This window comes from Actinomadura sp. (assembly GCF_044508335.1).
GTDB lineage: Bacteria > Actinomycetota > Actinomycetes > Streptosporangiales > Streptosporangiaceae > Spirillospora.
Map to the genome: position 1 here is coordinate 42,247 of NZ_JBIQHY010000008.1, position 50,274 is coordinate 92,520.

The window sequence follows — 50,274 nt, forward strand, 5'->3', positions numbered from 1 at the left end:
GCCGTCGAGGCCGAGCGGAAGCTGGCGGAGGCCGAGCGCCGCGCCGCCGAGGTCCAGAACGAGGCCGTCACGCAGATCGCCGCGCTCCAGACAGAGAAGGAGAACGCGCAGCGCGACGCCGCCGCCGCGTGGAACCAGGCCCAGCAGGGGCGCGTCCAGGCCGACCAGGCCCGCGCCCAGGCCGACCAGACGCGCGCGCAGATGGAGCAGGTGCAGGCCCAGGTCGAGCAGGCCGAGCGCCGCGTCGCCGAGGCCGAGGCCACCGTCCGCCAGGCGATCCAGCAGCGCGACGCCATGAGCGAGGCCCGCGACGACGCCCTGCGCGCCGTCGAGGACGCCGCCAACGCCCGCCGCTCCGCCGAGTCCGAGCGCGACCGGGTCGCCGAGCAGGCCGCGGAGCTGTCCCGCGCGCTGGAGGCGGCGCACGGCGAGCTGTCGCAGCTGCGCGCCAAGGTCACCGACGCCGAGATGACCGCGCAGAACCTGCAGCACGCCGTGGTCGCCGCGGGCAAGGAGACCGACGAGTCGCGGCGCCGCGCCGAGGTCGCCGAGCGCCGCGCGCAGGAGAACGAGCGCCGCGCCCAGGAGGCCGAGCGCCGCGCGCAGGACGCCGAGCGCCGCCTCCAGGAGGCCGTGTCCCGCGCCGACGCCGCCGAGTCCGAGCGCCAGCAGGCCCTCGACACCGCCGCCCAGTCGCTGGAGGCCGCCAAGAAGGCCGAGCGGGAGCGCGACGCCGCCGCCAAGGCCCGCGAGTCCGCCGAGCGGACGCGGGAGGCCGCCGTCCAGGCGCAGGCCCGCGCGGAGTCCGAGCTCACCCTCGCCCGGGGCCGCGCCGACCAGGCCGGCCGCGAGCGCGACAAGGCGGTGACCGCGATGCGGCAGATGGCCGCCGAGCGCGACGCCGTCGCCGAGAAGCTGGCCGAGCGCGACCAGTGGGTCGACCAGCTCGCCCAGGCCGTCACCGAGCAGCGCGCCCAGATCGCCGAGCTGTCCCAGGAGCGCGACGCCGCCCGCCAGGCGGCCGACCAGGCGCGCTCCCTGATCGACGAGCTGACCCGCCAGCTCCGCACCATCATGCCGAGCGCCGCGACGCCGCGCCTCTGACGGAGGCGGCCGCCGCGGGCGGCGCCCGCTCCGGGGCGGCGCCCCGCCTTCCGGGTAGCGTCCTGCCTGGGGAATTCACTTGTTATCCTGGTGGCCCGTGGACGGTGAGACTCGTCCGCCTCATCACGACCACGGGAGCGCCTTCTTGCCATCGGCAGCCATTGGTAGACCACGTCCTACCAAGCATCTCTTCGTCACCGGCGGTGTCGCCTCCAGCCTCGGCAAGGGACTGACGGCGTCCAGCCTGGGACGGCTTCTCACGCTTCGCGGCCTCCGGGTCACCATGCAGAAGCTCGACCCCTACCTCAACGTCGATCCCGGCACGATGAACCCCTTCCAGCACGGCGAGGTCTTCGTCACCGACGACGGCGCGGAGACCGACCTCGACATCGGCCACTACGAGCGGTTCCTCGACACCGAGCTGCACGGGTCGGCGAACGTGACCACCGGGCAGGTCTACTCCAACGTCATCGCCAAGGAGCGGCGCGGGGAGTACCTCGGCGACACCGTCCAGGTGATCCCGCACATCACCAACGAGATCAAGGACCGGATCCGCGGGATGGCGGACGACACCGAGGTCGACATCGTCATCACCGAGGTGGGCGGCACGGTCGGCGACATCGAGTCGCTGCCGTTCCTGGAGTCGGTCCGCCAGATCCGGCACGAGATCGGCCGGGAGAACTGCTTCTTCCTGCACGTGTCGCTGCTGCCCTACATCGGCCCGTCCGGGGAGCTGAAGACCAAGCCGACGCAGCACTCGGTCGCCGCGCTGCGCTCCATCGGCATCCAGCCCGACGCGATCGTGTGCCGGTCGGACCGGCCGATCACCGACGGGCTCAAGCACAAGATCAGCCTGATGTGCGACGTGGACCGCGAGGCCGTCGTGTCGGCGGTGGACGCGGCGTCCATCTACGACATCCCGAAGGTGCTGCACGCCGAGGGCCTGGACGCCTACGTGGTGCGGCGGCTCGACCTGCCGTTCCGCGACGTCGACTGGGGCGCCTGGGACGAGCTGCTCCGCCGCGTCCACAAGCCCGCCCGCGAGGTCACCATCGCGCTGGTCGGCAAGTACATCGACCTGCCCGACGCGTACCTGTCGGTCACCGAGGCGCTGCGGCACGGCGGGTTCGGCAACGACGCCCGGGTCCGCATCCGCTGGGTGAAGAGCGACGACTGCGATACCCCCGAGGGCGCCAAGCGGGAGCTGGACGGCGTCGACGGCGTGCTCGTCCCCGGCGGGTTCGGGGTGCGCGGCATCGAGGGCAAGCTCGGCGCCGTCCGCTACGCCCGGGAGAACCGGATCCCGCTGCTCGGGATCTGCCTCGGCCTGCAGTGCATGGTCATCGAGGCGGCGCGGACGCTCGCCGGGCTCGCCGACGCGGGCAGCGCCGAGTTCGACGCCACCACCGCCCACCCGGTCGTCGCGACGATGTCCGACCAGCTCGACGTCGTCGCCGGGGAGCGCGACATGGGCGGGACGATGCGCCTCGGCCTGTACCCGGCCGACCTCGCCGAGGGGTCGGTCGTGCGGGAGCTGTACGGGGAGGCGAAGGTGTCCGAGCGGCACCGGCACCGCTACGAGGTCAACAACGCCTACCGCGACCGGCTGGAGGAGGCCGGGCTCCGCTTCTCCGGGCTGTCCCCGGACGGGCGGCTCGTCGAGTACGTGGAGCTGCCGCGCGAGCGGCACCCCTTCTTCGTCGGCACGCAGGCGCACCCGGAGTTCCGGTCCCGCCCGACGCGCCCGCACCCGCTGTTCAAGGGGCTGATCGCCGCCGCCCTGGACTACGCCGAGCAGCGCGCGGGCGACGCGTGAGCGGCCTCGGCGTCGGCGACGTCCGCGACCGCCCCGAGCGCTGGAAGGTCCTGGAGTCGTCCAGGGCCTTCCGGGGGCCGGTGTTCGGCGTCCGCAGGGACCGGGTGGAGATGCCGCGGGGCGACGGCACCGAGGCCGTCGCCCGCGACGTGGTCGAGCACGTCGGCGCCGTCGGCGTCCTCGCCCTCGACGACCGCGAGCGGGTGCTGATGCTGCGCCAGTACCGGCACGCGGTGGGCCGGATGCTGTGGGAGGCGCCCGCCGGGCTGCGGGACGTGGACGGCGAGCCGCTGCACGAGCTCGCCGCGCGGGAGCTGCTGGAGGAGGCCGGGTACCGCGCCGCGCGCTGGGACACGCTGGTCGACGTGTTCACCTCGCCCGGCATGGCCGACGAGCGCGTCCGCATCTTCCTGGCCCGCGACCTCGCCGAGGTACCCGCCGGCGAGATCGACTTCGAGCGCGTCCACGAGGAGGCCGACATGCCGGTCGTGTGGGTGCCGCTGGACGAGGCGGTCCGCAAGGTCCTCGCCGGCGATCTGCACAACATGATCGCGTGCATGGGGGTGCTCGCGGCGCGGGCGGCGCGCGACGCCGGCTTCCGGGGCCTGCGGCCCGCCGACGCGCCCGAGGACTAGGCCCCGATGAGGTCCCCCTCCGGCGGCCGGAGGGGGCATGATGGGCGGGTCCCCGGAGTCCCACGGCCGGAAGAGGTGCCGCACTGTCCCCGAGCCCGTCCCCCCGGAGCGCCGCGCAGGACGCGGGCACGGGTTCCGCGCTCGACTCGGCCGTGCGCGCCTACCTCGCGCACCTGGCCGTCGAGCGGGGCCTCGCCGCCAACACGCTCAGCTCCTACCGCCGGGACCTGCGCCGCTACGCCGAGGTGCAGGACGCGCGGGGCCGCGCGGCGATCGGCGAGATCACCGAGGACGACGTCCGCTCGTTCCTGGTCGGCCTGCGGGAGGGCGACGCCGGCCATCCGCCGCTGTCGGCGGGGTCGGCGGCGCGGGCGCTGGTCGCCGTGCGGGGGCTGCACCGGTTCGCGCTGCGGGAGGGCCTCGCCCCCGGCGACCCCGCGCACGGCGTCAAGCCGCCCACGCCGCCGCGCCGGCTGCCGAAGGCCATCTCGCTCGCCGACGTGGAGCGGCTGCTCGCCGCGGCGGCCGGCGATCCGGGCACCGCGCGCGGCCTGCGCGACCGGGCGCTGCTGGAGCTGCTGTACGGCTCGGGTGCGCGGATCTCCGAGGCCGTCGGCCTGGACGTCGACGACCTCGACCTGCGGGAGGGGTTCGCCCGCGTCGCCGGCAAGGGCGGCAAGGCCCGGGTGGTGCCCATCGGCGACTACGCCCGCGAGGCCGTGGACGCCTACCTGGTGCGCGCCCGGCCCGAGCTCGCCGGGGCGGGGCGCGGCGGGCCCGCGCTGTTCCTGAACGCGCGCGGCGGGCGGCTCTCGCGGCAGGGCGCGTGGATGGTGCTGCGCGCCGCCGCCGACCGGGCCCAGCTGTCGGAGGTGTCCCCGCACACGCTGCGGCACTCGTTCGCGACCCACCTGCTGGACGGGGGAGCCGACGTCCGCGTCGTCCAGGAGCTGCTCGGGCACGCGTCCGTGACGACGACGCAGGTGTACACGCTGGTGACCGTCCAGCTGCTGCGGGAGGTGTACGCGACCTCGCACCCGCGGGCGCGGAGCTGACCGCCCGCCGGAGGGGCGCGACGGGGGCGCATCGGGGGACGAATCGGGCGGAGCGGTCGCGGCACAAATCGCGACGTTCGGCGCGCGTCGGCTTGTGGCCGGGGGTGGACGCCCCTAGAGTCCCCGTTCTGGATGGCATTTCCGGGCCGCCGGGGAGGGATCTGGTGACCAGCACCGACAGTGCGGATGGAGTCCTTTCCTCCGCCACCATAGAGACCGATCCGAGCAGGGCCCTCGGACCCACGCAGCGACCCGTTCCGACATTCCCGGAGCCGGAGCCGCTGGCCGAGCACGGGCCCGCGCGGATCGTGGCCGTCTGCAACCAGAAGGGCGGCGTCGGCAAGACCACCACGACGATCAACCTGGGCGCCGCGCTCGCCGAGTACGGCCGCCGCGTCCTGCTCGTCGACTTCGACCCGCAGGGCGCCCTGTCGGTCGGGCTCGGCAAAGGGGACCCGCGCCAGCTCGACGTGACGATCCACAACCTGCTGCTCGAGCACGACACCGAGTGGGAGGACGTCGTCATCGAGACCGGCGTCGACGGGATGGACCTGCTGCCGAGCAACATCGACCTGTCCGGCGCGGAGGTCCAGCTCGTCCACGAGGTCGGGCGCGAGTACATCCTGCAGGGCGCGCTGAAGTCGGCCGTCCCGCACTACGACTACATCCTCATCGACTGCCAGCCGTCGCTCGGCCTGCTCACGGTCAACGCGCTGGCCGCCAGCGAGGGCGTGCTGATCCCGCTGGAGTGCGAGTACTTCGCGATGCGCGGCGTCGCGCTGCTGATGGAGACCATCGACAAGGTCCAGGGCCGGATCAACCCGGACCTGGTCATCGACGGCGTCCTCGGCACGATGTACGACTCGCGGACGCTGCACACCCGCGAGGTCCTCGGCCGCATCGTCGAGGCGTTCGGCGACAAGGTGTTCCACACGGTCATCAACCGGACGGTGCGCTTCCCCGACGCGACGGTCGCCGGCGAGCCGATCACGTTCTTCGACCCGACCTCGATGGGCGCGAACGCGTACCGGAGCCTGGCACGGGAGGTCCTCGTGCGCTGGGCGGAGAACGGCTGATCCGTCCCCTGATCTCCTGAACCCCCGCGGAGCGCGTACATGGGACAGCCCCCGCCGGCCCCGCACGGCCCGCCGCCCGGAACGCCTCCGCCGCCCCCGCCCGCCCGGGGGCCGGTGCCGCCGGTGCCCGTGCTCATCGCCGCGCTCGTCGCCGCCTTCCTCGCGATCGGCGGCGCCGTCGCCTACGTCGTCGCGGCCGGCGACGGCGGCGGTCCCGCGCCGGTCGCCTCGTCCGGACCGGTCGACCTGCGGGAGCCGCTGACGTTCGCGCTGGTCGAGGAGGTGGCCGACGCGCCCTGCGGCGCCGGGGCGGTCACCGTCGCCGGGGCGTCCTCCTGCTACGGGTTCGGCCCGGACCGGCTGACCGTGCGGCGGCTGGAGCAGGTCAGGGCGAACCCGCCCGACCCGGCGGCCGGCCGCTCCGGATGGACCGTGACCATCGTGCTGAACCGGGCGGACGCCTCCGGGTTCACGGCGCTCACCGGCAAGGCCGCGCAGGCGTACGCGGAACAGCGGCCGGGCCGCCTGATGGGCATGCTCCTCGGCGAGACGCTCATCTCCGAGCCCGTCCAGGTGATGGCGCCCATCTCGGGAGGCGAGATGCAGATCAGCGGCCCCGCAGACGAGGGGGCGGGCGGCGGCCGCGCAGGCGCGGAGAGCCTCGTCCGCCGGCTGGCCGGGCGGTAGCGTCCCCGGTCCGAGCGGCGCGCCGGGCATGGGACCATTGGGCCGGTGAGCACAGCGCGGGAGGAGCATTCCGCTACCGTGAGCGACGTGGACGAGACGTCGCCGGAGCCGGAGCGGGCGGCCGGGGAGCAGCAGTCCGGGGAGCAGACCGAGGACCAGGGCTTCCGCGTCCACCTGGACAACTTCGAGGGCCCGTTCGACCTGCTGCTCGGCCTGATCTCCAAGCACAAGCTCGACATCACCGAGGTGTCGCTGCACAAGGTCACCGACGACTTCATCGCGCACATCCGCTCCTACGGCCGCGACTGGGACCTCGACCAGGCCAGCCACTTCCTGCTCGTCGCCGCGACGCTGCTCGACCTGAAGGCCGCGCGGCTGCTGCCGTCCGGCGAGGTCGACGACGAGGAGGACCTGGCGCTGCTGGAGGCCCGCGACCTGCTGTTCGCGCGGCTGCTGCAGTACCGCGCCTACAAGGAGGTCGCGCAGGTCCTCGCCGCCCGGATCGCCGACGCGAGCCGCCGGTTCCCGCGCATGGTGCCGATGGAGCCGAAGTTCGCGAACCTGCTGCCGGAGGTGCTGCTCGGCCTCGGCCCGGAGGAGTTCGCGCGGCTCGCCGCGAAGGCCCTGGCGCCGAAGGCGCCGCCCGCGGTGTCCGTCGACCACATCTACCAGCCGAAGGCCAGCGTCAAGGAGCAGGCCGCGATCGTCGTGGAGATGCTCCGCAGGCTGCGCCGGACGACGTTCCGCGTCCTCGCCGCCGACGCCGAGGGCACCTACGAGGTCGTCGCCCGGTTCCTGGCGCTTCTGGAGCTGTACCGGGAGCAGGCCGTCTCCTTCGACCAGGACGAGCCCCTCGGCGAGCTGCACGTGACCTGGACCGGCACCGACGACGGCGACGTCGAGGTCGGCGACGACTACGAGGGCGCCCCCGAGAAGGACGGCGGCGCCAAGAACGCCAAGAACGCCAAGGACGAGAAGGACGAGAAGGACGGGGAAGAGCGATGACCGACGAACCCGGTGCGGACGCCCCGGAACTGCCGGGACTGCGCCCCTCGATCGAGGCGATCCTGCTGGTCGTGGACGAGCCGGTCAGCGTGATGACGCTGGCGCAGCTGCTGGAGCGCCCCCGCGGCGAGGTCGAGGCGACGCTGCGGGAGCTGGCCGCGGAATACACTGAGCAAGGCCGCGGGTTCGACCTCAGGGAGGTGGCCGGCGGCTGGCGGTTCTACACCCGGGACGTGTGCGCCCCGGTCGTGGAGCGGTTCGTCACCGACGGGCAGCAGGCGCGGCTCACGCAGGCCGCGCTGGAGACGCTCGCCGTCGTCGCCTACCGGCAGCCGGTGAGCCGCGCCCGGGTGTCGGCGATCCGCGGGGTCAACAGCGACGGCGTCATGCGGACGCTGACGCTGCGCGGCCTGATCGAGGACGCCGGGCAGGATCCGGAGTCGCAGGCGCACCTGTACCGGACCACCGGGTACTTCCTGGAGCGCCTCGGCCTGCGCGACCTCGACGAGCTGCCCGAGCTCGCCCCCTACCTCCCCGATGACCTGCCAGACGACATAGTGGAATAGCTGAGGACACGTGAGCGACAACGAGGGCGTCCGGCTGCAGAAGGTCCTGGCCGAGGCCGGGATCGGCAGCCGCCGCCGCTGCGAGGAGCTGATCGGCGAGGGCCGCGTCACCGTGAACGGGAAGAAGGTCTTCCGGTTCGGTGAGCGCGTCGACCCGCGCACGGCCGTCATCCACGTCGACGGCAAGCGCGTCGAGACCCGCGCCGAGATGCGGTACTACGCGATCAACAAGCCGCGCGGAGTGGTGTCCACGATGTCGGACGAGCGGGGGCGCAAGTCCCTCGCCGACTACGTGGAGGTGCCCGAGCGCCTGTTCCACGTCGGCCGGCTGGACACCGACACCGAGGGCCTGATCCTGCTCACCAACGACGGGGAGCTGTCGCACCGCCTCACCCACCCGTCCTACGGGGTGAACAAGACCTACCTGGCGGAGATCCACGGCCCGATCCCGCGCGACCTCGGCAAGCGGCTGAAGGCCGGGGTGACGCTGGACGACGGGCCCGCCAAGGCCGACAAGTTCCGCGTGTTCGACCAGGTCGGCCGGCGCGTCCTGGTGGAGATCACCCTGCACGAGGGGCGCAAGCACATCGTCCGCCGGCTGCTGAAGGAGGTCGGGTTCCCCGTCCAGCAGCTCGCCCGCATAGAGTTCGGGCCGATCAAGCTGGGGTCGCTGAAGCCGGGCGGGATGCGGGCGCTGACCGTCCGGGAGGTCGGCGAGCTGTACAAGGCGGTCGGGCTGTAGGGGACGGCCGGGCACGACGGAGCCGGGCACGACGGAGGGGAGACGACTGTGGCGGTACGCGCGGTCCGCGGGGCGACGCAGATCGACGCCGACGACCGGGACCAGATCCTGGAGGCGACGACGGAGCTGGTCTCGGAGGTGATGGCCCGCAACGGGCTGACCACCGACGACGTGATCAGCGTCATCTTCACGGTGACGCCGGACCTGACGGCGGAGTTCCCGGCGCTCGCCGCGCGCAAGCTCGGATTCCACGAGGTGCCGCTGCTGTGCGCGACCGAGATCGGCGTCCCCGGCGCGCTGCCGCGGGTGATCCGGCTGATGGCGCACATCGAGACCGACCGCCCCCGCTCGGACGTCCAGCACGTGTACCTGCGCGGCGCGACCGCGCTGCGCCTCGACATCGCGCAGTAGCGCCCGGCGACATCGCGCAGTAGCGCCCGGCCGGACGGGCGGCGGGCGACGAGGCAGTGGGCGCGGAGCAGTGGGCGCGGAGCAGTGGGCGCGGAGCAGTAAGGTCGTGGGCGTGAGTGAGGACGTGGTGGCGCGGCGCATCGTCGTGGTCGGGACGGGCCTGATCGGGACGTCGATCGCGCTGGCGATGCGCGAGCGCGGCGCCGAGGTGCTGCTGACCGACCGGGACTCGGCGGCCCTGTCCCTGGCCGTGGAGCTGGGCGCCGGCGCGGCGCTGCCGGACGGGGCGCAGGAGGAGCCCGCCGACCTGGCGGTGCTCGCGGTGCCGCCGGCCGCGGTCGCGGTGACGCTGCTGGACGCGCAGAAGCGCGGCCTCGCCACCGCCTACACCGACGTGGCGAGCGTGAAGGCGCTGCCGCTGGCGCAGGCGGCCGAGCTGGGCTGCGACCTGACGACGTTCGTGGGCGGGCACCCCCTCGCCGGGAGCGAGCGGTCCGGCCCGAGCGCCGCCCGCGCCGACCTGTTCCTCGGCCGCCCGTGGGCGCTGTGCGCGACCCCCGAGGCGGCGGCGGAGACCATCGAGGCCGTCACGGGCCTGGCGAAGGCGTGCGGGGCGATGCCGGTCCGGGTGGACGCCGCCGAGCACGACCGCGCCGTCGCGCTCGTCTCGCACGGCCCGCACGTCGTGTCCGCCGCCGTCGCGGCCCGGCTGACCGGCGCGGACGACGTGGCGCTCGGCCTGTCCGGGCAGGGCGTGCGGGACGTGACCCGCATCGCGGCGAGCGACCCGCGGCTGTGGATCGGCATCCTGTCGGCGAACGCCGCGCCGGTCGCGGACGTGCTGGAGGCCGTCGCGACCGACCTGGCGGTGGCCGCGTCGCTGCTGCGCGACGGCAGCGAGGAGGCCGCCGCGCACGTCGCCGACCTGCTGCTGCGCGGCAACGCGGGCCGGTCCCGCATCCCCGGCAAGCACGGCGGCGACCAGCCCGCCTACGCGACCGTCCAGGTCGTCATCCCGGACCGCCCCGGCGAGCTGGCGATGATCTTCCAGGCGGCGGGGATCGCCGGGGTCAACATCGAGGACGTGACGATCGAGCATTCGCCCGGCCGCCCGCTCGGCGTGCTGGAGCTGTCGGTCGTCCCGGAGGCGGCCGAGCGCCTCGCGGCCGAGCTGCGCGCCCGCGGCTGGTCCGTCCCGGGCTAGTCCCCGGGACCGGTAGCCTGGATCGCCGGGGCCCGCCGGGGAGACACCCGCGCGCCGGTGCGGCGACGAGCGCCGCCCGCTTCGCCCGCCGACCCGGTCGGCGGGCGCTCCGACGACGAAGAGAGGGAGCGATCGTGCCGCTCGTCATCGCCATGGACGGACCCTCCGGTTCGGGCAAGTCCAGCGCGTCCAAGGGGGTCGCCCGCGCGCTCGGCCTCCGGTACCTGGACACCGGCGCGATGTACCGCGCCATGACGTGGTGGATGCTGGAGCACGGCGTGCCGGTCGAGGACGGCGCCGCGGTCGCGGCCCGCGCGCTCGAACCGGAGATCGCCTGCGGCACCGACCCGGACGCGCCCTCGATCACGGTGGACGGCACGGACGTGTCCGGCCCGATCCGCACCCGCGAGGTGACGAACGCGGTCAGCGCGGTCAGCGCCGTCCCGGCGGTCCGCGCCCGGCTCGTCGAGCTGCAGCGGGAGATCATCGGGGCCGGCGGGATCGTGGTGGAGGGCCGCGACATCGGCACGGTGGTCGCGCCGGACGCGGCCGTGAAGGTGTACCTGACGGCCAGCGAGGAGGCGCGCGCCGCGCGCCGCGCGAAGGACCTGGCGGCCGACCCGGGCGCGTCGGTGACGGTGACCCGGGCCGAGCAGGCGCGGCGCGACCGGCTCGACTCCACCCGCAAGGCGTCGCCGCTGACGAGGGCGGCCGGCGCGCACGAGATCGACTCGACGGAGCTGAGCCTCGCCGAGGTCGTCGAGGCGGTCGTCCGCCTCGCCAAAGAGCATGAGTGAGCTGTGAGCGAATACGAGATCGAGACGGTCGACGCCGTCGAGGACGACGGCGGCGACGCCGGCCCGGCGCCGGTGGTGGCGGTGGTGGGGCGGCCGAACGTCGGCAAGTCCACCCTCGTCAACCGGATCCTGGGCCGCCGCGAGGCCGTCGTGGAGGACGTCCCGGGCGTGACCCGCGACCGGGTCGCCTACGACGCGGCGTGGAGCGGCCGCCGGTTCACCGTCGTCGACACCGGCGGCTGGCTGCCCGACTCCTCCGGCCTGGCCGCGGCGATCGCGGAGCAGGCGCGGCTGGCGGTCGACCTCGCGGACGTGGTGATGTTCGTGGTCGACGCGACCGTGGGCGCCACCGACGTGGACGAGGCCGTGGTGGAGATCCTGCGCCGGTCCGGCAAGCCGGTGGTGCTGGTCGCCAACAAGGTCGACGACATCGGCGCCGAGTCGGACGCGGCGCTGCTGTGGTCGCTCGGCATCGGCGAGCCGCACCCGGTCAGCGCGCTGCACGGGCGCGGCAGCGGCGACCTGCTCGACGCGGTGCTGGACGCGCTGCCGGTGGAGCCGCCGGCGGAGACGTTCGGCGCGGAGGGCGGGCCGCGCCGGGTGGCGCTGCTCGGCCGCCCGAACGTCGGCAAGTCGAGCCTGCTGAACAAGCTGGCGGGGGAGCAGCGCGCGGTCGTCGACTCGGTGGCCGGGACGACCCGCGACCCGGTCGACGAGCTGATCGAGCTCGGCGGCAGGACGTGGCGGTTCATCGACACCGCCGGGATCCGGCGGCGGCACCGGGAGAACCAGGGCGCCGACTTCTACGCGACGCTGCGCACCCGGTCGGCGCTGGAGCGCGCCGAGGTCGCGGTCGTGCTGGTGGACGCCGGCCAGCCGCTCGCCGAGCAGGACCTGCGGATCATCTCCATGGTGATCGACTCCGGCCGGGCGCTGGTCATCGCCTACAACAAGTGGGACCTGCTGGACGAGGAGCGCCGCCACTACCTGGAGCGCGAGATCGACCGGCAGCTGCACAACGCGCGCTGGGCGCCGCGGGTGAACATCTCCGCGCGGACCGGCCGGCACGTGGAGAAGCTGGTGCCGGCGATCGACGCGGCGCTGGAGGGCTGGGGCACCCGCGTCCCGACGTCCAGGCTGAACCAGTTCTTCGCCGACCTGGTGAACTCCCACCCGCACCCGGTGCGGGGCGGCAAGCAGCCGCGCGTGCTGTTCGCGACGCAGGCGGGGGTGCGCCCGCCCCGGTTCGTGCTGTTCACCTCCGGGTTCCTGGAGGAGGGCTACCGGCGGTTCATCGAGCGGCGGCTGCGGGAGGAGTTCGGCTTCGCCGGCGCCCCGCTCGACATCGCGATGAAGATCCGCGAGAAGCGCGGCAAGGGCAGGAAATAGCGGAAATCGGCGGTGCGGCCCGTCCAGGATCTTCCCGGACGGGCCGCGGCATGTCAGGATGCCTACTACGGGACGCGAGTAAGTCCTCCATTACTCGCCGATCCCGGGACGGACACCGGTTTCGTCCGGAGGCGGCGGCCTCCGGACCCCAGGGCGCGGGTCGAGGGGTGCGACGTGAAGCTCTTCCTACTGCTCTCCGCGGCGGCGGCATGCGTGGCGCTGAGCTTCGTCTGGCGGGAGCCGTGGATCGGCGGCGTCGGGCTGCTGGTCGCCTTCGTCGCGATGTTCACCGACCGCGACGACGTGCGGACGGACGACGAGCGCGCCAGCTACGAGACCACCAAGGCCGTCCGCAACATGCGCGCCCGCGACCGCCTGTGACGCCGCGGCGCGCCCGTCACCGGTCGCGGCGCGGGTCGCCCGCGACGTGCTGGTCGCCGGGCCGGGGCGGGGGTCCGTGCTCGGGGCGGCTCTCCCGCGCGTAGCGGCCGTGCACGATCGGCTGGGTGGTGTTCGACCCGCCGGCCGGTCCGGGCCCGTCCGCCCGCTCGTCCGCCCGGGCCCGCTCGCGCGCGCCGACGACGGCGAACCGGCCGAGCGCGAACGCGGCGAGGAACACGATGACGACGCCGAGTCCGGTGAACCCGGACAGCTGCTCGGCGACGACCTGGCCCTCGCTCGTGCCGAGCGGGGTGCCGACGCCGGGCACGTCCCACAGGGCGGCGAGGAACGGGCCGACGGCGAACCAGGCACCGCCCAGCGCGGCGAGCCAGCCGCCGAACATCGCCAGGGCGCGGTTGGCGCTGGCGAGGAGGATCAGCCCGCCCAGCACGGCGGCGGCGCCGGGGGCGATGCTGAGTTGCAGCCGGTCGGTGTTGTAGACCCAGGTGTCGTCCGGCGTGAAGCCGAATCCGAAATAGGGGCCGGCGAACGGCAGCAGGCCGCCCCACAGCCCCAGCAGGATCAGCAGGACTCCGCTGAGGACGCCCCGGGTGCGCGGTGCTCGCATGGTCCCAGTCATGATCATTCCTCCTGACCGGGCTTCTGATTCTGTTTTGAGACACCGTTTACCCGGAGGTGGGCCGCCCACACGGCCGGAAGGCCCACAGATGGCCAAAAAGGGAGCATTTCCATGGAAAGCGACATCGCGCTCGTGTACGCGCGGGAGGAGCCGCCGCGGCGGTGGGACGCCGCCGTCTTCCTCGCCGGGCCCACGCCCCGCTCGCCCGGCGTCGCCTCCTGGCGGCCGGACGCGGTCGCCGAGATCCGCCGCCGGTGGCGCGGGCCGGGGCGGCTCGCCGTGTTCGTCCCCGAGGACCGGCACGGCCGCTACCCCGACTACACCGGGCAGGTCGAGTGGGAGGAGCGCTGCCTCCACATGTCCGACGAGGTGATCTTCTGGGTGCCGCGCGAACCGGCGACCCTGCCGGCGTTCACCACCAACGTCGAATGGGGGATGTGGCACGACAGCGGGCGCGCGGTCTTCGGCGCGCCGCCGGAGGCGCCCGGGAACCGCTACCTGCTGCACTACGCCGCCAAGCACGGCGTGCCGGCGGCGGAGGACCTCGCGGGGACGGTCGCGGCGGCGCTCGACCGCATCGGCGCCGGCGCGTCCCGGACGGGCGGGGAGCGGGAGGTGCCCCTGCTGCTGTGGCGGGACGAGGTGTTCCAGACCTGGTACGCGGGGCAGCGGGACGCGGGGAACGTGCTGCTCGGCGCGCGGGCGGTGTTCCGGTTCGGCGTGTGCTGGGGGCTGCACGTCCGCGTGCACGTCGCCGCCGAGGGGCGGGCGAAGGAGAACGAGATCGTCATCGGCCGGCCGGACGTCTCGGCCGTCGTGCTGCACCGGCGCCGCGCGGCCCTCGACGAGACCGAGGTCGTGCTCGTCCGCGAGTTCCGCAGCCCGTGCGCGGCCGGGTTCGTCCGCGAGCTGCCGGGCGGTTCGGGCGCGGGCGGGCCGGTGCGCAGGGCGCTCGCCGAGGTCGCCGAGGAGACCGGGCTGGCGCTCGCGCCGGAACGGCTGCGCGCGCACGGGGCGCGGCAGCCGAACGCGACGATGTCCGCGCACCGGGCGCATCTGTTCTCCGCCGAGGTGACGGGGGAGGAGCTGGAGCGGCTGCGGGCGTCCGGCCCGCACGGGGTGGCGGCGGACGGGGAGCGCACCTACGTCGAGGTCCTCCCGTACGGGCGGATCAGGCGGGAGCGGCTGGTCGACTGGGCGAACCTGGGGATGATCACGGAGGTCCTGCTGGACGCCGGCTGACCGCATCTGCGAGGAATCTGACCGAGATGCCTCGCAGTATCGAGAGATATTCCGCTCTTCACCTTGCATCTGCGGTTGGCTAGGCTGGGCCGCGTGACCACGTTCAGGATCAGCGAGGCCGCGGCGCTGCTCGGCGTCAGCGCGGACACCGTCCGCCGCTGGGTGGACGGGGGGCGGCTCCCCGCGTCCCGCGACGAGCACGGGCACCGGCTGGTGCCCGGCGCCGAACTGGCCGCCTTCGTGCGCGACCAGGCGCGCGGGGGCGCGCCGTCCGACCAGCCCGAGCGGTTCTCCTCAGCGCGCAACCGGCTGCGCGGCATCGTCACCGACGTCGTCCGGGACGGCGTGATGGCGCAGGTGGAGATCCAGGCGGGCCCGTTCCGGGTGGTGTCGCTGATGAGCCGGGAGGCCGCCGACGACCTCGGCCTCCAGGCGGGCGTGGTCGCCGAGGCGGTCGTGAAGTCGACGAACGTCGTGGTCGAGGTGGCGGAACCGGGGGCATCATGATCAAGCGCGCCGCGGCGGCGCCCCTCCTGCTGGCGGCCCTCCTGCCGGCGGCCCTGGCCGGCTGCGGCGAGGTCGAGGAGACCCCGTCCGGGACGGGCGGCGGCGACGGCGGGCGCGGCGGGACGCTGACCGTGTTCGCGGCGGCCTCGCTCACCGAGGCGTTCACCGCGCTCGGGAAGAACTTCGAGGGCTCGCACCCCGGCGTGCGGGTCAGGTTCGACTTCGGCGGCAGCTCGACTCTCGCGCAGCAGATCACGCAGGGCGCGCCGGCGGACGTGTTCGCGTCCGCGAACCCGGCCACGATGCGGACGGTGACCGATGCGGGCGACGCGGCCGGGCCGCCCCGCGTGTTCGCCAGGAACCGCCTGGTCATCGCGGTTCCCAAGGACAACCCCGGCAGGGTGTCGGGGGTGCGCGACCTGTCCGCGCCCGGGCTGAAGGTGGTCCTGTGCGCCGTGCAGGTGCCGTGCGGGTCCGCCGCGAAGACCGCGCTCGACGCGGCCGGCGTCCGGGTGAGGCCCGTGTCGCGGGAGCGGGACGTCAAGGCCGTCCTCACGAAGGTCGGCCTGGGCGAGGCCGACGCCGGGCTCGTCTACCGCACCGACGCCAAGGCCGCGGGCGGCGAGGTCACGGGCATCGAGTTCCCGGAGGCGGCCGAGGCCGTCAACGACTACCCGATCGCCGAGGTCGCCAAGGCCCCGGCCGGCGCGCTCGCCGAGGACTTCATCGGGCTCGTGCTCGGCGCGCGGGGCAGGGCCGTGCTGGCGGAGGCGGGCTTCGAGGCGCCATGAGGACCGACGCCGTCCCGGGCCGGCCGCCGTGGATCCTCGTGCTGCCCGCGCTGGCCGGGCTGGCGTTCCTGGTGCTGCCGCTGCTCGGGCTGCTCGTCCGCGCGCCGTGGTCGACGCTCGGCACCCGGCTCGTGCAGCCGCAGGTCCTGGACGCGCTCCGGCTGTCGCTGCTCAGCGCCACCCTCGCCACCGGGCTGTGCGTGCTGTTCGGCGTCCCGCTGGCCTGGACGCTCGCCCGCGTCCCGTTCCCCGGCGTCCGCCTCGTCCGGGCGCTGGTGACGGTGCCGCTGGTGCTGCCGCCGGTCGTGGGCGGCGTCGCGCTGCTGCTCGTGCTCGGCCGGCGCGGCCTGGTCGGCGGGTGGCTCGACGCCGCGTTCGGGATCACGTTCCCGTTCACCACCGCCGGGGTCGTGCTGGCCGAGACGTTCGTCGCGATGCCGTTCCTGGTGATCAGCGTGGAGGGCGCGCTGCGCGCCGCCGACCTGCGCTACGAGGAGGCCGCCGCCACCCTCGGCGCCGGCCGCTGGACGGTCTTCCGCCGGGTCACGCTGCCGCTCGTCGCGCCCGGCGTGGCGGCCGGCGCCGTGCTGTGCTGGGCGCGGGCGCTCGGCGAGTTCGGCGCGACCATCACCTTCGCGGGCAACTTCCCCGGCCGGACGCAGACGATGCCGCTCGCCGTCTACCTGGCCCTGGAGACCGACCCGCAGGCCGCGATCGTGCTCAGCCTCGTGCTGCTCGCCGTCTCGGTCGCCGTCCTGGCCGCGCTCCGCGACCGCTGGGTGGGCACGGCGTGAGCGAGGCGGCATGAGCGAGGGACTGGACGCGCGGCTCGTGGTGCGGCGCGGCGGGTTCGCGCTCGACCTGCCGCTCACCGCCGCGCCCGGCGAGGTCGTCGCGCTGCTCGGCCCGAACGGCGCCGGCAAGAGCACCGCGCTGCGCGCGCTGGCGGGGCTCGTCCCGATGGCGGGCGGGCACCTCCGGGTGGACGGGGAGGACCTGCGCCCGCTGCCCGCCGACCGCCGCGGCATCGGCATGGTCTTCCAGGACTACCTGCTGTTCCCGCACCTCAGCGCGCTGGACAACGTCGCGTTCGGGCCGCGCTGCCGGGGCGCCGGCCGCCGCGCCGCCCGCCGCGCCGCCGCGGAGTGGCTCGACCGCGTGGGGCTCGCCGGGTACGCCTCGGCCCGCCCCCGGGCGCTGTCGGGAGGCCAGGCGCAGCGGGTCGCGCTCGCCCGCGCGCTGGCCGTCGAGCCGCGCCTGCTCCTGCTGGACGAGCCGCTCGCCGCGCTCGACGCCCGCACCCGGCTGGAGATCCGGGCGGCGCTGCGCCGCCACCTCGCCGGGTTCACGGGCGCGGCGGTCCTCGTCACCCACGACCCGCTGGACGCGATGGTGCTGGCCGACCGCATCGTCGTGGTCGAGGACGGGCGGCTCGTCCAGGAGGGGGCGCCCGCCGACGTCGCCCGCCGCCCCCGCACCGGCTACGTGGCGCGGCTCGTCGGCCTGAACCTGTACCGGGGGAGGGCCGAGGGCGGGACCGTGGTGATCGGCGGCGGCGACGCAACCCTGGACACGGTCGACTCACCCGAGGGTGAGGTGTTCATAGCCTTCGCGCCATCCTCGGTGGCGCTGTACCGGACGCGCCCCGACGGCAGCCCCCGCAACCTCTGGCGCGCCCGGGTGGCCGCGGTCGAACGGCACGGGGACCGGGCCCGGGTGCAGCTCTCCGGGCCGCCTTTCGACGCGGTCGCGGACGTCACTCCGGCCGCCGTCGCGGAGCTCGAATTGTCAGAGGGCAGCATGATTTGGGCGGCCGTGAAGGCCACCGAAACTCACGTTTACCCAGCTTGACCGTGCCCATACCGAACCACGCCGGGGTGGCGGGCGTCACGTCCGCCGCCGCGTGATAACAATCACAAAACGGGCAAGAAGCCTCAAATGCGGACGGGATTGGTCCAGACCAAATGGCAAAAACGACGCGTCTTGTTCATCATGCAAACATCCTGCGAACAGCTGAAGGAGTAGCCCGTGTCCATCCAGGTCCCCGGCCTCGACCAGGCCCCTACCGGCCACACCGAACTGATTGAGTGGGTACGCGGGATCGCCGAGCTGACCAAGCCGGACCGCGTGGAGTGGTGCGACGGCTCGGACGAGGAGTGGGAGCGGCTCACCGGTCTCCTCGTCGAGCAGGGCACGCTCACGCGGCTCGACCCGGCCAAACGGCCGAACAGCTTCCACGCCGCGTCCGACCCCACCGACGTCGCCCGCGTCGAGGACCGCACGTTCATCTGCTCCGAGAAGGAGGAGGACGCCGGTCCCACCAACAACTGGGTCGCCCCCGCCGAGATGAAGCAGACCCTCGACGGCCTCTTCGACGGCTGCATGAAGGGCCGCACCATGTACGTGGTGCCGTTCTGCATGGGCCCGCTCGGCGGCAACATCTCCCAGCTGGGCGTCGAGATCACCGACTCCGCCTACGTCGCCGTGTCCATGCGGATCATGACGCGGATGGGCGAGCGCGCGCTGCGCCTCATCGAGGAGCGCGGCTCGTTCGTCAAGGCCGTCCACTCCGTCGGCGCGCCCCTGGAGCCCGGCCAGGCGGACGTCAAGTGGCCCTGCAACTCCACCAAGTACATCACCCACTTCCCCGAGACCCGGGAGATCTGGTCGTACGGGTCGGGCTACGGCGGCAACGCCCTGCTGGGCAAGAAGTGCTACGCGCTGCGGATCGCCTCGACGATGGCCCGCGACGAGGGCTGGATGGCCGAGCACATGCTCATCCTGAAGCTCACCCCGCCGGAGGGCGAGACCCGCTACGTCGCCGCCGCGTTCCCGTCGGCGTGCGGCAAGACCAACCTCGCGATGCTGGAGCCGACCATCCCCGGCTGGAAGGTCGAGACCATCGGCGACGACATCGCCTGGATGCGGTTCGGCGACGACGGCCGGCTCTACGCGATCAACCCCGAGGCCGGCTTCTTCGGCGTCGCGCCCGGCACCGGCGAGAGCACCAACGCCAACGCCGTGAAGACGCTCTGGGGCAACAGCATCTTCACCAACGTCGCGCTCACCGACGACGGCGACGTGTGGTGGGAGGGCCTCACCGACGAGCCGCCCGCGCACCTCACCGACTGGCGGGGCAACGACTGGACGCCGGAGTCGGAGACCCCGGCCGCGCACCCGAACGCCCGCTTCACCACCCCGGCCGGGCAGTGCCCGATCATCGCCGACGAGTGGGAGGACCCGAAGGGCGTCCCGATCTCGGCGATCCTGTTCGGCGGCCGGCGCGCCACCGCCGTCCCGCTCGTCACCGAGGCGTTCGACTGGCAGCAGGGCGTGTTCCTCGGCGCCAACATCGCGTCCGAGAAGACCGCCGCCGCCGAGGGCACCGTGGGCGAGCTGCGCCGCGACCCGTTCGCGATGCTGCCGTTCTGCGGCTACAACATGGGCGACTACTTCGGCCACTGGCTGGAGATCGGCAAGGCCACCGACCCGGAGAAGCTGCCCCGGATCTACTACGTCAACTGGTTCCGCAAGAACGCCGACGGCAAGTTCATCTGGCCCGGCTTCGGCGAGAACAGCCGCGTGCTGAAGTGGATCGTCGAGCGGCTCAACGGCAAGGCCGACGCCGCCAAGTCGCCGATCGGGCACCTGCCGACCAAGGAGGCGCTCGACACCGACGGCCTCACCATCGACGACGCCGACCTGGACACGCTCCTGTCGGTCGACAAGGAGGTGTGGAAGCAGGAGGCCGCCCTCGTGCCGGAGTTCTTCGAGAAGTTCGGCGACCACCTGCCGCAGGCGCTGTGGGACGAGTACCACGACCTGGTGCGCCGCCTGGAGCACTGACCTCCCGGCGGCCGCCGGCGTGACGCGCGGGCCGGTCGCGGACTTTGCCGAGTCCGCGACCGGCCTTTGGCCTCTCCTGCACTGCGCGGGGGCAGCAATGGGGCAAGTCCCCGTCCCGGGAGGCCGGAATGTTCGACTCGATGACCCGCCACTGGTGGGTGCTCGGGCTGCGCGGCGCGTTCGCGATCCTGTTCGGCATCGTCGCCTGGGCGTGGCCCGGCATCACCGTCCTGGCCCTGGTGCTGCTGTTCGGCGCGTACGCCCTCGCGGACGGCCTGGTCGCGGTGACGCAGGCGTTCCGCGGCGCGTCCGGCGGGCCGCGCGGCCTGCTCATGCTCGTCGGGTTCGCCGGGATCGCGCTCGGCGTCACGGCGCTGGTGTGGCCGGGCATCACCGCGTTCGTGCTGCTCATGCTCATCGCCGCGTGGGCGGTCGCCACCGGCGTCCTGGAGATCGTGGTCGCCCTCGCGATGCACCGGGAGCTGCGCGGGGAGTGGGCGTACGTGCTGACCGGCGCCGTCTCGCTGCTGTTCGGCATCCTGCTGTTCGCCTGGCCGGTCTCCGGCGCGATCGCGATCGTCTGGCTGATCGGGCTGCTGGCGATCCTGAGCGGCGCCGCCATGCTCGGCGCCGCGTTCCGGCTGCGCCGGCTCGGCCACCGCGCCGAACGCCGCCGGATGGGCGCGGCCGCCCGCCACTAGCCGCGGTGCCGCCGGCCCGGCGCGACCTCAAGCGAGCTTGAGGTCGCATAGGATGCGGGGCATGACGCGGCTGGAGCACCGGGTGCACGAACTGACCGTCGGGCAGCTCGCCGAGCGGAGCGGCGTGGCCGTCTCGGCGCTGCACTTCTACGAGTCCAAGGGGCTGATCAGCAGCCGCCGGACGGCCGGCAACCAGCGCCGGTTCAGCCGCGACACGCTCCGCCGGGTCGCGTTCATCAAGGTGTCGCAGCGGGTCGGGATCCCGCTCAGCGACATCCGCGACGCGCTCGCCACCCTCCCCGAGGAGCGCACCCCCACGGTCGCGGACTGGGCGCGCCTGTCGGAGGCGTGGCGCAGCCACCTCGACGACCGCATCCGGCAGCTGGAGAAGCTCCGCGACGACCTCACCGACTGCATCGGCTGCGGCTGCCTGTCGATCAGCAGGTGCGCGCTGGCCAACCCCTACGACCGGCTCGGCGACGAGGGCCCGGGGCCGCGCAGGCTGCTCGCCCGGCGCGCCGCGGACGAGGCCGCGGCGGCGGGCGGGCGGCCGGCGGCGGGCGAGGGGGCCGCCGTCTGCGCGGACGCCTGCGCCCCGGCGGACTGACCGGCCGCCGCCTCCCGGCCGCTACCTCCGGCGGGGCGGGCGGATGTGCGGCTCGAAGCGGCGCGGCGCCGGTTCCCGGCCGGCGGGCTGGGTCGGCGCCGGGCGCGGCTGGACCGGCTCGATCGGCAGCTCCACCGGCTCCTCCCCGAGCGTGAACTCCTCGCCGTGGTGCCACAGCTTGAGGCCCGGCCCGTCCAGCAGCTCGTAGCGCGCCTCCTCGGCGGTCACCCCGACCTTGATCAGGTTGCCCCGGTAGCGCATCCGGAACGCCAGCCGGCTGATGCCGCCCGGAAGCCGCGGCGCGAACCTCAGCTCGCCCCTGCGGGCCCGCATCCCGCCGAACCCGGCGACCAGCCCGCTCCACGCCCCCGCCATCGACGCGATGTGCAGTCCGTCGCGGGTGTTGTGGTTCAGGTCGTGCAGGTCCATCAGCGCGGTCTCGCCCAGGTAGTCGTGCGCCAGGTCGAGCTGGCCGACCTCGGCCGCGACGACCGCCTGCGTCTGCGCCGACAGCGAGGAGTCCCGGACGGTGAGCCCCTCGTAGTAGGCGAAGTCGCGCTCCTTCTGCTCCTCGGTGAACGCCTCGCCGCACAGGTGCAGCGCCAGGACCAGGTCGGCCTGCTTGACGACCTGCTTCCGGTAGAGGTCGAAGTAGGGGAAGTTCAGCAGCAGGGGGTAGTGGTCGGGCTTGGTCGCCGAGAAGTCCCAGCGGGCGTGGTTGGTGAAGCTCTCGCTCTGCGGGTGGACGCCGAGCCGGTCGTCGTAGGGGATCAGCATCGCCGCCGCCGCGTCCCGCCACGACGCGGCCTCCTCGGCGTTCACCCGGAGCCGGTCGGCGACGTCCGGGTGCCGCATCGCCATCTCGGCGGCCTCCTGCAGGTTCCGGCGCGCCATGAGGTTGGTGTAGACGTTGTTGTCCACGATCGCGCTGTACTCGTCCGGGCCGGTGACGCCGTCGATGCGGAACACGCCCCCGACGTCGTGGTGGCCGAGGCTCCGCCACAGCCGCGCGGTCTGCACCAGGATCTCCAGGCCGATCTCCCGCTCGAACTGCTCGTCCTGCGTGGCGTCGACGTACCGGACGATGGCGTCCGCGATGTCGGCGTTGATGTGGAACGCCGCGGTCCCCGCCGGCCAGTAGCCCGAGCATTCCTGGCCGCGGATCGTCCGCCAGGGGAACGCGGCGCCGTGCAGGCCGAGCTGCCGGGCACGCTCGCACGCCAGCGGCAGCGTCATGTGCCGCCAGGCCAGCGCGTCCGCCGCCGCGCCGGGGGAGGTGTAGGTCAGCACGGGCAGCACGAAGGTCTCGGTGTCCCAGAACGTGTGCCCGTCGTAGCCGGGCCCCGTCAGCCCCTTGGCGGGGATCATGCGGCGCTCCGCGCGCGCGCCCGCCTGCAGGACGTGGAACAGCCCGAACCGGACCGCCTGCTGGATCTCCGCGTCGCCCTCGACCTCGACGTCCGCGCCCTCCCAGAACTCGTCCAGGTACGCGCGCTGCTCGGCCAGCAGGCCGTCCCAGCCGGTCTGCCGCGCGCCCGCCAGCGCCCCGACCACCTGGTCGTGCAGCGCGGGCCGGGACCGCCGGCTCGACCACCCGTACGCGATGTACTTGACGATGCGGAGCCGCTGCCCCGGCTCCAGCCGCGTCGCGACCGTCAGCCGCCCGACGTCCGGGGAGCTCTCCGTCTCCACCCGCATGGACTCGGGGCCGTCGATGTCGTGGGACATCCCGGCGGCCATCCGCAGCCCGCTGTGCCGCGTCCGGTGCAGCAGCAGCACCTTGGTGCCGTTGGCGAAGTGCTCCTCGCTGACGAGGGGGCTCTCCAGGACCGCCGACGAGCGCGGGTCCTTGCCGCCGCCGGGCAGCGCCTCGTTGGCGACCAGCTCGGACTGGGCGACCACGCGCACCGCCTCGCCCACCGGCTCGACCTCGTAGCAGATCGCCGCGACGGCCCGCTGGGTCAGCGACACCAGCCGCACCGACGTCACCTTGATCGTCTTGTCGGCGGGGGAGGTCCACTCGACGTGCCGGGTCAGCGTGCCCGCCTGCATGTCCAGGACCCGCTCGTGGTGGTGGACCCGGCCGTAGCGCACGTCGAGCGGCTCGTCGTCCACCAGGAGCCGGATCACCTTGCCGTTGGTGACGTTGATGACCGTCTGCCCCGACTCGGGGTAGCCGTAGGCGGTCTCGGCGTGCGGCAGCGGGCGCAGCTCGAAGAACGAGTTGAGGTACGTGCCCGGCATCCCGTGCGGCTCCCCCTCGTCGAGGTTCGCCCGCATGCCGAGATGCCCGTTGGACAGCGCGAACACCGATTCGCTCTGCGCCAGCCGGTCGAGCCGCAGCTCCGGCTCCCGGACGCACCAGGGCTCCACGGTGAACACCGGCCGTTCCGCGGCGCTCTCCCTCTCCCGCCGGTTCACGCGTCCTCCAGCAGTTCGGACAGGTCGTCGACCACCACGTCGGCGCCGTGCTCGGCGAGCGCCTTCCCGTGCGCCTCGCCCACCCGGTTCACGCCCACCACGTACGCGAACCCGCCGGCGCGGCCCGCCTGGACGCCGGCCAGTGCGTCCTCGAACACCACCGCCTTGTCCGCCGGGACGCCCAGCTCCCGCGCGCCTTCCAGGAACATGTCCGGGGCCGGCTTGCCGGGCAGGTGCCGCTCGGCCGCGACGACGCCGTCCACCCGCGCGTCGAACAGGTCGGTGATGCCGGTCGTCCGCAGGACCTGGACGGTGTTGGCGCTCGACGACACCACCGCCGTCCGCAGCCCCGCCCGGCGCGCCGCGCGGACGTAGTCGATGGAGCCGTCGAACGTCTCCACGCCCTTCTCCTCGATGAGCTTCAGCACCAGCGCGTTCTTCCGGTTGCCCAGCCCGCGGATCGTCTCCTTCTCCGGCGGGTCGTCCGGGTCGCCCTCGGGCAGCGAGATGCCGCGCGACTCCAGGAACGAGCGCGTCCCGTCCTCGCGCTTCCTGCCGTCGACGTACCGGCCGTAGTCGGCCACGGGATCGAACTCGGCGAAGGGCTCACCCGTCCGCTCGGAACGTTCCCGCAGGTATCCGTCGAACATCTCCTTCCACGCCGCCGCGTGGACGGACGCCGTCCGGGTCAGCACCCCGTCGAGATCGAAGAGACACGCCGCCGCCTCGTCCGGCAGTCCCAGCATCCGCACCCCCTGGAATGACACCATCGATGTGAGAGTTGACGATGATCAGTCGCCGCGCGGCCCTTTCCCGCAACGAGCGCGGACGCAGCGCCCGCGCTCGAACGAGGGGATCATGCCCCGCGTACAACCCCTTGGTCAGGGTCGCACACGAGGAGGAGTGAGCCAATGGAGAAGGCGAGAATAGGCGTCACGGGGCTGGCGGTGATGGGCCGGAACCTCGCCCGCAACCTCGCCCGGCACGGGCACCCCGTCGCCGTCCACAACCGCACCGCGGCCCGGACCAAGGCGCTGGTGGAGGAGTTCGGGGACGAGGGCACGTTCCTGCCGGCCGAGACGCCGGAGCAGTTCGTCGCGTCCCTGGAGCGCCCGCGGCGCCTGGTCATCATGGTGAAGGCGGGCGCCCCGACCGACGCCGTCATCGACGAGTTCGCCCCGCTGCTGGAGCCCGGCGACATGATCGTGGACGGCGGCAACGCCAACTTCCTCGACACCCGCCGCCGCGAGGCCGCCCTCCGCGAGCGCGGCCTGCACTTCGTCGGCACCGGCATCTCCGGCGGCGAGGAGGGGGCCCTGCACGGCCCGAGCATCATGCCCGGCGGCTCCGCGGAGTCCTACGCGGCCCTCGGCCCGCTCCTGGAGGACATCTCCGCCAAGGTCGACGGGACGCCCTGCTGCACCCACGTCGGCCCCGACGGCGCCGGCCACTTCGTGAAGATGGTGCACAACGGCATCGAGTACGCCGACATGCAGCTGATCGCCGAGTCCTACGACCTGCTCCGGCACGCCGCCGGCCTCGCGCCCGCCGAGATCGCCGAGGTCTTCCGCACCTGGAACACCGGCCGCCTCGGGTCCTACCTCATCGAGATCACCGCCGAGGTCCTCGCGCACACCGACGCCGCCACCGGCAAGCCGTTCGTGGACGTCGTCCTCGACCAGGCCGAGCAGAAGGGCACCGGCCGCTGGACCGTCCAGACCGCCCTCGACCTGGGCGTCCCCGTCGGCGGCATCGCCGAGGCCGTCTTCGCCCGCGCGGTCTCGGGCCACGCGGCCCTGCGCGAGGCGTCCCGGAACCTGCCGGGCCCGTCCCGCGGCGCCGCCGCCGACTCGTCCTTGCCCGACGCCGTCGAGAAGGCCCTCTACGCGTCCAAGATCGTCGCCTACGCGCAGGGCTTCCACGAGATCCAGGCGGGCAGCGCCGAGTACGGCTGGAACATCGACCTCGGCGCGATGGCGGCGATCTGGCGCGGCGGCTGCATCATCCGCGCCCGCTTCCTGGACCGCATCCGCGCCGCCTACGAGGCCGACCCGCAGACGCCGACCCTGCTCACCGACGCCCACTTCGCCGAGGCCGTCGGCGACGCCCAGGACGCCTGGCGCGAGGTCGTGGCCACCGCCGCCCGCCTGGGCATCCCGGCCCCCGGCTTCTCCACGGCCCTCGCCTACTACGACTCCCTGCGCGCCGACCGCCTGCCCGCCGCGCTGACCCAGGGCCAGCGCGACTACTTCGGCGCGCACACCTACCGCCGCGTGGACCGGGAAGGCTCGTTCCACACCCTCTGGGCCGGTGACCAGACCGAAGTGACCACGTGAGACCCACCCCCGCCCAACTCCACCGGGAGGGGTTCCGCCTCCACCTTCCCCTAGGGAGGACCCAAGGGAAGGCGACTGGAGGGCGGGGTGATCCGCAGGTGGCCCCTTGTGGCTAAGTGTGATCGAATGGCGACCGAGAGTCCTCGGGGTGTGTCAGGTTGAGGCGTCGCACTCCCGCGGCACAGGACCAGAAGGAGAGGTAGCATGCCCGTCATGTCGCCCAAGCCCCTCGAACAGGTCACCCTCGCCGACCTGGCCACCAAGGACGACCTCAAGGACTTCGTCACCAAGGACGACTTCGCCTCGTTCAGGCAGGAGGTCCGCCAGGAGTTCCGCGCCGTCCGCCAGGAGTTCAGCCAGGAGTTGGGCTCGGCGGTGAACCTGATCATGGGCGAGCTGGGCAAGATGGCCGCCCGCCAGGAGGAGATGGCCGGGACCCTGGCACGCCTGGTCGCCAGGTCCGAGGGCGTGACGCCGTAGCGGCCGCGCCGATGGGGACATGAAGCCGAAAGGGACATGAAGATGCCCCCGGGGGGCGCCCCCGGGGGCATCTTCATGTCCGGGGCCGCGCGCGGCGGCGCCGTGGCTCACGGCTCGTCCGGCTCCTCCTCCACCCCGGCGATCGGGTCGCCGCCCCGCGTCCCCGCGGCGGCGTCCGACTCATATCCCTCATCGGCGCTCCCGGTCCCCGGCACGACCCGCTCGTGAGCCTGCTCCTCCTGCCCCGAACTCGCCCCGGGTCCCCGGTCCGCCGGATCGTTCTTCGCCATCTGGCCGTCCCTTCCAGGTTCCTCTGGTCGTCCAGCCCTTTCTTGCCGGACGGGCGCCGCCTAACCCGGACGGCGGCGGCTCTAGGCTTTCCGGATGCGCATTCCGCGGGACGAGGAGATCCGGGCGCTGCACGAGCGGCAGGCGCCGGGGCGGGAGGCGTTCCAACTGGTCTGGACGCACTGCGTGATCGTGTGCCGGGTCGCCGAGCAGATCATGCGGCGGGCCGGGGCCGGGGTGGACGCGGACCTGGTGCGGGCCGGGTGCCTGCTGCACGACGTGGGGGTCTACCGGCTGTACGACGCGACCGGAAGGTTCGATCACGCGCGATATGTGCGGCATGGGGTGCTCGGGCACGAGCTCCTCGCGGCCGAGGGGTTCCCGGAGGCGCTCTGCCGGTTCTGTTCCTGCCATACCGGTATGGGGCTGACCCGGGACGACATCGTGCGGCAGGGGCTCCCCGTGCCTCCCGGCGACTACGTGGCCGAGACCCCCGAGGAGCGGCTGGTCATGTACGCGGACAAGTTCCACAGCAAGACCAATCCGCCCACGTTCGTGTCCGCCGACACGTATGCCCTCCATGTGCGGCGCTTCGGCGAGGACAAGGCCGCGGCCTTCGCCGAGATGCGCGAGGCGTTCGGTGAACCCGACCTCAAGCCTCTGGCGGCCGAGTACGGGCACCCCCTGGTGTGATCCGCTTCGGTGGCACGGGCGGTCGGGACGAGGGGGCAGGATGGAGGGGTGAGTCTTATCGATGAGCTTCCCTCCGGAAACGACGCCGACGCCGATTCGCTGTTCGAGGGGTTCGAGCGGTGGGTGTCGCAGCGCGGGATCACGTTGTACCCCGCGCAGGAGGAGGCGCTCATCGAGGTGGTGTCGGGCGCGAACGTGATCCTCTCGACGCCCACCGGGTCGGGGAAGAGCCTGGTGGCGGCCGGGGCGCTGTTCGCGGCGCTCGGCAGGGACCAGGTCGCGTTCTACACGGCGCCGATCAAGGCGCTGGTGTCGGAGAAGTTCTTCGACATGTGCGAGATGTTCGGGCGGGACAACGTCGGGATGATGACCGGCGACGCCAGCGTCAACTCGGACGCGCCGATCATCTGCTGCACCGCCGAGGTGCTCGCCAACATCGCGCTCCGGGACGGCGCCGAGGCCGACATCGGCGTCGTGGTGATGGACGAGTTCCACTTCTACGCCGAGCCCGAGCGGGGGTGGGCGTGGCAGATACCGCTGCTGGAGCTGCCGCAGGCGCAGTTCCTGCTGATGTCGGCGACGCTCGGGGACGTCTCGTTCTTCCAGAAGGACCTCACGCGGCGGACGGGGCGCCCGACGGCGCTGGTGACGTCGGCGGAGCGGCCCGTCCCGCTGATCTACGACTACCGGGTGACGCCGCTGCACGAGACGATCGAGGAGCTGCTGGCCGAGCAGAAGGCGCCGGTCTACCTGGTGCACTTCACGCAGGCGGCGGCGATCGAGCGCGCCCAGGCGCTGATGAGCATCAACGTGTGCACCAAGGCGGAGAAGGCCCGGATCGCGGAGCTGATCGGCAACTTCCGGTTCACGACGAAGTTCGGGCGCAACCTCTCCCGGTTCGTGCGGCACGGGATCGGCGTGCACCACGCGGGGATGCTGCCCAAGTACCGGCGGCTGGTGGAGCGGCTGGCGCAGGCCGGGCTGCTCAAGGTCATCTGCGGGACGGACACCCTGGGCGTGGGCGTCAACGTCCCGATCAGGACCGTCGTGTTCACCGCGCTGAGCAAGTACGACGGGCACCGGGTGCGGCGCCTCAGGGCGCGGGAGTTCCACCAGATCGCCGGGCGGGCCGGCCGCGCGGGGTTCGACACCGTCGGGTACGTGGTGGCGCAGGCGCCCGAGCACGTGGTGGAGAACGAGAAGGCGCTGGCCAAGGCCGGGGAAGACCCGAAGAAGCGGCGGAAGGTGCAGCGCAAGAAGCCGCCCGAGGGGTTCGTCGGGTGGGACGAGGAGGTCTTCAAGAAGCTGCAGGAGGCCGAGCCGGAGCTGCTGCGGTCCCGGTTCCAGGTCAGCCACGCGATGCTCCTGTCGGTGATCGCGAGGCCGGGCAACGCGTTCCAGGCGATGAAGCGGCTGCTGACCGACAACCACGAGGAGCCGGCGGCGCGGCGGCGCCACATCTCGCGGGCCATCGCGATCTACCGGTCGCTGCTCGCGGCCGGGGTCGTGGAGGTGCTGCCCGAGCCCGACGATCTGGGGCGCTACGCCAGGATCACCGTCGACCTGCAGGAGGACTTCGCGCTCAACCAGGCGCTGTCGACGTTCGCGCTCGCCGCGTTCGAGATCCTCGACCCGGCGTCGCCCTCGTACGCGCTGGACGTCCTGTCGGTGATCGAGGCGACGCTGGACGATCCGCGGCAGATCCTCGCCGCGCAGGTCAACAAGGCGCGGGGCGAGGCCGTCCAGGAGATGAAGGCCGAGGGCATCGAGTACGAGGAGCGCATGGAGCTGCTCCAGGACGTCGACCACCCGAAGCCGCTGGAGGACGAGCTCGACGCCGCGTACGAGATCTACCGGGCCGGGCACCCGTGGGTCGGCGACCATCCGCTGCGCCCCAAGTCGGTCGTGCGCGACATGTACGAGCGGGCGATGACGTTCACCGAGTACATCGGGTACTACGAGCTGGCGCGGGCCGAGGGGCTCGTCCTGCGGTACCTGTCGGGGGCGTACAAGGCGCTGCAGCAGACCGTCCCGGAGTCGATCAAGACCGACGACCTGATCGACCTGATCGAGTGGCTGGGCGAGCTGGTCCGCCAGGTCGACTCCAGCCTGCTGGACGAGTGGGAGCAGCTGGCGAACCCGGCCGACGAGGACCTGGACGAGCCCATCGAGGAGCGCGTCGCGAAGGTGACCGCGAACGCGCGGGCCTTCCGGGTGCTGGTCCGCAACGCGATGTTCCGGCGGGTGGAGCTGGCCGCGCTGGAGCGGTACGAGGAGCTGGGCGAGCTCGACCCCGACTTCGGCGCCGACGCGTGGGAGGACGCCATGGAGGCGTACTTCGCCGAGCACGGCGAGCTGCTCACCGGGGCCGACGCGCGCGGGCCGAAGCTGCTGCAGATCGAGGAGGTCCCGGAGGACGCGCTGTGGCGGGTCCGGCAGGTGTTCGACGACCCGGAGGGGCACCACGACTGGGGCATCAGCGCCGAGGTCGACCTCGCGGGCTCCGACCGGGAGGGCGAGGCCGTGATCCGGGTGACCGGCGTCGACCGGATGTAGGGGAGGCAGGCGATGGTGCAGGTCGCGGTGGCGCAGTTCGCGCCCGGCGTCGACAAGGACGAGAACCTCGCGGTGATCGGCGAGCTGGCCGGGGAGGCGGCCGGGCGCGGCGCGCAGGTCGTGGTGTTCCCCGAGTTCGCCATGTTCACCGCGCCGAAGATGGACGGCCGGTTCGTCGACTCGGCCGAGCCGCTGGACGGCCCGTTCGTCGGCGGCCTCGGCGATCTGGCCCGGCGGCACGGCGTGCACCTCGTCGCCGGGATGAACGAGCGGCTGGACGACCCGGGCCGTCCTCCGGCCCCCGCCCACCGGATCTCCAACACCCTCGTCGCCGTGAGCCCCGCGGGGAAGGTCGTCGCCGAGTACCGCAAGCTCCACCTGTACGACGCGTTCGGGTACCGGGAGTCGGACATCGTCCGGCCCGGCGAGATCGGCGACCCGGAGACGTTCGCCGTCGGCGGCGTCACGTTCGGCCTGCAGACCTGCTACGACGTCCGGTTCCCCGAGGTGACCCGGCGGATCGTGGACGCGGGCGCCGACGTCCTGGCGCTGCCCGCCGACTGGGTGCCGGGGCCGCTGAAGGAGGACCACTGGCGGACGCTGGTCCGCGCCCGCGCGATCGAGAACACGATCTACGTGGCGGCGGCCGGCCAGTGCGCCCCGGCGGGCGCCGGCAACAGCATGATCGTCGACCCGATGGGCGTGGTCGCGGCGGGGCTGGGGGAGGGGCCGGGCGTCGCTTACGGCGAGGTCTCGCCCGAGCGGATCGCCGCCGTCCGGGAGAAGAACCCGGCGCTGCGCCTGCGCCGGTTCACCGTCGCCCCGGCCGGCTGAGACGCACCGCGCGGACGGCGCCGCGCAGCCCGAAGCGGGGCGGTGCGCCTTGACGAATGAGTGAGCGCTCACTCAAACTGGGGTGAAGCGAAGCGCGTCACGGGAGGCGAGTGCGATGGCCGATCGGCTGTTCCGGTTCGGGGTGATGGCGGCATGGGCGCGGGACGGCGCGCACTGGGCGGCGCAGGCCCGCCGCGCCGAGGAGCTCGGCTACGCGACGCTGCTGACCCCGGACACGTCCGGCACGGCCATGCCGGCGGCGGCGCTCGCCGCCGCGGCCGGCGCGACGAGCACGCTGCGGGTCGGCACGTTCGTGCTCTCCGCGGCGACCCGGCCCGCGCACATGGTCGCCTGGGAGGCGGCCTCGATGGCCTTCGCGACCGGCGACCGCTTCGAGCTCGGCATCGGCGCCGGCCGGCCGGGCGGCGAGGACGACGCGGCGCTCTTCGGCGTCCCCTACGGCGCCCCCGCCGACCGGATCGCCCAGGTGGAACAGGCGATCGACGCGGTCGGGCGGCCGCCCGAGGGCCTGTTCGCCGGGACGGGCCGCCCGCCGCGGGTGCTCGTCGCCGGGTCCCGGCCGCGGATGCTGGAGCTGGCCGCGCGGCGCGCGGACACCGTCGCGTTCGGCGTCCCGCCGCTGACCGGGGACGCGGAGCTCGCCGGATACGTCGGCACCGTCCGGCGGGCGGCGGGGGAGCGGTTCGACGACCTGGAGCTGTGCACCCAGGTGCACGTCGTCGGCGACGAGGTGCCGGACTGGCTCCAGGGGCAGATGGGGGTCGATCCCGCCGCGATGGCGAAGTCCGGCGCGATCGCGATGCTGTCCGGCACGCCGCGCGAGATGGCCGACACGCTGGCCCGGCGTCGGGATGAGCTGGGCGTGTCGTACGTGTCGGTCTCCTCCCCCTTCATGGAGGAGTTCGCCCCCGTGGTGGAGCTCCTCGCGGGGCGGTGACCCGCGCACCGAGGTGACCGTGCTTCATCGTGTATCAAGGCGGCAACGGTAGCGGGCATTCTCCGTGTCCGGCCGGGTGCGCGGCGTGAGCATCGGAGGGTGCGCCTCTCCTCCAGCCTCCCGCCCGCCGGATTCACCCGCGCCGAGCCGAGCCCGCCCGGGCGGCGCCGTGCCGTCCTGCCCGCGCTGGCGCTCGTCCTCGGCGCCGGACTCGTCCTCGCGATCGGCTACGCGGCGAGCCCGGCGACCCCGGCGGTCCCGGCCCGGACCACCGGACCGGACGCCGCCACCCCGTCGCCCTCCGCGAAGCCGTCCGCGGCGCCGCCGCACCGGCCGGCGCCGGGGGTCACGAGGCCCGGAGCCGGGGCGTCCGCCGCGCATCAGACGACGCGGGCTCCCCGCCGCGGCCGCTCCGCTCCCGAGCACCGCCGCCCCGCCGCACCGCACAGGCCGCGTCCCCGCCCGCCCGCGAAGCACACGCACAAGCGCACGCCCGGGCATCCGACCGAGCACGAGGCGCACGAGACGCACGCCCGGCCCCCGTCCTGGATCGCGAGGGAGTGCCGGCGGCGCTTCCCGGACGACCCGCTCCGCAGGCGCGCCTGCGTCGCCGTCCTCACCGATCAGTTCGGGCGCTGATCAGGCGGCCTCGGAGGTGAGCAGCCGCTCGACGTGCGCGCGCAGCTCCGCGACGTCCGCGCCCGCCTCCTTCGCCAGCCGCACCGACAGGAAGTCCTCGTCGTGCAGGATGCCGAGCAGGATGTGCCCGCTGCCGATCTCCTTCTGCTTGAGCCGGATGGCGTGCCGCAGGCTCAGCTGCAGGGCCTTCTTGGCCTTCGGCGTGAAGGGGATGTGCCCCCTGCGGTACCGGTCCAGCTTCCCCGCGGGGACGTCGAGGGCGCCCTCGCCGAAGCTCTCCTCGGTGGCCTCCCGGACGGCGTCGAGGTCGATGCCGATGCTCTTCAGCGCCTCCGGGTCGAGGACCTCGCCGCCCGTCCCGTTGACGCGGGCGATACGGGCGCGCAGGTCGTCCGCGGCCAGCCCGTGCTCGCGGAGGGCGCGGCCCATGGGGTCGTCGCCCCGCACCATGGCGAGCAGGACGTGCTCGGTGCCGATGTGGTGGTCGCGCAGGGCCCGCGCCTCTCCCTGGGCGCCGACGACGGCCTCGCGGGCGGGCCCGGTGAAACGCTCGAACATCCTCACTGCTCCTTCTTGAGAAGGCGGCGCCCGCCGCCGTGCTTCTTGTGGACGGCCTGCCGGCTCACGCCGAGGCAGACCGCGATCTCCTGCCAGGACCAGCCCTGGTCGCGGGCGCTGGCGACCTGCAGCGCCTCCAGCCGCTCGGCCAGCTCGCGCAGCGCCCGCACGGCCCGCAGGCCGACCGCCGGATCCCGGCTGCTCGCCTCCCGGGCGAGCGTCACTCCGTCGCTCATGGTGTCAATGTAGGTTGACAGACCCGGGCCTGTCAACCAACGTTGACATCTCCGGGGTTCAGCGGACGGTCAGCAGCGTGGTGAGGAGGTCGTCCAGGCTGACCAGGCCCGCGAGCCGGCCGTCCGGGCCGATGGCCAGGCCCAGATGGCTGTGGTGGGACTTCAGGATCGCGACGGCCTCGCCCACCGGCGTGGAGACCGGCATCGCCGGAACCGGATGCGCCAGCTCCCCGGCCGGCGTCGCGGCGCCCCGCGCGCGGGCCAGGTAGGCGTCGCGGACGTGCACCATGCGGGCCGCCCCCGCGCCGCCCGGGCCGCGCACCATGATCCGCGTGTGGCCGGTGCCGGCGGCCGTGTCGACGACCTCCTGCGGGGACGCCTCCGGCGGCACCGACACGATGTCGGACACCGGGACGACCAGCCCGGCCAGCGGGGCGCGCGGCGCGTCCAGCGCGGTGGTCAGCAGCGTCAGCTCGCTCTCCTCGATCAGCCCGAGCCGCCGCGACTCCTGCGCGATGCTGCGCAGCTGCTCGGGCGTGCGGGCGACCTCCCGCGAGTCGGCCGGCCGCACGCCGGCGGCGCGCAGCAGCAGGTTCGTCGTGCCGTTCAGGACGGCCAGCACCGGGCGGGCGGCGGTCGTGAACGCGCGGAACGGCAGCCCGAGCACCGCCGCCGAGCGCTCCGGGTCGGCGATGGCCCACGACTTCGGCGCCATCTCGCCGACGACCATGTGCAGGAACGTCACCAGCGCCAGCGCCAGCACGAACGCGACCGCGTGCGCGGCGGCCCCGGGCAGCCCGGCGGAGTGGAACAGCGGGGCGAGCGCCCCCGCGAACACCGGCTCGGACACCAGGCCGAGGCCGAGCGAGCACATCGTGATGCCGAGCTGCGCGCCCGCGAGCGTCAGCGACAGCTCGTCGATCCCGGCGACGGCGGCGGCCGCGGCCCGCCCGCCGCGCGCCGCCGCGCGCTCCAGCCGCGGCCGCCGCGCCGCCACCAGCGCGAACTCGGTGGCGACGAAGAACCCGTTGCCCGCCAGCAGCGCCAGCGTGACGAGCGCGCCGAGCCCCGGGTTCACCGGTCCTCCCCGGCGGTCTCGACGGTGCGGATGCGGATCAGCTCCGGCACGTGCCGGTGGACGGTCAGGACCTCGACCACCGCCGTGCGGGGCGGCTCGTCCAGCCGGGTCGGCGGGAGGTCCACGCGGACCACGTCGCCGGGCCGCGCCACCCGGCCGAGCTCCTTCAGCAGCAGCCCCGCCACGGTCTCGTAGTCGCCGTCGGGGAGCGCGATGCCGGTCTCGTGCGCGACCTCGTCCATCCGCAGCCCGGCGTCGGTCGTCCACCACTCGCCGGCGCGGATCGCGAGGTCCTCGCCGAGCTCGTTCTCGTCGGCGATCTCCCCGACCAGCTCCTCGGCGACGTCCTCCCAGGTCACGATGCCGGCGAAGCCGCCGTACTCGTCCACCACGCACGCCATCGGCTCGGCCGCGCCCTGCAGCCGCAGCACCACCTCCGGCAGCGGCAGCGAGGACGGCAGCAGCAGCGGCGGACGGGCGATGTCGCCGACCGCGGTGCGCGCGGCGTCCTGCGGGCCGAGCGTGATCAGCTCCTCCAGCCCGACGACGCCGACGACGTCGTCGACGCCGTCGCCGAGCACGGGGTAGCGGGTGTGCCCGCTCGCGGAGACCACGTCGCTCAGCTCGGCGGCGCGCGCCGACGCCGGCACCGTCACCACGTCCACCCGCGGCACCATCACCTCCTCGGCGTCGCGCTCGGAGAACACCAGGGCGCGCTCCAGCAGGTCCACCTGCCCCTCGGGCAGCTGCCCGCCGGACTCGCCGATGATGTGCCCGAGCTCCTCCAGCGTCGCGCCGTGGTGCAGCTCCTCCACCGGCTCGATCCCGGCCGCGCGCACCAGCCGGTTCGCGGACGCGTCGAACAGCCTGATCAGCGGCCCCGCCACCGCCAGGTAGGCGAGGGTGGACGCGGCGAGCGCGCGGGCCATCGGCTCCGCCCTGGCCAGCGCCAGGTTCTTGGGGAAGAGCTCGCCCAGCGCCATCTGGATCACGGTGGCGATGGCGAACCCGGCCGCGACCGCCACGCCGCCCGCCGCCGCGTCCGGGACCCCGGCCGCGCGCAGCACGGGGTCCAGCAGGTCGGCCAGCGCCGGCTTGGCGATGAACCCGACGACCAGAGCGGTGACGGTGATGCCGAGCTGCGCGCCGGACAGCATGAAGGAGAGCCGGCCCATCACCCGCAGCGCCCGGGCCGCCGCCCGGTCGCCCTCGGCGGCCCGCTGGTCCAGCGCCGGGCGGTCCGCGGTGACGAACGCGAACTCCTGCGCCACGAAGTAGCCGGTCGCGGCCGTCAGCACCAGCACGGCAAGCAGCCCGAGCGCGCCGTTCACCCGGCCTCCCTCCGCACGCGACCGCCCGCAGGCGCCGCCGGGGGCGCCTCCGGTCAAGATCCTCCTACCCCGGCGGGGCCGGTGTCTCTCGCGATTCCGGGACGGTTATCGACCGCTCTGCGTGGAATGAACACCTGCACGGCCATGACGCCGGGAGTACGGGAGTCGCCATGAACGTCGAGAACCGTCCCCGTCCGGTGTTCGATCCCGCCATCGGCGGCGACGACCGCGCGCTGCTCGCCGCGGCGCCGGAGCGGCTGGTCGCGGCGTGCCTGCCCCCGCCCCCGCCGCCGCGGCTGCGCGCCGCCACTGTGCTGGCGCGGCTGGTGTGGATCCCGGCGTTCGCCGTCTTCTACGGCGTGCTGCCGGGCGGCTGGCTGCGGATGTGCTTCCTCGCCTCGCTGGACGACGACGAGCTGCTGGGCGGCGCGGTGCGCTGGGGCCGGCTGCCCGTCCTCGCGATGATGCTCACCCCGGCGCTGCAGATCATCCTGCTGCTGTCCGGCCAGGTCCGGGCCGTCGCCGTCCTCGCGGCGGTGAGCTTCGCCGGCTGGGTGATCGGCGCGCTGCGGCACGTGCGGGAGCCGGCCGCCGCCCGCGCCGCGCGCGAGCACCACGGCCGCTACCTGCTGCCCGCCGACTTCGACGGGCCGGCGGCGCGGCTGCTCGTCCGCGCCCAGCGCGCCATCGACGACGTCCTGCGGTCGCAGGCGCACGGCGCCGGGCTGCTGGACGACGTCAACAACGCGGTCGTCCTGCCGTGCCAGGAGTGGGCCGTCGCGGGCGCCCTCGCCGAGCACACCCGGCTGCGCCGCGAGCGCCTCGCCCAGCAGCCCGAGCGGCTGTCCCCGCGGGTCCGGGCGCTGCTGGAGCCGCAGGACCGCGCCCTGGAGCTGTCGGTCCGCTCGGTGACCGGGCGGATCGAGGCGCTGGAGGCGTACGCCCGCCGCGCCCGCGAGGCCGACGACGCCTACCACGAGGCGAAGGTGCTGCAGGGCCTGCCGGAGCAGAACGCCCGCTACCGGGACCTGCTGGCGAGCACCGTCGGGGACGAGATGGCGGGCGCGGAGATCCGCGGCCTGGCCGAGGACGCCCGCCGGGCCGAGACGGCCCTGCGGGAGCGGGTGACGAGGGCGCTGCGGGCGGGCCACGACCTCGCCGTGCCCGCCGACGCGCCGGGGGTCAGTCCTCGGCGAGCACGATGACGCGGTCGTCGGCCGACAGCGTGAGCGGCGCCGCCTTGTCCGGGTTGAGCACCACGCCGTAGCCGGGCGGCTCGTGGAACCGCGCGGTCAGCCGGTAGCCGAGCGCGATCTCGCCGCGCCGCCGCGCCGACTCGATCAGCGTCGCGAAGTTGGCCTCCGCGCCCGGCACCAGGTAGTCGCCCGCGGGTTTGAGGTAGATCTCCGAGCCTGCCGGGTCGAGCAGGTCCACGAACACGTCGTACAGGTGCCGGTTCTCGCTCAGCTGGGTCATCATCAGGCTGATCAGCTTCTCGCTGACCACGAAGTCGTCGGCCTTGGTGACCTGTGCGATCTCCCGGTTGGCGTCGTCGTTGATCTCGCTGACGATGGCGAACGGGTATCCGGGGGCGTGGGCCGCCCCCTCTGCGGAGCGCCGGCCCTCCTGGAGGGCGTTCCCCATGTCGCGCAGGTGCAGCAGCGTGACGAGGGTGCGGGCGTCGGCGTGGCCGGGGTCGTAGCAGGCGTCCGACAGCACGATGACCTTCTGGTAGGAGCCGACGCCGAGGGCCTCCAGGGCCGGCCGCTCGGTCGGCTCCGCGCGGACGAAGTCGATCTTGAGGTTGGCGACCGCGGCGAGGTCTCCGGTCGGGTCCTCGCGCGGCGCGGCCACCATGATCTCGGACCCGGGGGCGAGGAACTCGTCCAGCAGCTCGATGATCTTCGGGGCCCGGTGGTTCCAGCCGAGCATCAGGGTGCGCTCGGGCACCGGCTCCCGCGCCGTGGCGGTGCTGATCGCCTCCTCCCGGACGGGCGGGGCCGGCCCGTCGGCGAGCCGGATGAGCAGGTCGTCCTCGGCCAGCACGATGATCTCGTCGTCGGCGCGGATCACCGTGTCCATCGGCGGGTTGAGCAGCACGGTGCCGTCGGCGCGCCGCAGGCCGGACGGGACGCCGAGCTCGTAGGCGGCCGGCGACTCGCCGAACGGCATGCCCGCGAGGGCGGGCTCGGGCCGCATGTAGAACTCGTGGCCGGCGAAGTCCAGCAGCTCGGTGCAGACCTGCGACAGGCCGGACTGGCGGTGCGACTGCACGATCAGCCGGATCGTGACGTCGTCGGCGTCGATGATGTGCGCGAGGTCGCCGCCGGCGAGCCGCGCGGCGGGCAGGTTCGCGGGGTCGTGCACGGCGGCGACGACGTGCGGCCGGCGCCGCCCCCAGGTCCGGGCGCCGAGCGACAGCAGCACCTTGATGACGCGGGTGTCGGCGTCCTCCAGCTCCGGCGTGACGATGAGGATGGACCGCGCGGTGCCGGGGCTGACGAGGTCGAGGTCGGCGACCTTCAGCGGGTCGCCGGTGCGGCACACGATCCGGGTGCGGCCGAGGTCTCCGACCCGGGCGCGGATCGCCTCCTCCATCTCCACCTTGTCGCGGTTCGCGAGGATCGCCACGCACGACCGGCGCTTGCCCTGGTTGGCCTCGACCAGCTCGGCGACGACGGTGAAGACCTGCTCCGACCAGCCGAGCAGGACGGTGTGGCCCTGCTCGACGATCCGCGACCGGCCCTTGCGCAGTTCGCCGATCTTGGCCTCCAGGCCGGTGGTGAGCACGCCGATCAGCGAGCTGACGATGAAGATCCCGCCGATGGTGGACAGCAGCATCAGCGCCAGGAACGGCCCGGTGCCGGTGTCGTCGCCCATCGTCCCGGGGTCCAGGGTGCGCAGCAGGCTGCGCCACACCATGCCGGGCCAGTGCCCGTTCTCGTCGCTGTCGCGGGGCGCGATGACGACCGCCGCGGTCGCCACCACCAGCACCAGCGCCGCGGAGGCGAGGCCGAGCCAGCCGATGAGCGCGGGCGTCCCTTTGGACATCGTCCGGTCGAACCAGTACCTGACCCGTTCCCACCGCCGCGCAGGTACCAACCGGTCCGCCCCCTCAGCCGCTGCCTCGTGTCCGCCTATTGCGATGTCTTACATCATTCCGGGCATTATCTCCTAATGGCGATTTGCCCGGTGCGCACGTATGGTACGCACGTAAGAGGCCGAGGTGTGAGAATTCCACCCCGGCCCCTCGCGTCGTGCCGGAACGCCGCCGGCCGCGGATCCGCTAGTGCGCGGCCTCGTACTGCTCGATCACATTGGCGGGGATACGGCCCCGCTCATTGACCTTGATGCCCTGCTTCTTGGCCCACTCGCGAATCTCGGCGGAGCGCTCGCGGCTGCCCGCGGTGCGCGACCCGCGCCCGGCGCGGCCGGTGGTCTTGCGCGCCTTGCGGGCATTCGCCACGAACGGCTCCAGGCTGTTGCGCAGCTTGGCGGCGTTCTTCTTGCTCAGGTCGATCTCATAAGACGTGCCATCGAGGGAAAAGCTGACGGTCTCGTCAGCCTCTCCGCCGTCGATGTCGTCCACGAGTAGGACTTCCACCTTCTGTGCCATGCGGGGACTCCCTCTAGCTTACGTCCGGCTTGGCGTCCGGATGTGCCTCGATGAATGCAGCATAGACCTCATCCGATATCTTGCCACGTTCGGAGACTTCGATGTCCTGACGCAATGCCCACTCGCGGACATCGCCGTTCGTGTAGCCCTTGATCTTCGCTGCGCGGGACTTGCGGCCCTTCCCGGCGGGCTTCACCTCCGCGGCGTTCTCGATGAAGGGCGCGAGCGCCTCCAGCACCCCGTTCAGCCGCTTGTAGTTGTCATCGCTCAGGTCGATCGTGAACGTCCGACCCAAGACTTCGAAGTCTCGCTTTACGACATCGTCCCCTTCGGAGCCGTCGATGTCGTCCACGCGAATGACCTTCTCGGCCATGTGCTCTGTGTCTTCCTTCCCCTCGCCTACGCGGCGACCCCGACCGTAGCGGATTCCGGGCCCGGACGAGGAAGGACGCGACCGGGTCAGCCGCTGTGGCGGCGGATCCAGGTCTGCAGGAGGAGCATCATCTCCAGCCGGATCTCCGGGTCCTCGATGTCGGACTCGAACATGGCGTGCAGTTGCGCCAGCCGGTAGCGGACGGTCTGCGGGTGCACGCACAGGGCCTCGGCGGCGCCGGTGGCGTTGAATCCGTGCTTCATGCACTCCAGCAGCGTCACGGCGAGCCGCAGGCCCTGCCGCGGCCCGGCCTCCTCCAGCGGGGCGAGCCGCCGGGCCGCCACGATCGCGGCGAGCGTCCCGCCCTCGCGCAGCAGCAGGTCCGGCAGGTGCTCCTCGGCCCGGACGAGGACCCCGCCGCGCCGCGCCCCCCGGCGGACCGGCGCGGCGGGCGCGAGGTCGAGCGCGCGGCGCGCCCACAGCAGCGACGTCCCGGCCTGCTCCACCGGGACCGACGGGCCGATCGCGCCGGTCCAGCCGGCGAGCGTGGCGGTCAGCTCGTCGATCCGGCCGGGGCCGTCCGGGTCGGGCATGACCAGGCAGGGGCGGCCGCGGTCCAGCCCCGTCAGCAGGGACGGCGGCAGCCCGGCCGGGCCCTCGCCGCCGCTGCCCGGCCGCGGCCGCAGCACGATCGCCGCGAGCCGCCGCGGCAGCGGCCAGCCGGCCCGGGCGGACTGCTCGCGGACGACCTCGGGCGGCGCCGGCGGGTCCGACAGCAGCAGGGCCAGCAGCCGGCCGCGGCGCTGCTCGCGCTCCCCGGCCGCCTTCTCCCTGGCCCGCGCGTAGCCGTGCGCCGCCGCGGACGCCAGCGCGTCCAGGTAGGCGAAGTTCGCCTCCGCGAGCAGGCTGATCAGCGCGTGCGGGCGGCCGAGCCGCTCGGCCTCGACCGCGAGGTGCCGCCAGGCGATCCGCGAGCCGACCCGCATCGCGTTCTGCAGGTGCTCCAGGCTGCGGCCCTCGACGGCCTCGCCGTAGCCGACGTCGAAGAAGACCTGGTGCACCTCCTTCCAGGAGGCGTCGGGGTCGGCGATCATCTGCACGAAGTGCTCCATCGCGTGCGCGACCGCGGCCTCGGCCACCCGCCAGTACGCCGCGTCGCCGGGCCGGTCGTACTCGGGGACGTGCCGCAGCACGCCCTCGACCATCACGCCGAGCAGCTCCGGGAGGCGGGGGCGCATCCAGCGCGCCTCCTCGGCCGGGACGTCGCGCCACGGCTCCTCCGAGAGGCCCTCCAGGACCGGTGAGCCGGAGGACGTGTCCTCGTACGCCGCGGTCACGGTGCCACCTCCCGATCGCGTTGCGCGGACGCCGTTCCGGGCGCCCGGGTCGTATCAACTTAGGCACGCGGCGTGATCTGCGACACTAAGCGGCCTTCACCGCGCGGATCCGCGTTTGTCAGCGCACTGACAAGCGCACCGGGGGGTGCGGGCGGGCGCACCGGAACGGGCGCACCGGGCGCCGGGCTCAGGCGCCGCGCCGCGGCGGCGGAACGGCCCCGGTCGGCGGGCGCGATCCGCGGGCGGTCCGGCGGGAACGGTCCAGCGGGTACGCGGAGCCGCCGGACCGGTCGCGGGCGCCTGGCCGCATTCTGCCAATTATTTGTGGGCAACCTCACAGGATTTGAGGTATCCGTCCTGATTTGAACTAGATTTTGAAAATATATCTTGTGCGACCGGTGCGGTAAAACGCTCGTGATGGTACGCCGAAACGCGCTCCTATCTCCCGGCATTGCGGACCGGTGACGTGCGCGGTCGGCCCTCCCGGCCGCCGGGGCGCCCCGTGCAAGTGGACGCTGACATGCGGTTTCCAGGGCCGGACGGCCTCGTGCGCGGCGGGCCCGGGGGGCGCCGCGTTGCCGGACTGGGCAGCCCGGCACCGCCCGGACTGCCCAGGGGTGCAGTTCAGCGATGCGCATTTCTGTAGCAAGATGACGGCCGTCCGCTCGGCTAATCCGCCCTTCCGAGAAGGGCCTCCGGGTCGTTTTCGGTAGGTGGGGCCGAGGAGCCCGGGGCCGGTAATTGGAGGGAGCGCGCATGACCGCGTCCGTTATCGAGCGATTCCGCGAGCTGGTGGTCGACGAGTCGGATCCCTTCTACTTCGACCACCCGCTCGACCACGTGCCGGGCATGCTGCTGTTCAGCGGCCTGCTGGAGCTCGCCGTCCGCGCCGACGGCCTGCGGGCGGGCGGGCGGCGCCCGGGGCGGGTGGTGGCCGGCCTCGACTTCACCCGGTTCTGCGAGCTCGACCGGGGCACGACGCTGTCCTGCCGCCCCGTCCCCGGCCCGAACCGCGCCTGGGCGGTCTCCGCGCGGCAGGCCGGCCGGGAGGTGTGCGGCGGCTCCATCGCTTTCACCGACACCGACCCGGCGGCGCCGGGCGGCGCGCCCGCGGCCGCGGTTCCCGCGCGGCGGGCTCCGGCCCGGCTCGTGCACCGCAACCGCCCGGAGAACATCCTGGTCGGCGAGCCGGTGCGGCGCGGCCGGGCGGTGGTCGAGGCCGCGGTGCTGCAGCCGGAGGGCGAGCGCTCCCCGTTCCGCGGGCCCGTGGAGATCGTGGAGGCGGGCCGGCAGTTCGCGACGATGCTGGAGCACGAGGAGCACGGCCGCCCGCTGGACGCGGCGCTGCTGTGGGTGATGCTGCGGATCGACATCCCGTACCAGGTGCGCCGCGACGTGCCGCTCCTGCTGCGCTGGCCCGTCGCCCGCCTGTCCGGGCGCCGGTCCCACTGCGCGGCGAAGCTGGCGGACGCCTCCACCGGAGCCGATCTCGGGTCGCTCACCTACGAGGCGTACGCGGTGGACCCGGAGCAGTACGCGCGCACCCGGGCGCGGTGATCCGCATGAGGTTCGCGATGGTCGCGCCGCGCCTGCTGCTCGTGCCGGGCGCGGGAGTTCTGGCCTTCGGGATCGCCCTGCACGCCGGCCGGGACGGCACGGCGGCGCCGGCCGCGGCGGGGATGCTCGCGGCCTATCTGGGCTGGCTGCTGCTGGAGGTCCCGGTGGCCTTCCGGCGCTCGGCCGCCCCGCCCGCCGACGCCCGGACGCTGCTCCCGTACGCGGCCGCCCGCCTGCTGCTGGTCGCCGGCGCGTCCCTGCGCCCCCCGCCCTGGGACCGCTGGACGCCGTGGCTGCTCGCCCCCGCGGCCGTGTTCGCGGCGGGCGTGGCGCTGCGGCAGGCCGCGATCCGCGCGCTCGGCCGGTTCTACTCGCACCACGTCGTGCGGCAGGAGGGCCACCGGGTGGTCGCGGACGGACCGTACGGGGCCGTCCGGCATCCGGCGTACGCGGGGATGCTGCTCGCCAACCTCGGCTTCACGGCGTTCTTCCCCGGCCCGGTGACCGGGGCGGCGATGGTCCTGCTGACCTGCGCCGTGGTGCGGCGCATCCGGGTGGAGGAGCGGGCGCTCGACGACGTTCCGGGCTATGCGCAGTACGCCGCCGGGAGGCCGCGCGTGCTGCCGGGAGTGTGGTGACGATGAGCGAGATCGGGCACAAGTTCGCGCGGTTGGAGGCGCTGCGCGCGGCGGGCTTCCCCGTCCCGGGGTTCTTCTGCCTGCCCGCGGGCGAGTTCGACCGGGCGCTCCGCGCGCTGCGGCTCCCGCCGCCCGGCGCGGCGCCGGTGGAGGAGTGGTGCGCCTCGGCGGCGTCGGCGCTGGCCAAGGCCGTCCCGGACGGGGACCTCGCCGCCGGGCTGCTGGAGGCGTTCGACGCGCGCATCGGCGCGGGCGGCACGGCGGCCGTGCGCGCCTGCGTCGTGCCGGGCCCGGACGGCGCGGGAGAGGACTCCGCCGACGACCCGTTCGCCGGGCTGAGCGACAGCTTCCTGTACGTCCGGCGGGACGGGCTGCTGGAGGCGGTGGCGCGCTGCTGGGCGTCGGCGTTCAAGGCGGAGGCCGTCCGCTACCGGATGCACCGGGGCGTCGATCCGGCGGCCGCCAGGGTCGCGGTGGCCGTCCAGCGGATGGTCCCGGGGACCCGCTCGTTCGTCGCGTTCACCCGCGACCCCCGGGACGGGACGCGCCACCACATCATCGCCGCCGCGTACGGGACCGGCGAGGGCGTCGTCCAGGAGAAGGCCGACATCGACCACTACTTCGTGGACCCGGTGACGGGCACCGTCCGTACCGAGGTCGCGGTGAAGCGGCGCATGGTCGGACCTCCCGCCGACGGCGAGACCGACCCGAGAGTGGCCGAGGTGCCCGAGGAGCTGAGGACGGCCCCCGTGCTGACCGACGAGGAGGCGCAGCAGGTCGCCGGGCTCGCCGCCCGCGTGGAGGACCACTTCGGCCGCCCGCAGGACATCGAGGGGACGTTCACCCCCGACGGAGCCCTCCACCTCGTCCAGGCGCGGCCGCTCGCGGCGAGCGCGCGGGACGACGGCCCCCGCGTCCACTGGGGCAACCACAACATCACCGAGAGCTTCCCGGGCGTGTCGGGCGCGCTCACCTACTCCCAGGCCCGCATGTTCTACGAGCTGGCCTTCGGCGACCTGTACCGGCGGATGGGCGTGCCCGCGCGGCGGCTCCGCGCGAACGCGCACCGGCTGGCGCGCATGGTCGGGCACCTCGACGGCCGCGTCTACTACCGGCTGGACGACTGGCAGGAGCTGCACGGCCAGCTGCCCGTGTTCGACCTCATCCGCGGCGGGTGGGAGGAGAACATGGGCATCACCGGCGAGGCCCGCGCGGCGCGGCGCCGGTCCCGGCTCCGGGCCGCCGCCTCCCTGCCCGCCGTCGTCTGCCGCGCGGCCGGGCACCGGCGGGCGACCAAGCGGTTCCTGCGCTGGTGGGACGGCGTGATGGCGGAGGTCCACGACCCCGCGGCCCGGCCGCTCGCCGAGCGCCCGGCGGACGAGCTGATCGCCCTGTACCGGCGGGTGTGGGCGGAGGCGTCGACGCGCTGGGGCGTCACGCTCGCGAACAGCGTCTACGGCCTGCTCGTCATGCGCGCCGGTACCGCGCTGCTGCGCCGCTGGGCGGACGCCGGGCCCGAACTGCTCGTCGGCCTGCTGTGCGGGGGCCGGGAGAACCGGTCGCTCGCCGCCGCGCGCGCGGCCATCGGCCTCGCCGAGCGCGCCGCGGAGGACCCGGACCTGAAGGCCGCGCTGCTCGCCGCCGACCCGGCGGACGAGCGGAGCCTGCGCGCCGTGTGGGAGGGCGTCGAGGCCGGCCGGCACGGCTCCCGCGTGGCCGCCGAGGCGCGCGCCTACCTGCGCCGCTACGGCGACCGCGCCGTGCACGACCTCAAGCTCGACGCGCCCACGCCCCGGCAGCGGCCCTGGATGCTCGCCGGGACGCTCGCGACGTTCGTCCGGCAGGGCGCCACCGCCGCCGGCAACCGCGCCGACGAGGCGCGGGCGGCGGACGAGGCCCGGCGGCGGCTGCGCGCGGCGTGCCGCGGCCCGGCCCGCCGCGCCGTGCTGAACGCGATGCTGGCCGTGACGCGCTGGCTGGTCCGCACGCGGGAGGACACCCGGTTCTGCCGCACCCAGCTGTTCGGGCTGTCCCGGACGGTCCTGTGGCGCCTCGGCGAGGACCTCGCCGCGGCGGGCGCGCTCGACGACCCGATGGACGTCCTCGACCTCACCGTCGAGGAGGTGATCGGCGCGTTCGACGGCACCCTGCCCGGCTCCGGCCCGTGCGGCCTGCGCGGCCTCGCGGCGGTGCGGCGCGCCGAGCGCGACCGCCACCGGGACGCGCCGCCCCCGCCCGCGCTGCTGTCGCTCCCCGCCGGCCGCCCGGTCGCCGCGGCCCTCGCCTGCGCCCGCCCGGCCGGCGACCGCCGGCTCCTGGACGGCGGCCCCGCCGGCCCGGCCGGCGACCTGCTGCGCGGGCTCGGGTCGAGCGGCGGGACGGTCCGGGGCCGCGCCAAGGTCGTCCTCGACCCCGGCATCCCGCCCGCCGACTGCGCCGGCCGGATCCTGGTCGCCCGGGAGACCGACCCCGGCTGGCTCTCCCTCATGATCGCCGCGTCCGGCCTGGTCGTCGAGCGCGGCACCCTGCTGTCGCACACCGCCGTCACGGGACGGCTGCTCGGCGTGCCGGCCGCGGTCGCGGTCGGCGGCGCCGTCGCCCGCATCCCGGACGGAGCATGGATCGAGCTGGACGGGCGCGCCGGCACGGTCCGGGTCCTGACCGGACAGGGGGGCGACGACCGCGCCCGATGACGCGCCGCGCCGGCGGCCACCGGCGCGGCCCGCACACACCCCGCAGCACCAGAGGAGTCAGCACGTGGACGAAGGAGTGTTCGGCAGGGCCGCCCAGGAGAGGGCGATCGCCGAGGTCGAGGTGGAGATCGCGCGGCTGTGCGAGCTGCTCGCCGAGGGGCTCGCCATGGGCCTGGACGAGGGCCGGGAGATGGTCGGCGGCGCCATGTCGGAGTTCCTGCTGGAGTTCTTCGACCTCGTCCGCGCCAAGGGGTCGCGTCCCGGCATGCGCGGAATGATCACGCTGCCGATGATGGTGCACGGCGCGGAGACCGGCGAGCCGGGGCCCGCGGCGCCGATCGCCGTGGTCCACCTGCTCTGGTGGGCGTCCGCGCGGTACCTCGACGACCTGACCGACGCGCCCGGGGCGCCCGGCGCCGACGCCGGCCCGAAGGTGCTCACCGCGCTCGCCGTCGGCAGCCACCTGCCCGCCCGGCTGCTGGCCGGCCTGCCGGTGCCCGCCGCGACCCGCGCCGCGCTCGGCGAGGAGCTGTCGCGCGGCTGGCTGGACGCCGTGGACGGCCAGCTCCGCGACCTCACCTGCCGCGCGGCGGCGGCCACGCCGCAGTCGGTGCTGCACAGCTACGCGGGCAAGACCGGCGCCCCGTACGCGATGGCGGCCGCCGCGGCGGCGTGCCTGGCGGGAGCGGACCGCGACCGGGTCGCCCGGTGGCGGGCGTTCGGGCGGTCGCTCGGCGTGCTGCGCCAGCTCGTCAACGACCAGCGCGACCTCGCGTCCGGCCGGCACGAGGACCTCGCCAACGGCACCGCGACCTACCTGCTCGTCCAGCTGCTGTCCGCGCTGCCCGCCGGGCGGCGCCGGGAGGCGCTCGCGCTGCACGCCGCCGCCCGGCACTCGGCGGCCGCGCGCGCCGAGCTGACCGCGTGGATGCTCGACGACGAGGTGATCGACGCCTACGCCGCCTCCGTCGCGCCGCTGATCGAGCGGGCGCACGGCCTCATCGACGAACTCGGCGGTGAGCCGGGCTGCGTCCGGGAACTGCACGGGCTGGTCGACGAGACCGTCGGCCACATGCCCAGGTTCCGTCTGGCCGTGGCCTAGGGAGAGGACGCGATGACCGCTCCCGGCGGACTCTCCGACATCCTCATCTCCAACGGCCCCCGGGTCGCCGCCGCGATCGGCGAGGCCCTGCACGGCCATCCCGCCTACCTGCCGATCCGGCGCGCCGCCGGCCCCATGTTCGGGAACCGCGGCGAGAACTGCACCCGGCTGATCGCCCTCGTCCTCACCGGCGAGCCGCTGCCCGACGAGGACCTCGGGCGCTTCCGCGACCTCGGCGTCCTCGCGGCGCGGCAGGCGATCCCGCTGCCGGTGCTCACCGAGGTGTGGGACCTCGCGCTCGCCGCCGCCGCCCGCACCTGCTGGGCGATCGCGCCCGCCGGCTGCTTCGCCGAGCTGGCCGAGCTGACCGCGCACGCGGCGCGTCTCGCCATCGGCGCGCGGGAGGCGTGCATCCAGGGCTACGCGGAGGCGCCCCGCGAGGGGGGCAGGTCGCGGCCGCTGCGCCGGCTGCTCGCCGAGACCCTGATCGACGGCGCCCCGGCCGGCGTCATCGCCGAGGCGGCCGGCGTCCGCCTCGCGCCCGCCTACCTCGTCCTGCTCTGCGAGGCGCCCGCGGCGGCGTCCTGCTGGGAGCGGGCGAGCGAGCGCCTGGACGCCTGGGACGGCGTCCTCTACTCCGGCGACCTGTCCGGCCTCATCGTGCTGTTCCCGGCCGCCGACCCGCTGTGCGCCGAGGCGCTGGCCGCCGAGTTCACCGCCTCCCTCCCCGGCCCGGTGCACGCCGCGGCGGCGTACCGGCGCGGCCTCGCCGGCATCCCCGACGCGCTGGAGGAGGCGTCCCGCGTGCTGACCGTCGCCAAGGCCATCCCCGACGCCGAGGACCGCCCCTACCGGGCGGACGAGCTGCTGGTCGAACTGGCGATCCTGGAGCAGCCCGCGATCCGCGGCCGGCTCGCCGCCGTGCTGAAGCCGCTCGACGCCGGCACCGACCTGCGGCGGACGCTGGAGGTGCTGCTCGCCTGCAACCTCGACCGCGAGCGCGCCGCCCGCGAGCTGTGGATCCACCGCCGCACCCTGCACTACCGGCTGGACCGCATCCGCGACCTGTCCGGCGTCGACCCCAGCTCGGCGCGCGGCATCCAGCTGTTCCGCGCCGCTCTCACCTCGGCGCGGCTGGCGAGCGGCCGCGCCCCGTGCGCGGACCGCGGCCGCCGCGCCGAGGAGACGTCGCTGCCCCCGCCGCTGAGCGCCTGAAGGAGACCGATGGACTTCCCCCTGCCGCACCGCCCGGGCGTCCCGCTGGACGCGGGCCACCTGCGGCTCCTCCGCGAGCGGCCGCTCGTCCCGGCCGCGGTGGCCGGCCGCGGCGCGCTGCTCGTCACCCGGCACGCCGACGTCCGCACCGTGCTGGCCGACGGCCGGTTCAGCCGGGAGGCGTGGCACGGCGGCACCCTCTTCGCCCGGACCCCGGCGTCCCTCGCCCTCGTCACCAGCGACCCGCCGGTGCACACCCGGCGCCGCAGGGCCGTCCAGGCGCGGTTCACCGCCCGCCGCGCGGAGGCGGACCGCCCCCGCATGGCGGCGCTCGCCGGCCGCCTCCTGGACGGGATGGCGGCGGACGGCCCGCCCGCCGACCTGCTCGCCCGGTTCGCGACGCCGTTCCCGTACGCGGTCATCTGCGACATGCTCGGCGTCCCCGCCGGCGACCTGGGCCTGCTGCTGCCGTGGGTGAGCGCGATGATGTCGGCGGGGCACTACCCCGACACCGAGGTGAAGGCCGCGCACGAGGGCATGCACGGCTACTTCGCCGAGCTGGTCGCGGCCCGCCGGACGCTGCCCGGCGACGATCTCCTCACCGAGCTCGTGCACGGCTCGGACCTGTCCGACGAGGAGATCGTCGTCTTCGGGTCCGGGCTCCTGATGGCGGGCGGCGAGACCACGTCCACCTTCCTCGGATCGTGCGTCCTCGACCTGGTCACGCGTCCGGGGCTCGCGGCCCGGCTGCGCGACGCGCCCGCGCTGGTCCCGTCCGCGGTCGAGGAGTATCTGCGCTGGGTGTGGTTCGCCGGCACCGGCGGGCAGCCGCACGTGCTGCTCGCCGACGCCGAGCTCGCCGGAACGCCCCTCGGGCGGGGGGACGTCGTCGTCCCGCTCACCGACGCCGCCAACCGCGACCCGGCGGCCTTCCCCGCCGCCGACGAGTTCGACCCGGCCCGATCCCCGAACCCGCATCTCGGCTTCGGCCACGGGCGCCACATGTGCCTGGGCGCCCACCACGCCCGCGCCCAGCTCCAGATAGCGCTGACCGCCCTCCTGCGGCGCTTCGACGACCTCGCCCTCGCCGTGGACCCCGCTCGCCTCGCCTGGCGGGAGGGCATGTTCATGCGCGGCGTCTGGCAGCTCCCGCTCACCTGGTCCGAGGGGCGCCCGCGATGAGCGTGGGCCGGACGTCCGGGACGAGCGCGGGCGACGTGCGCGGCGGGCTGAGGGAATGGGCGGCCCGGATCGGGCGGTTCGTCCGCGGGAGCCATCCGCCGCTGCCGTCCGCGGTGTTCGCGGCGGCGTGGGCGTACGGGGTGACCGGGCTGTTCGCCGCGGTCGACCCCGCGGGCTCCGGGTGGCGGCCCGGCGGCGGGACGGCGGTCGCGGCGGCGACGCTGTTCCTCGACCTGCTGCTCATGCGGGCGCTCGACGACATCCGCGACCTGGACTACGACCGGCGGTTCAACCCCGGGCGCCCGCTGGCGTCCGGCGCGGTGCACGTCCGCGACCTGGCCGTGCTGTACGGCGCGGGGGCCGCGGCGATCGCGGCGCTGAACGCGCCGTGGCCGTGGCGGGCCGGGATCCTGCTCGTCCAGCTTCTCTACGCGGCGGCGGCCGTCGGCGTCCACCGGCGCTGGGGGCGGCCTCCGGCCGACCGGCTGTTCACCGGCCTGCTGGTGAGCCTGCCCGCGCCCGTCCTGCTGCACCTCTACCTCTACGCGGGCTACCTGGACGCCTGCGGGCACGGCCCGGACGGGTACGGGCTCGCCGCCGTCGCCGTCGCGGTGTCGGCCGCGGGGCACGTGGAGCTGGCCGGGAAGATCACCCGCGCGCCGCGGCCCGGCGAGCGGACCTACGTGACGACGCTCGGCCTCGCCGGAACGGCGGCGGCCGCCCTCGCGGTGCCGGTGCTCTCGGCGGGTCTGCTCGCCGTCTTCGCCCCGCCCGGCCGGTGGGCGGCAGCGGCGTTCGCCCCGCTCGCCGTCCCCGCGCTCGCCGCGTGGAGGTTCGCGCGGGGGCTGCCCCGGTGGCCGCGCCCCGCGGCCGCCGCCTACCCGCTGGCGGCCTACGCGAGCTGGCTCGTGCTCGGACTCGCCCGATGACAGGAGGCCCGATGACAGGAGG

At 74.3% G+C, this 50,274-nt stretch carries 49 protein-coding genes; 37 read left to right on the forward strand and 12 right to left on the reverse strand.

Annotated features, from left to right (window positions below; translation table 11 throughout):
- The 14 genes from ACIWVC_RS05180 to ACIWVC_RS05245 all read left to right on the forward strand — a co-directional run.
- On the forward strand, positions 1 to 1,104 hold a 1,104-nt coding region (locus tag ACIWVC_RS05180; RefSeq protein WP_396445770.1), incomplete at its 5' end, for a hypothetical protein.
- Positions 1,105 to 1,249: 145 nt separating this feature from the next.
- The gene (locus ACIWVC_RS05185; RefSeq protein WP_396445771.1) at positions 1,250 to 2,920 is read left to right on the forward strand and encodes a CTP synthase; all 1,671 of its coding nucleotides are present in this window, start codon (positions 1,250 to 1,252) and stop codon (positions 2,918 to 2,920) included.
- Positions 2,917 to 3,555, forward strand: a complete 639-nt coding sequence (locus ACIWVC_RS05190) for an NUDIX domain-containing protein (protein ID WP_396445772.1) — start codon at positions 2,917 to 2,919, stop codon at positions 3,553 to 3,555. Before ACIWVC_RS05185 ends, ACIWVC_RS05190 begins: the two co-directional genes overlap by 4 nt.
- A 152-nt stretch (positions 3,556 to 3,707) precedes the next feature.
- Positions 3,708 to 4,610 (forward strand): site-specific tyrosine recombinase XerD, encoded by a 903-nt coding sequence (xerD, locus tag ACIWVC_RS05195; RefSeq protein ID WP_396445773.1) that lies wholly within the window; start codon positions 3,708 to 3,710, stop codon positions 4,608 to 4,610.
- A gap of 209 nt (positions 4,611 to 4,819) precedes the next feature.
- A complete protein-coding gene (locus ACIWVC_RS05200; protein WP_396445835.1) occupies positions 4,820 to 5,686 on the forward strand; it encodes a ParA family protein in 867 nt (288 codons plus the stop codon).
- A gap of 39 nt (positions 5,687 to 5,725) precedes the next feature.
- A complete protein-coding gene (locus ACIWVC_RS05205; RefSeq protein ID WP_396453856.1) occupies positions 5,726 to 6,373 on the forward strand; it encodes a SecDF P1 head subdomain-containing protein in 648 nt (215 codons plus the stop codon).
- Positions 6,374 to 6,460: 87 nt separating this feature from the next.
- Entirely contained in the window at positions 6,461 to 7,378 is a 918-nt protein-coding gene (locus ACIWVC_RS05210; RefSeq protein WP_396453869.1) for a segregation and condensation protein A, read from the forward strand.
- On the forward strand, positions 7,375 to 7,944 hold the full coding sequence (gene scpB, locus ACIWVC_RS05215) for an SMC-Scp complex subunit ScpB (protein WP_396445775.1): 570 nt from the start codon (positions 7,375 to 7,377) through the stop codon (positions 7,942 to 7,944). Before ACIWVC_RS05210 ends, scpB begins: the two co-directional genes overlap by 4 nt.
- A 10-nt stretch (positions 7,945 to 7,954) precedes the next feature.
- Positions 7,955 to 8,686, forward strand: coding sequence for a pseudouridine synthase (locus ACIWVC_RS05220; protein ID WP_396445776.1), 732 nt, complete (start codon positions 7,955 to 7,957; stop codon positions 8,684 to 8,686).
- Positions 8,687 to 8,734: 48 nt separating this feature from the next.
- Positions 8,735 to 9,097 carry a chorismate mutase gene (gene aroH, locus ACIWVC_RS05225; protein ID WP_396445777.1) on the forward strand — a complete coding sequence of 121 codons (363 nt, stop codon included), beginning with the start codon at positions 8,735 to 8,737 and terminating at the stop codon, positions 9,095 to 9,097.
- Positions 9,098 to 9,209: 112 nt separating this feature from the next.
- The gene (locus ACIWVC_RS05230; protein WP_396445779.1) at positions 9,210 to 10,301 is read left to right on the forward strand and encodes a prephenate dehydrogenase; all 1,092 of its coding nucleotides are present in this window, start codon (positions 9,210 to 9,212) and stop codon (positions 10,299 to 10,301) included.
- Positions 10,302 to 10,435: 134 nt separating this feature from the next.
- Entirely contained in the window at positions 10,436 to 11,098 is a 663-nt protein-coding gene (gene cmk / locus ACIWVC_RS05235) for a (d)CMP kinase (protein WP_396445780.1), read from the forward strand.
- Positions 11,099 to 11,101: 3 nt separating this feature from the next.
- Positions 11,102 to 12,487 carry a ribosome biogenesis GTPase Der gene (gene der / locus ACIWVC_RS05240; protein ID WP_396445781.1) on the forward strand — a complete coding sequence of 462 codons (1,386 nt, stop codon included), beginning with the start codon at positions 11,102 to 11,104 and terminating at the stop codon, positions 12,485 to 12,487.
- A 174-nt stretch (positions 12,488 to 12,661) separates the two neighbouring features.
- Positions 12,662 to 12,868: a hypothetical protein gene (locus ACIWVC_RS05245; protein WP_396445782.1), complete on the forward strand. Its 207-nt coding sequence runs from the start codon at positions 12,662 to 12,664 to the stop codon at positions 12,866 to 12,868.
- 16 nt (positions 12,869 to 12,884) lie between these two features.
- Here ACIWVC_RS05245 and ACIWVC_RS05250 read toward each other — a convergent pair whose 3' ends face one another.
- On the reverse strand, positions 12,885 to 13,508 hold the full coding sequence (locus ACIWVC_RS05250) for a hypothetical protein (protein ID WP_396445783.1): 624 nt from the start codon (positions 13,506 to 13,508) through the stop codon (positions 12,885 to 12,887).
- Positions 13,509 to 13,619: 111 nt separating this feature from the next.
- On the opposite strand from ACIWVC_RS05250, the gene ACIWVC_RS05255 reads away from it, so the two are divergent.
- The 8 genes from ACIWVC_RS05255 (at position 13,620) to soxR (ending at position 21,202) form a co-directional block, all read left to right on the forward strand.
- On the forward strand, positions 13,620 to 14,750 hold the full coding sequence (locus ACIWVC_RS05255) for a nucleoside 2-deoxyribosyltransferase domain-containing protein (RefSeq protein ID WP_396445784.1): 1,131 nt from the start codon (positions 13,620 to 13,622) through the stop codon (positions 14,748 to 14,750).
- 93 nt (positions 14,751 to 14,843) lie between these two features.
- Entirely contained in the window at positions 14,844 to 15,257 is a 414-nt protein-coding gene (locus ACIWVC_RS05260; RefSeq protein WP_396445785.1) for a molybdopterin-binding protein, read from the forward strand.
- On the forward strand, positions 15,254 to 16,048 hold the full coding sequence (gene modA, locus ACIWVC_RS05265) for a molybdate ABC transporter substrate-binding protein (protein ID WP_396445786.1): 795 nt from the start codon (positions 15,254 to 15,256) through the stop codon (positions 16,046 to 16,048). Before ACIWVC_RS05260 ends, modA begins: the two co-directional genes overlap by 4 nt.
- Positions 16,045 to 16,842, forward strand: coding sequence for an ABC transporter permease (locus ACIWVC_RS05270; RefSeq protein WP_396445787.1), 798 nt, complete (start codon positions 16,045 to 16,047; stop codon positions 16,840 to 16,842). Before modA ends, ACIWVC_RS05270 begins: the two co-directional genes overlap by 4 nt.
- Before the next feature lie 10 nt (positions 16,843 to 16,852).
- A complete protein-coding gene (locus ACIWVC_RS05275) occupies positions 16,853 to 17,899 on the forward strand; it encodes an ABC transporter ATP-binding protein (RefSeq protein ID WP_396453857.1) in 1,047 nt (348 codons plus the stop codon).
- Positions 17,900 to 18,076: 177 nt separating this feature from the next.
- The gene (locus ACIWVC_RS05280; protein ID WP_396445789.1) at positions 18,077 to 19,894 is read left to right on the forward strand and encodes a phosphoenolpyruvate carboxykinase (GTP); all 1,818 of its coding nucleotides are present in this window, start codon (positions 18,077 to 18,079) and stop codon (positions 19,892 to 19,894) included.
- A gap of 128 nt (positions 19,895 to 20,022) precedes the next feature.
- Positions 20,023 to 20,595, forward strand: a complete 573-nt coding sequence (locus ACIWVC_RS05285; RefSeq protein ID WP_396445790.1) for an HdeD family acid-resistance protein — start codon at positions 20,023 to 20,025, stop codon at positions 20,593 to 20,595.
- A gap of 52 nt (positions 20,596 to 20,647) precedes the next feature.
- Positions 20,648 to 21,202 carry a redox-sensitive transcriptional activator SoxR gene (soxR, locus tag ACIWVC_RS05290; RefSeq protein WP_396453858.1) on the forward strand — a complete coding sequence of 185 codons (555 nt, stop codon included), beginning with the start codon at positions 20,648 to 20,650 and terminating at the stop codon, positions 21,200 to 21,202.
- A 21-nt stretch (positions 21,203 to 21,223) separates the two neighbouring features.
- Here the strand turns inward: soxR and ACIWVC_RS05295 are convergent, their stop codons facing one another.
- Both ACIWVC_RS05295 and ACIWVC_RS05300 read right to left on the reverse strand, forming a co-directional pair.
- Entirely contained in the window at positions 21,224 to 23,623 is a 2,400-nt protein-coding gene (locus tag ACIWVC_RS05295) for a glycoside hydrolase family 65 protein (RefSeq protein WP_396445792.1), read from the reverse strand.
- A complete protein-coding gene (locus tag ACIWVC_RS05300; protein ID WP_396445793.1) occupies positions 23,620 to 24,393 on the reverse strand; it encodes an HAD family hydrolase in 774 nt (257 codons plus the stop codon). The genes ACIWVC_RS05295 and ACIWVC_RS05300 overlap by 4 nt, the downstream gene beginning before the upstream one ends.
- Positions 24,394 to 24,534: 141 nt before the next feature.
- Between ACIWVC_RS05300 and gndA the strand changes: the two genes are divergently transcribed.
- Both gndA and ACIWVC_RS05310 read left to right on the forward strand, forming a co-directional pair.
- Positions 24,535 to 25,959, forward strand: coding sequence for an NADP-dependent phosphogluconate dehydrogenase (gene gndA / locus ACIWVC_RS05305; protein WP_396445794.1), 1,425 nt, complete (start codon positions 24,535 to 24,537; stop codon positions 25,957 to 25,959).
- A 213-nt stretch (positions 25,960 to 26,172) separates the two neighbouring features.
- Positions 26,173 to 26,439: a hypothetical protein gene (locus tag ACIWVC_RS05310; RefSeq protein ID WP_396445795.1), complete on the forward strand. Its 267-nt coding sequence runs from the start codon at positions 26,173 to 26,175 to the stop codon at positions 26,437 to 26,439.
- 107 nt (positions 26,440 to 26,546) lie between these two features.
- Here the strand turns inward: ACIWVC_RS05310 and ACIWVC_RS05315 are convergent, their stop codons facing one another.
- Entirely contained in the window at positions 26,547 to 26,729 is a 183-nt protein-coding gene (locus ACIWVC_RS05315) for a hypothetical protein (protein ID WP_396445796.1), read from the reverse strand.
- A 94-nt stretch (positions 26,730 to 26,823) separates the two neighbouring features.
- Here ACIWVC_RS05315 and ACIWVC_RS05320 point away from each other — a divergent pair, with 94 nt between their 5' ends.
- The 5 genes from ACIWVC_RS05320 to ACIWVC_RS05340 all read left to right on the forward strand — a co-directional run bounded on the left by ACIWVC_RS05320 (position 26,824) and on the right by ACIWVC_RS05340 (position 32,407).
- A complete protein-coding gene (locus ACIWVC_RS05320) occupies positions 26,824 to 27,420 on the forward strand; it encodes an HD domain-containing protein (protein ID WP_396445797.1) in 597 nt (198 codons plus the stop codon).
- A 48-nt stretch (positions 27,421 to 27,468) separates the two neighbouring features.
- Positions 27,469 to 29,976 (forward strand): DEAD/DEAH box helicase, encoded by a 2,508-nt coding sequence (locus ACIWVC_RS05325; RefSeq protein WP_396445798.1) that lies wholly within the window; start codon positions 27,469 to 27,471, stop codon positions 29,974 to 29,976.
- A 12-nt stretch (positions 29,977 to 29,988) separates the two neighbouring features.
- Positions 29,989 to 30,810 (forward strand): carbon-nitrogen hydrolase family protein, encoded by an 822-nt coding sequence (locus ACIWVC_RS05330; RefSeq protein ID WP_396445799.1) that lies wholly within the window; start codon positions 29,989 to 29,991, stop codon positions 30,808 to 30,810.
- A gap of 115 nt (positions 30,811 to 30,925) precedes the next feature.
- The gene (locus ACIWVC_RS05335; RefSeq protein WP_396445800.1) at positions 30,926 to 31,768 is read left to right on the forward strand and encodes an LLM class flavin-dependent oxidoreductase; all 843 of its coding nucleotides are present in this window, start codon (positions 30,926 to 30,928) and stop codon (positions 31,766 to 31,768) included.
- A gap of 99 nt (positions 31,769 to 31,867) precedes the next feature.
- The gene (locus tag ACIWVC_RS05340; protein WP_396445801.1) at positions 31,868 to 32,407 is read left to right on the forward strand and encodes a hypothetical protein; all 540 of its coding nucleotides are present in this window, start codon (positions 31,868 to 31,870) and stop codon (positions 32,405 to 32,407) included.
- Here the strand turns inward: ACIWVC_RS05340 and ACIWVC_RS05345 are convergent, their stop codons facing one another.
- From ACIWVC_RS05345 to ACIWVC_RS05360, 4 genes are read right to left on the reverse strand one after another with little or no spacing between them, the layout of a single operon-like run.
- Positions 32,408 to 32,965, reverse strand: coding sequence for a Clp protease N-terminal domain-containing protein (locus tag ACIWVC_RS05345; protein WP_396445803.1), 558 nt, complete (start codon positions 32,963 to 32,965; stop codon positions 32,408 to 32,410).
- A gap of 2 nt (positions 32,966 to 32,967) precedes the next feature.
- Positions 32,968 to 33,201 carry a helix-turn-helix domain-containing protein gene (locus ACIWVC_RS05350; RefSeq protein WP_396445804.1) on the reverse strand — a complete coding sequence of 78 codons (234 nt, stop codon included), beginning with the start codon at positions 33,199 to 33,201 and terminating at the stop codon, positions 32,968 to 32,970.
- A gap of 58 nt (positions 33,202 to 33,259) precedes the next feature.
- On the reverse strand, positions 33,260 to 34,279 hold the full coding sequence (locus ACIWVC_RS05355; RefSeq protein WP_396445805.1) for a hemolysin family protein: 1,020 nt from the start codon (positions 34,277 to 34,279) through the stop codon (positions 33,260 to 33,262).
- Positions 34,276 to 35,610, reverse strand: coding sequence for a hemolysin family protein (locus ACIWVC_RS05360; protein ID WP_396445806.1), 1,335 nt, complete (start codon positions 35,608 to 35,610; stop codon positions 34,276 to 34,278). Before ACIWVC_RS05360 ends, ACIWVC_RS05355 begins: the two co-directional genes overlap by 4 nt.
- A 170-nt stretch (positions 35,611 to 35,780) precedes the next feature.
- Between ACIWVC_RS05360 and ACIWVC_RS05365 the strand changes: the two genes are divergently transcribed.
- On the forward strand, positions 35,781 to 36,815 hold the full coding sequence (locus ACIWVC_RS05365) for a hypothetical protein (RefSeq protein WP_396445807.1): 1,035 nt from the start codon (positions 35,781 to 35,783) through the stop codon (positions 36,813 to 36,815).
- Here ACIWVC_RS05365 and ACIWVC_RS05370 read toward each other — a convergent pair.
- The 4 genes from ACIWVC_RS05370 to ACIWVC_RS05385 all read right to left on the reverse strand — a co-directional run bounded on the left by ACIWVC_RS05370 (position 36,793) and on the right by ACIWVC_RS05385 (position 40,936).
- The gene (locus ACIWVC_RS05370; protein ID WP_396445808.1) at positions 36,793 to 38,661 is read right to left on the reverse strand and encodes a potassium transporter TrkA; all 1,869 of its coding nucleotides are present in this window, start codon (positions 38,659 to 38,661) and stop codon (positions 36,793 to 36,795) included. The genes ACIWVC_RS05365 and ACIWVC_RS05370 overlap by 23 nt on opposite strands.
- 235 nt (positions 38,662 to 38,896) lie before the next feature.
- A complete protein-coding gene (locus ACIWVC_RS05375) occupies positions 38,897 to 39,226 on the reverse strand; it encodes an Lsr2 family protein (protein WP_396445810.1) in 330 nt (109 codons plus the stop codon).
- A 13-nt stretch (positions 39,227 to 39,239) separates the two neighbouring features.
- Positions 39,240 to 39,599: an Lsr2 family protein gene (locus ACIWVC_RS05380; RefSeq protein ID WP_396445811.1), complete on the reverse strand. Its 360-nt coding sequence runs from the start codon at positions 39,597 to 39,599 to the stop codon at positions 39,240 to 39,242.
- An 86-nt stretch (positions 39,600 to 39,685) separates the two neighbouring features.
- Positions 39,686 to 40,936 carry a PucR family transcriptional regulator gene (locus tag ACIWVC_RS05385; RefSeq protein ID WP_396445812.1) on the reverse strand — a complete coding sequence of 417 codons (1,251 nt, stop codon included), beginning with the start codon at positions 40,934 to 40,936 and terminating at the stop codon, positions 39,686 to 39,688.
- Between the two features lie 756 nt (positions 40,937 to 41,692).
- Here ACIWVC_RS05385 and ACIWVC_RS05390 point away from each other — a divergent pair.
- The 7 genes from ACIWVC_RS05390 (at position 41,693) to ACIWVC_RS05420 (ending at position 50,252) form a co-directional block, all read left to right on the forward strand.
- Complete coding sequence (locus tag ACIWVC_RS05390) at positions 41,693 to 42,493, forward strand: AfsA-related hotdog domain-containing protein (RefSeq protein ID WP_396445813.1); 801 nt, start codon at positions 41,693 to 41,695, stop codon at positions 42,491 to 42,493.
- 5 nt (positions 42,494 to 42,498) lie between these two features.
- Positions 42,499 to 43,131 (forward strand): methyltransferase family protein, encoded by a 633-nt coding sequence (locus ACIWVC_RS05395; RefSeq protein WP_396445814.1) that lies wholly within the window; start codon positions 42,499 to 42,501, stop codon positions 43,129 to 43,131.
- A gap of 2 nt (positions 43,132 to 43,133) precedes the next feature.
- Complete coding sequence (locus ACIWVC_RS05400) at positions 43,134 to 45,824, forward strand: PEP/pyruvate-binding domain-containing protein (RefSeq protein ID WP_396445815.1); 2,691 nt, start codon at positions 43,134 to 43,136, stop codon at positions 45,822 to 45,824.
- 64 nt (positions 45,825 to 45,888) lie between these two features.
- Positions 45,889 to 46,926 (forward strand): polyprenyl synthetase family protein, encoded by a 1,038-nt coding sequence (locus ACIWVC_RS05405; RefSeq protein ID WP_396445816.1) that lies wholly within the window; start codon positions 45,889 to 45,891, stop codon positions 46,924 to 46,926.
- A gap of 12 nt (positions 46,927 to 46,938) precedes the next feature.
- Positions 46,939 to 48,141: a PucR family transcriptional regulator gene (locus ACIWVC_RS05410; protein WP_396445817.1), complete on the forward strand. Its 1,203-nt coding sequence runs from the start codon at positions 46,939 to 46,941 to the stop codon at positions 48,139 to 48,141.
- 9 nt (positions 48,142 to 48,150) lie between these two features.
- Positions 48,151 to 49,323 (forward strand): cytochrome P450, encoded by a 1,173-nt coding sequence (locus tag ACIWVC_RS05415; protein ID WP_396445818.1) that lies wholly within the window; start codon positions 48,151 to 48,153, stop codon positions 49,321 to 49,323.
- Positions 49,320 to 50,252: a hypothetical protein gene (locus ACIWVC_RS05420; protein ID WP_396445819.1), complete on the forward strand. Its 933-nt coding sequence runs from the start codon at positions 49,320 to 49,322 to the stop codon at positions 50,250 to 50,252. The genes ACIWVC_RS05415 and ACIWVC_RS05420 overlap by 4 nt, the downstream gene beginning before the upstream one ends.
- Positions 50,253 to 50,274: the final 22 nt, after the last annotated feature.

Coding starts and splice junctions, on each gene's coding strand:
- modA (WP_396445786.1), top strand. CDS start 15,254: ATGATCAAGCGCGCCGCGGCGGCGCCCCTCCTGCTGGCGGCCCTCCTG.
- ACIWVC_RS05420 (WP_396445819.1), top strand. CDS start 49,320: ATGAGCGTGGGCCGGACGTCCGGGACGAGCGCGGGCGACGTGCGCGGC.
- ACIWVC_RS05410 (WP_396445817.1), top strand. CDS start 46,939: ATGACCGCTCCCGGCGGACTCTCCGACATCCTCATCTCCAACGGCCCC.
- ACIWVC_RS05365 (WP_396445807.1), top strand. CDS start 35,781: ATGAACGTCGAGAACCGTCCCCGTCCGGTGTTCGATCCCGCCATCGGC.
- ACIWVC_RS05400 (WP_396445815.1), top strand. CDS start 43,134: ATGAGCGAGATCGGGCACAAGTTCGCGCGGTTGGAGGCGCTGCGCGCG.
- ACIWVC_RS05380 (WP_396445811.1), bottom strand. CDS start 39,599: ATGGCCGAGAAGGTCATTCGCGTGGACGACATCGACGGCTCCGAAGGG.
- ACIWVC_RS05390 (WP_396445813.1), top strand. CDS start 41,693: ATGACCGCGTCCGTTATCGAGCGATTCCGCGAGCTGGTGGTCGACGAG.
- scpB (WP_396445775.1), top strand. CDS start 7,375: ATGACCGACGAACCCGGTGCGGACGCCCCGGAACTGCCGGGACTGCGC.
- ACIWVC_RS05320 (WP_396445797.1), top strand. CDS start 26,824: ATGCGCATTCCGCGGGACGAGGAGATCCGGGCGCTGCACGAGCGGCAG.
- ACIWVC_RS05310 (WP_396445795.1), top strand. CDS start 26,173: ATGTCGCCCAAGCCCCTCGAACAGGTCACCCTCGCCGACCTGGCCACC.
- ACIWVC_RS05250 (WP_396445783.1), bottom strand. CDS start 13,508: ATGACTGGGACCATGCGAGCACCGCGCACCCGGGGCGTCCTCAGCGGA.
- ACIWVC_RS05275 (WP_396453857.1), top strand. CDS start 16,853: ATGAGCGAGGGACTGGACGCGCGGCTCGTGGTGCGGCGCGGCGGGTTC.
- ACIWVC_RS05270 (WP_396445787.1), top strand. CDS start 16,045: ATGAGGACCGACGCCGTCCCGGGCCGGCCGCCGTGGATCCTCGTGCTG.
- ACIWVC_RS05315 (WP_396445796.1), bottom strand. CDS start 26,729: ATGGCGAAGAACGATCCGGCGGACCGGGGACCCGGGGCGAGTTCGGGG.
- ACIWVC_RS05415 (WP_396445818.1), top strand. CDS start 48,151: ATGGACTTCCCCCTGCCGCACCGCCCGGGCGTCCCGCTGGACGCGGGC.
- ACIWVC_RS05255 (WP_396445784.1), top strand. CDS start 13,620: ATGGAAAGCGACATCGCGCTCGTGTACGCGCGGGAGGAGCCGCCGCGG.
- ACIWVC_RS05300 (WP_396445793.1), bottom strand. CDS start 24,393: ATGGTGTCATTCCAGGGGGTGCGGATGCTGGGACTGCCGGACGAGGCG.
- soxR (WP_396453858.1), top strand. CDS start 20,648: ATGCGGGGCATGACGCGGCTGGAGCACCGGGTGCACGAACTGACCGTC.
- ACIWVC_RS05330 (WP_396445799.1), top strand. CDS start 29,989: ATGGTGCAGGTCGCGGTGGCGCAGTTCGCGCCCGGCGTCGACAAGGAC.
- ACIWVC_RS05350 (WP_396445804.1), bottom strand. CDS start 33,201: ATGAGCGACGGAGTGACGCTCGCCCGGGAGGCGAGCAGCCGGGATCCG.
- ACIWVC_RS05285 (WP_396445790.1), top strand. CDS start 20,023: ATGTTCGACTCGATGACCCGCCACTGGTGGGTGCTCGGGCTGCGCGGC.
- ACIWVC_RS05395 (WP_396445814.1), top strand. CDS start 42,499: ATGAGGTTCGCGATGGTCGCGCCGCGCCTGCTGCTCGTGCCGGGCGCG.
- ACIWVC_RS05370 (WP_396445808.1), bottom strand. CDS start 38,661: ATGTCCAAAGGGACGCCCGCGCTCATCGGCTGGCTCGGCCTCGCCTCC.
- ACIWVC_RS05345 (WP_396445803.1), bottom strand. CDS start 32,965: ATGTTCGAGCGTTTCACCGGGCCCGCCCGCGAGGCCGTCGTCGGCGCC.
- ACIWVC_RS05335 (WP_396445800.1), top strand. CDS start 30,926: ATGGCCGATCGGCTGTTCCGGTTCGGGGTGATGGCGGCATGGGCGCGG.
- gndA (WP_396445794.1), top strand. CDS start 24,535: ATGGAGAAGGCGAGAATAGGCGTCACGGGGCTGGCGGTGATGGGCCGG.
- ACIWVC_RS05205 (WP_396453856.1), top strand. CDS start 5,726: ATGGGACAGCCCCCGCCGGCCCCGCACGGCCCGCCGCCCGGAACGCCT.
- ACIWVC_RS05375 (WP_396445810.1), bottom strand. CDS start 39,226: ATGGCACAGAAGGTGGAAGTCCTACTCGTGGACGACATCGACGGCGGA.